Genomic DNA, 57,671 nt, shown 5'->3' on the forward strand with positions numbered 1-57,671 from the left:
TGCTTTATATCAGTGCTGAGCATCTGGCGTTGATTCTCGGCGGCGGGGTGTTGCTGGCTGTATTGATTAGTCTGATGAAGGTGCGGTTTAAACCCACGCCGAAAGCGCTTTTTATTGCTGGGTTTACATCCGGACTGATGGGAACGACCACCAGTATTGGCGGCCCGCCGATGGCTCTGGTCCTGCAGCATGCAGAAGCCGGGAAACTCAGAGCGAACCTGGCTCTGTATTTTGCGTTTAGTTGTGTTTTGTCTCTGATAGCGCTGTCGGCAACGGATCATTTCAGTGTCTGGCACCTGAAGTATGCATTACTCATTTTACCGGCACCGATCATCACGACCTTACTGGCTTATAAAGTCCAGCATCTGGTGAAGACAGAATGGTTGCGGTATGCGCTGCTGGTCCTCTGTACTTTTGCCGGGATTGCCGCGATGTGGCAGGGATTGAGCCAAATGTGGGCATGATCAGAGAAAAATCGCCAAGAACAGGGCAGAAGAAGGCTGAACCTTACGTTAACTTTCTTCTGCCTTGTGTTTTCATCAGCTGGCGATCGGGATGGCGTTGAACAGATTGAACTGGCGTCGTTCAAGTTCATGGGCCGGCATAGGTTTACCCAGGTAGTACCCCTGACAGTAATCAAACTGGCAGCTTTGAATGAACTCAAGTTGTTCCAGGGTTTCAACCCCTTCCGCAACCAGTTTCAAGTTGAGCTTGTCGCAAATTGCACAGGTTGCTTCCACAATGGCCCGGCTGCTTTGCGTATTCGCCTGCACGAAACTCTGGTCCAGTTTGACCTGAGTGATCGGCAGGTTCTGCAGTTGAGACAATGAGGAATAACCGGTTCCGAAGTCATCCAGGTGCAGCTCGATGCCCAGCTCTGCCAAATCGACCAGGCATTGCTTGGCTTCATCGTACTCCTGCAACATGGCCGACTCAGTGAGCTCAAGCGCTAACTGAGATGGGGCAATGTCGTATTGAACCAGCAGCGTTGAAATGTAAGTGGCCAGGCTGGCATGGAGCTGTGCCCGTGACAGGTTCACACTGACTGTAAAACGCTTCCCGAATGTCTTATTCCAGCTCGACAACTGCATGCAGGCTTGTTTGAGTGTCCATTTGCCTAACGGAACAATCTGGCCGGTCTCTTCTGCCAGCGGAATAAATTCCGATGGTGCAACCTGACCGAGATCTTCGTCATACCAGCGAATCAGCGCTTCAAAACCACCCAACCGGTGATTCTTCAAATCGACAATCGGCTGATAATAAAGCTCGAATGCTTCCGCATCCATCGCCAGTGTCAGGTGATGGCGCAGGGTCATTTTACGATACAGATCTTCTGCCATTTCCGGTGAGAAGTGGTGGCAGCGGTTGCGGCCTCTCAGCTTCGCACGATGCATGGCCATGTCCGCCTGAGTGATCAGGGTTTCAATCTTCTTGGCATCGGTCGGGAAACTGGCCATCCCGATGCTGCAGCCAATGGAAAGCTCGCCGACTTCTTTCAGGTGGAATGGTTTATTCAGGCTGGCGATCAACTTACGGGCAAACTGGGCTGGCTCATCAATTTGGCGCTGATCAAGCTGAATAATGAACTCATCGCCTCCAAAACGCGCCAGCAATCCATTGAACTTCACAATTTCGCTCAGACGAATCGCAATGGCACGCAGCATCTTATCACCAATGGCATGGCCGTAGCTGTCATTGATCAGCTTAAAGCCGTCGATATCCAGGAACAGCAGGGTATAAGGCTGAGAGGTATGCTGAGATGCATGAATGGCGTTGATCATGCCACGACGGTTGAGCAGGCCGGTCAGATAATCATGCTCAGACTGATATTTGGCTTGCTTCAACTGCTCTTTTTCCTGGCTGATATTAACCAGGCTGAGCAACAGCTGTTGTTTGTCTGCCAGCCATTTCCCGTCAATGTTGAACCAGTCGTAATTGCGTCCGGTCCAGCAGAGTTTTCTGTGGTTCAGGATGCCACCTTCACTGGCCTCCTGAAGCCACTTTTGGGCCAGTTTAATATCGCCGACGAAGGTCGCCAGGCTGTCAAGCTGCTCGCCAAACGCATGGACAAAAGCACGGTTCGCACTGAGCAACTTGCCTTCTGAGGAAAACAGCAATGCCAGATTGGAACCGTCGGAAAATGCCAGCTCCCGTCTCAGGCTGGCTTCTTCAGCGATCACATGCACCAGCATTGCCATCCGGCCATCTGTCAGAGGGATACCGGAAAAGTAACATAATGCATTCTTAACTTTGCTTTTGGGGCTGTAGCTCCACCACAGTTTGAGCGCTTCACCCCGTTTGAACATCTGAAGATAATCATTCAGGGTTGCCTCAACGGCATCAGACATATCACGGCCAAGATCCCGTGTAGTCAGTTCATGAAGGCTCTCTGCTTCCCATAATGGCAGCGCAGCGGAATTAGCCCAGACAATGGCTTTGTTTTCGATATCGAAAACCCATACTGGGGATTGCAGATGCTCAAAGGTCGTAAAGGATTGGCTCATACCAGATAAAGGGATGGCTTTAAAGGTTCGATGTCTCAACGATAGCCTAAAATACGTTACGCATATATGTACCAGGGCATAAAGCGTGATCTTTGTTCAAAAACAGTGTGTGATATTTGTGTAATTTATTGAAATGTAATCTATAAATATGCAATTACTGATGGTTTTATTTGTTTTTATGCATTTACAGATGTTTGTTGTCTAATAATTAAACTTATCAATTTATCTCGTTGTCTTACCCATATTTTTCAATGGTCACGTATCAAAAAATGTCGGGCCGCTTTGAGCGACCCGATGTTCCAGAAGCAATTAGCCGACCGCCGGGATGACGCCAACCATCTGCAGTAGCTGCGCTGTGATAATCACGACACCTGCTGTTGCGGCCATGAACAAGGCTGGCTGACCGCCAATCACCTGATACCCTTCTTTTCTTTGCTGACGCTGCACATGAACCATCGCAACCGGCAGGAAGATAGCCAGGATAACCAGTGCAATCGCAGCGTAACCCAGTGCCATGATAAAGCCCTGCGGGTAGAACAGTGCGAAACATAATGGCGGTACGAAGGTAAAAACAGCTGTTTGCAGGCGGCCTGATGCCGAACTCTGACGGTTGAGCGTGTCGGACAAAAAGTCGAACAGGCCCAGACTTACGCCTAAGAAGGAGGTCGCCAGCGCCAGATCTGCAAAGACAGAGACAGCATGACTGACCATCGGGTTGTGCAGCAGCGTACTGAGCGCCGAAATGAAGCTTCTCAGGTTCGCGTTGTCAATCAGCTGTGACTGACTCAGGATGCCCTGGCTGGCAATTTGCCAGAGCAGGTAAATGACCAGCGGCACAGAGGCGCCAATAATCATCACTTTGCGCAGTGCTTTCATATCAATCCCCACGTAACGCACGATCGAGGGAATACTGCCGTGGAATCCGAAAGAAGTGAAGACAACCGGCAGTGCGGAAATCAGCAGCCCTTTCTCAACCGGCATGTCGACCAGATGTTCGCCCTGAATATGAGGCAGCAGTAAGCTCAGCATGACGGTCAGCGCAATAACTTTCAAAGCAAACAGGATACGGTTGACCAGGTCAACAGAGTGAGTACCGATAGACACGATGGTGGCAATGATCAGTGTAAAGATGATTGTGCCAGCCTGAGGAATCACATTCAGACCCAGCCAGTTTGTCAGCTTGTCATGCAGCTGTTCGCCGCCACCGGCGATGTAAGCGGAACATAATGCGTAAAACAGAAACATCATGGCAAAGTTTGCCACGAGCTGGCCTTTTTTCCCCAGCAGTTCCCGGGCAAGTGTATGCAGGGTCGCAGATTGTTCGGCATGCTGGTGGACTTCCAGCATCAGCAGGGCGGTGTACACCATCAGTGCCCAGATTCCTACCATGGTTAACGTCGCTGTCGTAAACCCAAGTCCGGCGGAGGCCAGAGGTAATGCCAGCATCCCGGCGCCAATGGTTGTGCCGGCAATTATCAATGTACTACCGAACGTTTTGTTCATGCTCATCGAGGAAAACTCCCTGTATTTTTATTGGTTTAATTGATGGGAGAGGGGGCTGTTCAGGCTGATTCTCTCCGAAGAAAAAATATAGCCACAATGGTGTAACGGGTTGGAAGGAATTGATTTGTTCAACTTTCTTTACAACGCTGTCGACCATTGTGGCCGACGATAATAAGTCTTCATGAAGTGTTTACTCATAACATCTGTACAACATATGGTATTTTTGACTAACAATTAATCATTTTGTCAGCTGTAATTCTCAGCCGCTACTTTAATCCTGGATAAAACGACTGTCAACTTAAGTTTAAATAACTGTAAATTTATATTTACAGTCCGTTTGTTGAAAACTGTATGCAACATATTGTCTGTGCTGGATAATTTAAATAAGCATGATGTGCATTTTCTCGCCGTTAGCGAAGTGTTACAGTGAGTAAAATTTTGAATCCTAAGAGGAAGAACATGTTGCAAGTGGTCATGATCAGTACCGGCGAAGAAGTCCTGCATGGAGATATTGTAGATACCAATGCAGCATGGCTTTCCCGGTTGTTTTTTCAGCATGGCTTTGCGCTGTCACGCAGGACGACAGTTGGTGACCAGCTGGAAAGCCTGGCTTCTGAAATTGAACAGTGCAGTCTGACGGCAGATATCGTCATCGTAAACGGCGGGCTGGGTCCTACAACGGACGATCTGACGGCGCAGGCGGCGGCCATTGCCGCAGGGGCTGGTCTGGAGCAATCTGAATTCTGGGTTGAGCAGATGATCGAAAAATTCCGGGTGTATGGCCGGGAAATGCCTCAGGCAAACCTGAAGCAGGCCATGCTGCCTGAAGGGGCTGAGCTGCTGGACAATCCGGTGGGGACGGCTTGTGGTTTCATGATGAAGCTCAATCGTGCGCATCTCTTTTTCACGCCGGGTGTTCCAAGCGAATTCAAAAAGATGGTCGAAGATGAAATTTTGCCGCGCCTGAAAAAAGTTCATCCGGAAGTGTCTATGATGGCGTGTCATCGCCTGTATTGTTTTGGCCTGTCAGAATCCGGGATTAACGATACACTTTCGACTCTGGACCTGCCGCCGTCTTTCCAGCTTGGTTACCGTTCAGCCATGCCATTCATCGAGGTGAAATTATTTGCGCCGAAGGGAGATGTTCAGTCCGCCTCGGTTTTCGAAGCGATACAGACCCGGCTGGGAGACAACATTGTTGGTGTCGAAGCCAATCTGCTGGACAGCATCGGTCGTGTTTTAGAACAGCAGCCTTACACTCTGACGGTTGCTGAGCAGTTTACCGGCGGGGATGTGATGAACTGGCTGCAGGATAATCCCCATACCCAGTCTGCGCTGAATCAGGGATGGTTACTGACCACGAAAGTTGAGCCTTCCGTGAGCGATGCTGAGCCGATGGGAGCCGCTCTGGCGATGGCGGCAGCTGCCCGGCATCAAACCGGTTCAGACTTAGCCTTAGTCTGCGGACCTTTGCATGACGGTGCGGTTGCTGTTGCGCTTTCAACCCCCGAAGGGGACTGGGCACAGCATGTCAGCACAAAGCGTCAGTACGCCAATAAATCACATCGCAAGCTGGTTGCGACTCTGATGCTGGATATGCTGCGTCGCTGGCAGTCCGGAGAGCCGGTCATCGGCAGTTATGTGACTTTCGAAACCCTGAGTGAGCTGTTTTTACCGGCCGAATCCAAATAAGTCTGTTCCGGATATTAAAAAGCCAGCTTGATTTATTCAAACTGGCTTTTTTAATTTCCGATTGCTGTCTGCCGAACTTAAGGCGTCTGTAACTGGTACGTAAACTCCAGGTCCAGATCTGATGTCGGGACAGCGCGGCAGGCCAGAATTTCACCCGGCGCAACAAACGCCATCGCTTCATGCTGATCCACGCTGCCTTCTTTCAGTTTGCACCGGCAGGCACCACACATTCCATTGCGGCACTGGAACTCGGGCTGTAATCCCGCACGTTCCAGTTGAAGGAGCAGGGGCTCATAGTTATTGCCCTGAACCCGTTGTCCGTTCACCGTAATGGTCAGTTGGGTCATAGCTCGAAGTCGCCCAGATCGTCTGCGCTGACGTCATTGTCAATCTGGCCAACCAGGTAAGAGCTGATTTCCGCTTCCTGAGGCGCCACCTGAACGTTGTCAGAAGACAACCAGGCATTGATCCATGGAATCGGGTTCTGAGTCGCGCCAGGGTAGGCTGGTTTCAGACCAACGGCGGACATGCGCAGGTTCGTAATGTACTCGACATACTGACACAGAATGTCTTTATTCAGGCCAATCATAGAGCCGTCTTTAAACAGATACTCAGCCCACTCTTTTTCCTGTTCCGCAGCTTCTTTGAAGATGTTAAAGCACTGCGTTTCAGATTCACTGGCAATTTCGGCCATTTCCGGATCATCCTGACCTGTACGCATCAGGTTCAGAATATGCTGTGTTCCTGTCAGGTGCAGCGCTTCATCCCGGGCAATCAGCTTGATGATTTTTGCATTCCCTTCCATCAGCTCACGTTCGGCGAATGCGAATGAACACGCGAAGCTGACGTAAAAACGAATTGCTTCCAGGGCGTTGACCGACATCAGGCACAGATACAGTTTTTTCTTCAGCTCGTGCAGGCTGATTTCTACGGTTTCGCCGTTCACGGTATGAACACCTTCACCCAGGCGGTGATAATCATTGGTGCTGTGAATCAGCTGGTCATAGTAATGGGAAATGTCACCGGCACGTTTGATGATGTGCTCATTGGTAACAATATCGTCAAATACCACAGCCGGGTCGTTCACGATATTGCGAATAATGTGCGTATAAGAGCGCGAGTGAATGGTCTCAGAAAATGACCAGGTTTCAATCCAGGTTTCCAGCTCTGGGATCGAAACCAGCGGCAACAGCGCTACGTTCGGGCTGCGGCCCTGAATCGAGTCGAGCAGCGTCTGATATTTCAGGTTGCTGATGAAAATATGGCGCTCGTGATCCGGCAGATTATTGAAGTTAATGCGATCGCTGGATACGTCGACTTCTTCCGGGCGCCAGAAGAAAGACAGTTGCTTTTCGATCAGTTTTTCGAAGATTTCGAATTTTTGCTGGTCATAACGCGCCACGTTCACGGGCTGGCCGAAGAACATGGGTTCTTTCAGCGCATTATTATTGGTTTTACAGAAAGTGCTGTATGCCATTGTGTCCTCAACATCAAAGGGGAGCCGAAGCTCCCATTTGTTTTGTTAGTGTTAAATCTTGCAGCTGGTGCAGTCGTCTGCAGCGACATCGCCCTGCGCATCAGAAGCGCCATCACGGGTGTTGTGATAGTACAGGGTTTTGACACCGAGTTTATACGCTGTCAGCAGGTCCTTCAGCAAGAGTTTCATTGGCACTTTGCCGCCTGGCTGAATGCTCGGGTCATAATTGGTATTGGCAGAGATCGCCTGGTCGACGAATTTCTGCATGATACCGACCAGTTGCAGGTAGCCGTCATTGCTGCCAATGTTCCAAAGCAACTCGTAGTTGTCTTTGTATTTGTTGTACTCAGGTACCACCTGCTTCAGGATACCGTCTTTGGATGCTTTGATGGAAACGAAACCACGTGGTGGTTCAATACCATTGGTCGCATTCGAGATCTGAGACGAAGTCTCGGATGGCATCAGAGCAGACAGGGTGGAGTTGCGCAGGCCGTGAGTCATGATCTCTGAACGCAGCGCATCCCAGTCATAACGCAGTTCCTGAGCACAGATTTTATCCAGATCTTTCTTATAGGTATCAATCGGCAGGATACCTTTCGAATAGGTGGTTTCGTTGAACGCCGGGCATGCGCCACGCTCTTTCGCCAGACCGACAGAAGCTTTCAGCAGGTAATATTGAATGGCTTCGAAAGCCTGATGCGTCAGGTTGTTCGCACTGCCGTCGGAGTAACGGACACCATGCTTCGCCAGATAGTAAGCGAAGTTAATCACACCCACACCCAGTGTACGGCGGTTCATGGTCGAACGACGGGCTGCCGGCAGCGGGTAGTCCTGATAATCCAGCAGGGCATCCAGTGCGCGAACAGTCAGATCGGCCAGTCCTTCCAGTTCATCCAGGTTTTCAATTGCACCCAGGTTGAAAGCAGACAGCGTACACAGCGCGATCTCACCGTTTTCATCTTCAACGTTGTTCAGTGGTTTGGTCGGCAGTGCGATTTCCAGACACAGGTTTGACTGGCGAATCGGCGCGACAGCCGGATCAAACGGGCTGTGCGTGTTACAGTGGTCCACGTTCTGGATGTAGATACGGCCCGTTGAAGCACGCTCCTGCATCAGCAGAGAGAACAGATCAATGGCTTTCACAGTCTGTTTCTTAATGCTGTCGTCCTGCTCGTATTTCACGTACAGGCGCTCGAACTCTTCCTGATCGGCGAAGAATGCATCGTACAGTCCCGGAACGTCAGAAGGAGAGAACAAGCTGATGCTTTCGCCTTTGATCAGACGGGTGTACATCAGTTTATTGATCTGTACGCCGTAGTCCATGTGACGGACACGGTTCTCTTCAACACCACGGTTGTTCTTCAGAACCAGCAGGGATTCAACTTCACGGTGCCAGATTGGGTAGAACAGGGTTGCCGCACCGCCACGAACACCGCCTTGTGAGCAGCATTTGACCGCGGTCTGGAAATACTTGTAGAACGGAATACAACCGGTGTGGAATGCTTCGCCGCCACGAATTTCTGAACCCAGAGCACGAATACGGCCAGCGTTGATACCGATACCGGCACGCTGAGACACGTAACGAACAATGGCGCTGGCCGTTGCGTTGATAGAATCCAGGCTGTCGTCACACTCGATCAGAACACAAGAGCTGAACTGACGGGTTGGTGTCCGCACACCAGACATGATTGGTGTCGGCAGTGAAACCTTGAACGTAGAAACGGCATCATAGAACCGCTTGATGTAGTCCAGACGCGATTCTTTCGGGTACTTACTGAACAGGCAGGCAGCGATCATGACGTAAAGGAACTGGGCACTTTCGTAGATCTCGCCGCTGACACGGTTCTGAACCAGATATTTCCCTTCCAGCTGTTTTACAGCTGCGTAAGAGAAATTCATGTCACGCCAGTGATCGATAAAATCATCCATCACTGCAAATTCTTCTGGGGTGTAGTCTTCCAGCAGGTGCTTATCGTACTTGCCTTTATCGACCATGTTTGTGACATGGTTGAACAGTGTTGGTGGCTCAAACTGGCCATAGGCTTTCTTACGCAGGTGGAAGATAGCCAGGCGTGCTGCCAGGTACTGGTAATCAGGCGACTCTTCAGAAATCAGGTCAGCCGCTGCTTTGATGATGGTTTCATGAATGTCTTCGGTTTTAATCCCATCATAGAACTGGATGTGAGACTTCAGCTCAACCTGCGACACAGAAACATTCTCCAGGCCTTCAGCAGCCCAGGTAATGACACGGTGGATCTTGTCCAGATCGATGCGTTCTTTGCGCCCATCACGCTTGGTAACAGTTAGCTGTTGATTCATTTTTAATCGTTTTCCCAGTTTTCCCTGATTAATAGTGCTTTTTTTAAGGTTTTATTAAAAAAGTAAACAAAGTTTGTGATCTTCGTTACAGTTAAAATAATAGACCAAAACACTATATGTTGGGGTGTTAAGCCATGAGGCAAACAAGATAGTGATGAGCATCCGAATTTGCAAGCTGGTATTTTTTGACCGCTTGTGGATAACGTGGGGATGTAAAATGAATAGTCAGTACATACTAACCTATTTCATCAGACTTGCCAGTATCATAGAAAAATGCAAACAAAATCGGGTAAATTTTCCGGAAGGAAAAAAATTTTTTCCCTTGATTTTTCCCGATTTCCGTCTCTATTTTCAGGGGCAGTATGATTGATTAAAAAAGGCGCGTCCGTCACGATTTTGTTGCTCCAGGAGGTGGATCAAAGACTCAGGTTCTGGCAGGATCACGTCGGCTTGCCATAGGCTGGGATCATGCTCTTCTCCAATGTAGCCCCAGCCTGCGACAGCGCCAGGCATCCCTGCAGCCCGGGCTGCAATCATGTCCTTTTCGATATCACCGACGTACAGACAGTTTTCCGGTAGAACCTTTAAAAGCTCGCATGCATGCCATAGGGGTTCCGGATGTGGCTTCGCTTTATCAAGGGTGTCACCGCAGACAATCACTTCCGTCTGGCAAAGTTCCGGAAAAAAGGGCAGGAGGCGCTGGGTGAGAAATCCAGGTTTGTTTGTCATTATTCCCCATGGGATCTCTTTCTCATTCAGATAACGTAAAAGCAATAAGATCCCATCGTAAGCTTTTGTTTCAAGACATATTTCACTGTGGTAATAGTCAAGAAATAACTTCCGGAGATGCAAGGGGTCAAGATGATCCGGGATGGCCCCGAAACCTGCTTTGAGTAAGCCATTCGCACCATAGCTGGTGTTTGCCTGAATTTGCATTGGTGTCAGCGGCTGAATCTGGTGATCAGCCAGAACTCTGTTGGCTGCACGGGCCATATCCGGAGCCGTATCAAGCAGCGTTCCGTCCAGATCAAAAAGTACGGCATGAAGTTGAATGTCCAGCATCGGCAGGTTCCTTTGCTCCGGAATGATCAGAGAGATGACTTAAGCTTATCAGGAAACTGAATCATTTGAGCCGTTGTACAGAAAATGGAGTGAGGCGTGAAAAGTCAGGTACCAACAGCCAGACGAGTGTCTACCCGGCTGGCTGATGGCTGCTGCGTTTTATTCAGGTTTGGTGGTGTGCAGGATGTAGTTTACATCGACATTGCGACCCAGCTTATAAGTGTCGGTGAGCGGGTTGTAGTGAAGACCCGTGATGTGACGGTCCTCTAATTCGGTCAGATCGACCATCGCCATGAGCTCTGACGGACGAATAAACTTTTTGTGATCGTGCGTGCCTTTTGGCACCAGTTTCATCACTTGCTCTGCACCCACAATCGCAAACAGATACGACTTGATGTTCCGGTTCAGAGTTGAAAAGAACACATGCCCGCCCGGTTTGATCAGTTTTGCGCAGGATGCGATCACTGATGCCGGATCTGGGACATGCTCCAGCATTTCCATGCAGGTGACGACGTCGTAAGCCCCTTCGTTCTGTTCTGCATGCTCTTCAACCGTTTGCTGGATGTAGTCCAGCTTGGTGCCGGTTTCCAGTGCATGCAGGCGGGCAACAGTCAGTGGTTCTTTGCCCATGTCCAGTCCGGTGACCTGAGCGCCTTCTCTGGCCATGCTTTCCGCCAGAATACCGCCGCCACAGCCGACATCGAGCACTTTTTTACCAAACAGACCACCGGCATGGTCGATCACATAGTTGAGGCGCAGCGGGTTAATCTGGTGCAGGGGCTTAAACTCACCCTCCAGATCCCACCAGCGGGATGCCATGTCTTCGAATTTACTGATTTCTGCCGGGTCGACATTTAACTGCTTGGTCATTATTGCTCGCCATTTCCTTTGATGTCAGAGCGGGCATTATAACGAAAGCCGTCTGACTTGAAATCCTTGATTATGAATCCTGAGCCCGGAACTCGCTGTGGATGAAGGGATTGATGGCTTCTTCACCGGTGTTGTTTGATGTGGGTGAAAATCAAACAATTTCGGGTGGGGAATCCGTCAGTTGTCAGGATGCAGACGGGGAAGTTTATCTTCAATTCGCAAAATTACTCACAAGAAAGGCGCCGAAAGGTGTGCCTATTAAGTGGGAAATATGCTATATTCCCGCACCTTGCACGTATAAAAATACGACAGAATCTACCTGAGGGATAGTGGCTCCATGAGCGATCTTGCAAAAGAGATCACGCCGGTAAACATTGAAGAGGAGCTGAAAGGCTCATATCTCGACTACGCGATGTCTGTCATCGTGGGTCGTGCTCTTCCTGATGTGCGTGATGGCCTGAAGCCGGTGCATCGCCGCGTACTATTCGCGATGAATGTACTGGGCAATGACTGGAACAAACCATACAAAAAATCTGCCCGTGTTGTGGGCGACGTGATCGGTAAATATCACCCTCATGGTGATAGTGCGGTATACGACACCATTGTTCGTATGGCGCAGCCTTTCTCCCTTCGTTATATGCTGGTCGACGGCCAGGGCAACTTCGGTTCCATTGACGGCGACTCCGCTGCGGCAATGCGTTATACCGAAGTGCGGATGAGCAAAATTGCTCACGAACTGCTGGCGGACCTGGATAAAGAAACTGTCGACTATGTTGACAACTACGACGGTACAGAGCGTATTCCTGCGGTTCTGCCGACTAAAGTTCCTAACCTGCTGGTCAACGGTGCGTCCGGTATTGCCGTAGGTATGGCGACCAACATTCCACCGCATAACCTGGGTGAAGTGATTGACGGCTGTCTGGCTTACATGGACAACGACCAGATCACGATTGACCAGCTGCTGGATTACATTCCGGGTCCGGATTTTCCGACTGCGGCACAGATCAGTGGTCGTAAAGGAATCATTGACGCCTATAAAACCGGCCGCGGCAAAATCTACATGCGCTCGAAGGCGGACATTGAAACTGACAAGAATGGTAAAGAGACCATTGTTGTTACCGAAATTCCGTATCAGGTCAATAAAGCGCGATTGATTGAGAAAATCGCCGAGCTGGTGAAAGAGAAGAAAGTCGAGGGCATCAGTGCACTGCGTGACGAGTCTGACAAAGACGGGATGCGCATTGTGATTGAGTGCCGTCGTGATGCAGTGGGCGAGGTTGTACTGAATAACCTGTACGCGCAGACTCAGCTGCAGACCACTTTCGGTATCAACATGGTGGCGCTGGATAAAAATGGCCAGCCGAAGCTGTTCAACCTGAAAGAAATGCTGGAAAGCTTCGTTAACCACCGTCGTGAAGTGGTGACCCGTCGGACTATTTTCGAACTGCGTAAAGCCCGTGAGCGCGCGCATATTCTGGAAGGTCTGGCGATTGCGCTGGTGAATATTGATGAGATTATCGAGTTGGTCCGGAACGCCGCGACGCCACAGATTGCCCGTGAAGGTCTGCTGGCTCGTTCATGGGAACTGGGTAACGTTGCAGCCATGCTGGAACGTGCTGGCGTTGATGCAGCACGTCCTGAGTGGTTAGCAGAGGATTTGGGTGTTCGCGACGGTCGGTACTATCTGACTGAGCAGCAGGCTCAGGCGATTCTGGATCTGCGTCTGCACAAACTGACCGGTCTGGAACACGAGAAGATTCTGGACGAGTATAAAGGTCTGCTGACACAGATCGAAGAACTGATGCTGATCCTGAGCAGTGCCGAGCGTCTGATGGAAGTCATCCGCGAAGAACTGGAGCTGGTGAGAGAGCAGTTTAACGATGTACGTCGTACTGAAATTACTGCAGCCAGCCATGATATCGACCTGGAAGATCTGATCAGTCAGGAAGACGTTGTGGTTACTCTGTCACACCACGGTTATGTGAAATATCAGCTGCTGGCTGACTATGAAGCACAGCGTCGTGGCGGTAAAGGCCGTGCGGCAACGCGAATGAAAGATGAAGACTTCATTGAGCGTCTGCTGGTTGCCAATACGCACGATACGATTCTGTGTTTCTCAAGTCGTGGCCGGATGTACTGGCTGAAAGTATACCAGCTGCCTCAGGCCAGCCGGACAGCCCGTGGTAAGCCGATTGTGAACATTCTGCCGCTGGAAGAGAACGAGCGTATTACCGCCATTCTGCCAGTCAAAGAATATGAAGAAGACAAGTTCATCTTCATGGCAACGGCTGACGGAACCGTGAAGAAAACACCGCTGACTGATTTCAGTCGTCCTCGCAGTGCCGGTATCATTGCCGTGAACCTGCGTGACGGTGACTCACTGATTGGTGTGGACATCACAGACAGCCAGAACGACATCATGCTGTTCTCAGCAGCAGGTAAAGTTGTTCGCTTCTCTGAAGAGCAGGTACGTGGCATGGGCCGTACGGCGGCAGGTGTTCGCGGTATCAAGCTGGCAGAAGACGACAAAGTTGTTTCGCTGATTGTGCCTCACAATGAGGGTGATGTGCTGACCGTAACTGAAAATGGTTATGGTAAGCGGACCGATCTGGCAGAGTATCCGGCGAAGAGCCGTGCGACACAGGGTGTGGTCTCAATCAAAGTCTCTGAGCGAAACGGTTCTGTGGTTGGGGCTGTTCAAGTGCAGGATGGTGATGAATTTATGATGATCACCAATGCCGGCACACTGGTTCGTACCCGTGTGGCTGAAGTCAGCCGCGTGGGCCGTAATACGCAGGGTGTGACGCTGATTCGTACTGCGGAAGACGAGCAGGTTGTTGGTCTGCAACGCATTGAAGAACCGGAAGAAGATGATTTGCCTTTCAATGAAGGTGAAATGTCTGAAGGTGAAGCATCAGATGAAGCGAATGTCGCAACTGATGAAACGCCACAGGTATCTGCGGATGATGCGGAAGAAAGCAGCGAAGATTAATTTTCGCTGACGGAACAGAAAACGCAGCCTCAGAGCTGCGTTTTTTTATAACATTTTTTTAGCAAAATACGGTCTTTCATCTTAATTCAGCCTTCAGCGGGCTTTTTTTGTCGTTTGCGCAACAAAAAAGGTTTTCAGTAAAGGGCGAAAGGTGTAAAAAATCAGGACGAAGATCGGATGACTGGTGCTGCCAATAACCTGATCATGTCATTTTTGCAAAGCAGGAGCATGTTTCTCATCATGGATAAGGTCTATAACTTTTGTGCCGGTCCGGCAATGATGCCAGCAGAGGTTTTGGAAAAAGCCCAACAGGAATTGGTGAACTGGAATGGTCTGGGAACTTCCGTCATGGAAATCAGCCATCGCAGTAAAGACTTTATCGCAGTTGCTGAGCAATCCGAGCGCGACTTGCGGGATTTGCTGAACATTCCTGATAACTACCATGTGCTTTTCTGCCATGGCGGTGCAAGAGCGCAGTTTGCGGCAGTTCCAATGAACCTGCTGGGAGATGCTGAGCGCGCAGATTATATCGACGGCGGTTACTGGGCACACAGTGCGATTGAAGAAGCGAAAAAGTACTGTCAGCCAAACATCGTTTCGATTGCTTGTGAACGTGACGGGAAGACAGCTGTCCTTCCAGCCGGTGAGTGGCCATTGTCAGACGGTGCTGCTTACGTTCATTTCTGCCCGAATGAAACAATCGATGGTATTGAGATCCGTGATCTGCCTCAGACGGACAAGCCAATCGTGGCAGATATGTCTTCTACCATTCTCTCGCGCAAGATTGATGTGTCCCAGTACGGTGTGATTTACGCCGGTGCTCAGAAAAATATTGGTCCTGCCGGTCTGACGATTGTGATCGTACGTGATGACTTGCTGGGTAAAGCAAAACAGATTTTGCCAAGTATCCTGGACTATAAAGTTCTGGCGGAAAAAGACTCGATGTTTAATACACCACCGACCTTTGCCTGGTATCTGGCTGGCGAAGTATTCAAATGGCTGAAGGGCATTGGTGGCGTGGAAGCGATGCAGGCCCGGAATGAAGCCAAAGCCAAGGTGCTGTACGACTTTATCGACCAGTCTGATTTCTATCGGAACGAAGTGCACCCGGATAACCGTTCTTTGATGAATGTGCCGTTTCAGTTGAAGAACCCTGAGCTGGATAAAGTATTTTTGCAGCAGGCGGATGCGGCAGGTCTGAAGGCGCTGGCGGGTCACCGTGTGGTCGGGGGGATGCGAGCATCCATTTATAACGCGATGCCAATTCAAGGTGTCCAGGCTCTGGTTGATTTTATGGCTGAATTTGAGCGTGAAAATGCCTGATTGTGTCCAGGTCTGAATCTCTCTAAGCCGCCTTTTTGGGCGGCTTTTGTTTTTTTAGCAATAAAAGACTGTTTTTGGGAGAAGTTGTAGCGGGATATCATCGCTTTATTCACCAGTAGAATGTGACATCGGGATGTCCTGTCAGGCCAGCTGAATTGAGAAGTCTGCGCCTGAAGAGACAGTGGAATACCTGCTGTCAGTGCTGTGTAAGAGCATGATGGATTGGGTGTCAGCGCAGGCTGGATGTGGAGACGATGTGTTTTACTCTGGCATCACCCAGAAATATTCGCTACTCTGCAAAAACGCAAATACAACAGGACAGATAAAACACCCAATGGAGAGTTTAACCTTACAGCCAATTCAGCGTATTGATGGAGAAGTGAACCTGCCTGGTTCCAAAAGTGTGTCGAACCGTGCATTGCTGCTGGCTGCGCTGGCGAAAGGCACAACTCGCCTCACGAATTTGCTCGACAGTGATGATATTCGTCACATGCTCAATGCGCTCACAAAACTGGGCGTGACTTATCAGCTTTCAGAAGACAAGACCGTATGTGAAGTACAGGGATTAGGCCAGGCTTTCCATACTCCAGAATCGCTTGAGTTGTTTTTAGGCAACGCAGGCACTGCGATGCGCCCCCTCGCTGCTGCATTGTGTCTGGGTGCGGGTGAGTACGTACTGACTGGCGAACCGCGAATGAAAGAGCGTCCGATCGGGCATCTGGTCGAAGCACTTCAGAGTGCGGGTGCGGAAGTGACTTATCTTGAAAATGAAGGTTTCCCGCCGCTGCGCATCCAGGGAACCGGCCTCAAAGGCGGTGAAGTTGAGATTGACGGGTCGATTTCCAGTCAGTTTCTGACGGCTTTCCTGATGAGCGCACCTTTGGCATCTGGCGACACTGTGATTCAAATTAAAGGTGAGCTGGTTTCCAAACCCTACATCGATATTACGCTGCACATCATGGCGCAGTTTGGCGTTTCGGTTGAAAACGATAACTATCAGCGCTTTATCGTGAAAGGTGGTCAGCAATACCAGTCACCGGGCGATTTCCTGGTGGAAGGGGATGCATCCTCAGCATCTTACTTCCTGGCTGCTGCAGCGATTAAAGGCGGTGAAGTCAAAGTGACGGGAATTGGGAAATCCAGTATTCAGGGAGATACCCAGTTTGCTGAAGCTCTGGCTGCAATGGGAGCTGAGATCGAATGGGGTGAAGATTACGTCATTGCCCGCCGCGGCAGTTTGCATGGCGTAGACATGGACTTCAACCATATCCCGGATGCAGCTATGACGATTGCAACCACCGCGCTGTTTGCTGAAGGAACAACGGCGATTCGCAACGTCTATAACTGGCGCGTGAAGGAAACGGATCGTCTGTCCGCGATGGCGACAGAACTGCGTAAAGTTGGTGCGACCGTCGAAGAAGGCGAGGATTACATCATCATTACCCCGCCGGCACAGCTCCGGCATGCTGCCATCGATACTTATGATGATCACCGGATGGCGATGTGTTTCTCGCTGGTGGCATTGAGTCAGGATACACCTGTCACAATCAATGATCCGAAGTGTACATCCAAAACCTTCCCGGATTATTTCGAGAAACTGGCCTCACTCAGCCACGAATAATTGATAATTGATGCGCTGACGATTCACCCGGCCTGAATGCCGGGTGAATTTTTTCCGCGACTTGAAGTGCCTCTGAGTCAAAATTACCGTATAATACGGCCCGCGTTAAAACAGCAACTTTGCTGAAGGTTAAACAAATTCGGAGAATTCTATGTCTACAAACGCGCCAGTGATCACTGTTGATGGGCCAAGTGGAGCCGGTAAAGGAACACTTTGCATGCTGTTAGCAGAAAAGCTGGGCTGGAATTTACTGGACTCCGGTGCTATCTACCGTGTACTGGCACTGGCAGCAATTCATCATGGCGTAGAACTGGACTCTGAAGACGTTTTAGTTCCCCTGGCTGCTCATCTTGATGTGCAGTTTCTTGCTGAGGGTGAACTGGTCAGGGTGATTCTGGAAGGTGAGGATGTCTCATCAACCTTGCGTACCGAAGAAGTCGGAAATGCGGCATCAAAAGTCGCGGCTTTACCCCGTGTCCGTGAAGCATTGCTTCGTCGTCAGCGTGCATTCAGTGGCGAACCGGGTCTGGTCGCAGACGGCCGGGACATGGGGACCGTTGTTTTTCCGGGTGCCGAAGTGAAAATTTTTCTGGATGCGAGCGCTGAGGAACGCGCCAAGCGTCGCATGAACCAGTTGCAACAAAAAGGCTTAAGTGTTAACTTTGATAGTCTTTTAAGCGAAATTCAGGAACGTGATGATCGCGACCGCAACCGAGCGGTAGCACCATTGCGTCCCGCAGCAGATGCTTTAGTGCTAGACTCTACGCATCTGTCGATTGAGCAGGTGACCCAACAGGCGCTGGCTCACATTGAAGAAAAATTGTCGGCTGAGAAATCAGCCTGATGGTATGTCGGTGTCAAGGAGTGATAACTGACTTTGTTTTCAACCCCATGCGGTAGGATACCCATGGTTGTTCATATACTGAAGATTATTTAAATGACTGAATCTTTTGCTCAACTCTTTGAAGAGTCTCTAAAAGAAATCGAAACACGCCCTGGCGCGATCGTTAAAGGTACTGTAGTTGCCATTGAGAACGGTTTCGTTCTGGTTGACGCTGGCCTGAAATCTGAGTCAGCTATTCCTGCTGAGCAGTTCAAAAATGCTGCTGGTGAGCTGGAAATCGAAGTTGGCGTTGAAGTTGACGTAGCTCTGGACGCGATTGAAGACGGTTTCGGTGAAACTCAACTTTCTCGTGAGAAAGCGAAGCGTCACGAAGCTTGGATCCAGCTTGAGAAAGCTTACGAAGATGCTGAAACCGTTATGGGTATCATCAACGGTAAAGTTAAAGGTGGCTTCACTGTTGAGCTGAACGGCATCCGTGCGTTCCTGCCTGGTTCTCTGGTTGACGTTCGTCCAGTACGTGACACTGCTCACCTGGAAGGCAAAGAGCTAGAGTTCAAAGTTATCAAGCTGGACCAGAAGCGCAACAACGTTGTTGTTTCTCGTCGTGCTGTTATCGAGTCTGAAAACAGCGTTGAGCGTGATGAGCTGCTGGCTTCTCTGCAAGAAGGCATGGAAGTTAAAGGTATCGTTAAGAACCTGACCGACTACGGTGCATTCGTAGATCTGGGCGGTGTTGACGGCCTGCTGCACATCACTGACATGGCTTGGAAACGCGTTAAGCATCCATCAGAAATCGTTAATGTTGGTGACGAAATCAACGTTAAAGTTCTGAAGTTCGACCGTGAGCGTACTCGCGTATCTCTGGGTCTGAAGCAACTGGGTGAAGATCCATGGGTTGCTATCGCTAAGCGTTACCCAGAAGGCACTAAGCTGTCTGGTCGCGTAACTAACCTGACTGACTACGGCTGCTTCGTTGAAATCGAAGAAGGCGTTGAAGGTCTGGTACACGTGTCTGAAATGGACTGGACCAACAAGAACATCCACCCATCTAAAGTGGTTAACGTGGGTGACGAAGTTGAAGTTATGGTTCTGGACATCGACGAAGAGCGTCGTCGCATCAGCCTGGGTCTGAAGCAATGTAAATCTAACCCATGGCAGCAGTTCGCTGAAGCGCAAGCTAAAGGCGACCGCGTAACTGGTAAGATCAAGTCTATCACTGACTTCGGTATCTTCATCGGTCTGGACGGCGGCATCGACGGTCTGGTTCACCTGTCTGACATTTCTTGGAATGTTGCAGGCGAAGACGCAGTTCGTGACTTCAAGAAAGGCGACGAGATCTCTGCAGTTGTTCTGGCTGTTGACGCTGAGCGTGAGCGTATTTCTCTGGGCATCAAGCAAATCGAAGAAGACCCGTTCAACGGCTTCGTTGCAATGAACAAGAAAGGCACTCTGGTTAACGGTAAAGTAATTGCTGTTGACACGAAAGGCGCAACTATTGAGCTGGCTGAAGGCGTAGAAGGTTACCTGCGTGCATCTGAAGCTTCTCGTGACCGCGTAGAAGACGCGACTCTGATCCTGTCTGAAGGTGATATGGTTGAAGCGAAGTTCACCGGTGTTGACCGTAAGAACCGCGTAATCAACCTGTCTGTACGTGCGAAAGACGAAGACGAAGAGCAAGAAGCAATGGCTAGCCTGAACCAGCAAGATGATGCTGCGTTCGGTAACGCTATGGCTGACGCGTTCAAAGCTGCTAAAGGCGAATAATTTGCCCCAAGGGGGAAGTATTTTCCCCCTTAACGGTTATACTATTGAGAAACATACTAAAAAACGGGGTGATTATGACGAAGTCTGAATTGATCGAAAGGCTCTGCAGCCAACAAACACATCTTTCTGCGAAACAAGTAGAAGATGCGATCAAGGAAATCCTTGAGCATATGGCCACAACCCTTGCTGAAGGGGACCGTATTGAAATCCGTGGCTTTGGTAGTTTCTCTTTGCATTATCGCGCACCGCGCGTTGGCCGTAATCCAAAAACTGGGGATAAGGTCGAGCTGGACGGCAAGTACGTTCCTCACTTTAAACCAGGTAAAGAGTTGCGTGATCGCGTGAATACGCCGAATGCAGGATAATCGTATTTAGCACAAGAAAACGGCATGCTGTAAGTATGCCGTTTTTTTATGTCTGTTGATCATGGTCTGATGAGTCGTTTTACTGCATAATCTAGCCATCAAGTTTTTGATCTAGTGAGAGGATTCACGATGAAAATAGTAGGCATTATTATTCTGATAGCGTGCTTTTTGATTACGCTGGCATTAGGTGCACAGAATCAGGTGATGGTTGACTTCGATTTTCTGATTGCCAAGGGACAGTTTCAGTTATCTACGCTTTTAGGTGTCACCTTTGGAATCGGCTTTGCGATTGGCTGGCTGATTTGTGGTTCAATGTACCTGAAAGCCCGCTTTACAAAAAACCGCTTAACGAAAAAAGTCGCCAAGCAAGAAAAAGAACTAGAACAGCTGCGTTCTGCAGAGACCGCCAAGGAATAATTATTTCATGCTAGAGCTGTTGTTTCTGTTACTGCCGATTGCCGCAGCATATGGCTGGTATATGGGTAACAGAAGCGCGAGTAATAAGCGGCAGGAAAAGTCACATCATATGTCACGTCAGTATGTGACCGGTTTGAACCTGCTGCTGTCTGATCAATCTGATAAAGCTGTCGACCTGTTCATTGAACTCTTACAGGTTGACAGTGAAACGATAGATACACATCTTGCCCTGGGGAACCTGTTCCGAAGCCGGGGCGAGGTTGATCGTGCGATACGCATCCACCAGAATCTGATTGCCCGCCCCAACCTGACTATTGACCAGAGAAACCTTGCTTTGCAGCAGTTGGCCAAAGACTACATGGCCGCCGGCTTTTTTGACCGGGCAGAAAAAATCTTTGAGCAGTTGCTGGATGAGCCCGATCATCGGGAAGGTGCTTTGCAGCAACTGTTAACGATTTACCAGCAAACCCGTGAGTGGGATCGTGCCATTGAGATGGCGACCCAGCTGGTGAAAATGGGCAAACATAAGCTCCGTCATGATATCGCTCACTTCTGGTGTGAACAGGCGATGCTGGAGCTGAGTACTCAGAATCCGGATAAAGCAAAGCAATTACTCAAGAAAGCCTTATCAGCTGACAAAAACTGTGTTCGCGCATCGATTAGCATGGCGCGAATTCTGATGGCAGAAAAAAATTATAAATCGGCTGCCCAGCAACTGGAGCGGGTGACCGAGCAAGATGTAGATTACATCAGTGAAACCCTGCCGATGCTGCTTGAGTGCTATGAAGCAACTCAAAATGAAAGCGGCTGGATTCAGTATCTGCGCCACTGTGTTGACAATAATGCTGGTGCGACCGCAGAACTGATGCTGGCAGATGAAATTGCCCGTCATGAAGGCGCCGTGATGGCTCAGACTTTTATGACGCGCCAGCTCGTCAAGAATCCAACCATGAAAGGTTTCTATCAGCTGATGGATTACCATTTGGATGAAGCTGAAGAAGGCCGGGCAAAAGACAGTTTATCGACATTGCGCGGCCTGGTGGGCGAGCAGTTAAAAATGAAGCCTCATTACCGATGCGGGAAATGTGGGTTTGAAAGCCATTCGCTGTACTGGCAGTGTCCGTCCTGTAAAGGGTGGGGGGCCGTCAAGCCCATCCGCGGTCTGGACGGGGAATAAGCGAAATGCAAACGTATTATTGAAAGGGCTGATCACCTGTGGTGATGGCCCTTTCTTTTGAAAGAAGCAAGACAGAACCAAAGTCTAGGAGAGAGCATGTTAGATCCAAAAGTAATTGTGGCGCTGGATTATCCGACTCAGGATGAAGCACTGGCCTTTGTTGATCGAATCGAGCCGGGCAGCTGCCGTCTGAAAGTCGGCAAGGAAATGTTCACGCTGTTTGGTCCTGACTTTGTACGCAAATTACATGATAAAGGTCATTCCGTGTTCCTGGACCTGAAATTTCATGATATTCCGAATACTTGTTCGCGAGCAGTCAAGGCTGCAGCAGATCTGGGCGTGTGGATGGTGAATGTCCATGCCAGCGGCGGTGAACGGATGATGACGGCGTCCCGTGAAATCCTGGAACCCTACGGAAAAGATCGCCCTCTGCTGATTGCGGTGACGGTCCTGACCAGTATGGAAGCGCAGGATCTGGCGGGTGTCGGGATTACCCGCACGCCTCAGGAGCATGTGCTCAGCCTCGCGACCCTGACGAAAAATAGCGGTCTGGACGGTGTGGTATGTTCTGCGCAGGAAGCGACGATGCTTAAGTCTCATCTGGGCACTGAGTTTAAACTGGTTACACCAGGGATCCGGCCTGCAGGCAGCGCTGCCGGCGACCAGCGTCGTGTGATGACACCGGTTGACGCGGTGAAAGCCGGTTCTGACTATCTGGTGATTGGCCGGCCAATTACGCAGGCGGCTGATCCGGCTGCGGTCCTTGCTGAGATTAACCGCTCCCTTCAGGGCTGATTTTCCTGACGCCTTCCACCCCCGCCCTGTGCGGGGGTTCTTTTCTCTGGCCGTTCACTCAGATTTTTGTTTTTTCTCCCTCGCACAACAGATTCTGGAGTCTGTTATGCAAGAAAGACAAACACGCTCTAAAATTCAATGAAAACAATCAAATGGATTTGAGTATGGATCAGGTCGTGAACTGGCAGTCACCGCTATGGCGTCTGGGGATTGCACTATTACTGGGAGCAATTATTGGATTACAGCGTGGCTGGGTTACCCGAAACCAAAAAGAAGGGCAGCGGGTTGCGGGCATCCGGACCTACTCACTGATTGGTTTGATGGGGGGGCTGATTGGGCTGCTTTCCGGAATCTACTCGGCCATTGTGCTGGGATTTGCCATAGTCGCGCTCAGTGTCGTAATTGGGATTGCTTATATTTTTCGGCTGCAGCTGACGACTGATCTGAGTATCACCAGTGTGATTGGAATTCTGATGACTTTCTTACTGGGTTGTCTTGCGGTTAGCGGTCAGCCGGTCGTTGCTGCTTCGGCTGCTGTTGTCACGGCCATTATTCTGGATATGAAAGAAGAGCTCCACACTGCGATAGCAAAAATTGAAGAATATGAGCTCGATGCTGCGTTTCGGCTGTTGCTAATCTCAGTGGTCATGTTGCCGCTGTTACCCAATGAAGGGTTTGGCCCATGGAAAGCGATCAACCCTTTTGAGATTTGGTGGCTGGTTGTGCTGATTGCCACGATTTCCTTTGTGGGCTATTTCGCGATTCGCATCGGCGGTCCGCGTAAAGGGATTTTATTTACCAGTCTGTTTGCCGGCCTCAGCTCGTCGACAGCACTGACTTTGCAGTTCTCCAATTTGTCGAAACAGGATAAATTTCTCTCCCCGCTGCTGGGAGGGGGCATTCTGCTGAGCTGTGGGACGATGTTCCCCCGGATTATCCTGCTTTGCTCCGTGATCAATGCCAATTTGGTCGCCATGGTCTCCGTACCGATGTTGCTCATGATGGCGTGTTTCTATTTACCGGCGGTGTGGATTTGGAAACGCAATCCGATGGAAGATTATCAGCCTCCGGCCGTGAAGCGAAATCCGCTGGCGTTACCTGCAGCCTTGATGTTCGGCGTGGTGCTGATGGTCATTGTGGTGCTGTCTCATGTATTGCAGGAATGGTTCGGTGACACGGGGACTTATGTGCTTTCAGCTGTCTCCGGGATTACTGATGTGGATGCGATTACATTGGCGCTGGGGCGTCAGAGTCAGTTTCAGATCAGCATTCAGACGGCTGCAATCGGAATTGTGCTGGCTGCCTGTGTGAATAGCGTGGTGAAAATGCTGATGGCCTGGTTTATCGGCAGCCGTACACTCGGGATGTACGTTGTGCTGCCTGTCATGACTTCAGTGGTTGCTGCTGTAGCGTGGGCGTGGATTGTACTCAGTTAAACGTGAATTTTTGCTGAGCGGCTGCTGATACGCGTACTGCGATCGTGGGAAGGCGCCGTAAAGTGGCTGTCGAGCAGTTTTTGTGTCAGGGGGTGCTGGGGGGCGCTGAAAATTTCCTGCGTCGCGCCTTGTTCCACAACTTCACCGTGCTGCATCACCATCAGCTGATCACTGAAATGCTTGATCACTCCCATATGCTGGGAAACATAAATGTATGACAGCCCCATTTCTTGTTGCAGGTCGAGCAGCAGGTTGATGATCTGAGAACGGACAGACATATCCAGTCCGTTCAGGGCTTCATCTGCCACGATGATGCAGGGCTGAAGGATAAGCGCACGTGCCAGTGAAACACGTTGTTTCTGACCGGTTGCGAGCATTTGCGGATAAAAATACGCATGCTCCGGGAGCAGCCCGACACGAAGCAGTGTGGCTTTGATACGATTTTCACGCTCCTGCGGCGTCATGTTTGTGTTTCGTTTCAGCGGTCCTTCCAGAATCTGACCAATCTGAATACGAGGGTTGAGAGACGTATTGGGATCCTGAAAAATCATCCGGATCAGTTTGCAGCGGGTCCGGTAATCTTCAAACGCCAGCGGTTCATCGTTGACCCGGATTTCGCCGCCAGACGGCTCAACCACACCCGCCAGCATTTTTGCCAGAGTCGATTTTCCTGAGCCGTTTTCACCGATCAATGCAAGAGTTTCACCAACTTCCAGCTTGAAAGAGACAGGTTTGACAGCTTCTGTGCTGCGCCGACGAAAGAGACCAGAGCGATGATGGTATTCCTTTCTCAGGTTTTCAACTTCCAAAAGGGCACTCATGATTTTGGCTCCGGCATATTCAGTGGGAAATGGCAGCTGTATTTATGATTTTTGATCTTTTTGCGTTTGGGCACTTCAACACATTTGCGCTGGGCATAAGGACAACGTGGCCCCAACCGGCAACCAATGGGCAGGTGCTGTAACGGCGGAATGGAGCCGGGCAGTGTCGTCAGTTTGCTTTTGTGCGGAATATCCTGACTGAAGTCAGGCATTGCTTGCAGCAGGGCGACTGTGTACGGATGATGCGGTGCGGTCAGCAGTTGTTTCCGGCTGCCGGATTCGACCGCCTGACCACAATACATGACGGTGATCCGGTCTGCCCACTGAGTGACTGTCGTCAGGTCATGACTGACCAGCAGGATTGTGGTGTTATTCAGCTGGTTCATCCGGCTGAGCAGACGGAAAATCTGTGCCTGAGTGATCGGGTCAAGGTCATTGGTCGGCTCATCTGCAATCAGAAGGCGCGGGCGGTTGGCGATCGCCATGGCAATCATGATTTTCTGGCACTCACCGTCAGTCAGCTCATAGGGATAGCTGTTCATGACCCGTTTGTGATCTTTGATGCCGACTTTGTGGAGCAGGGCGATTGCCTGTTTCTGACGCCAATGGAATCGCTGCCAGAAAGCGCCGCTGAACGAGCTGCGCGGAATCGCTTCTTCCAGCTGCTGGCCGACATGCTCCGACGGATCAAGGCAAGAGGATGGCTCCTGAAAAATCATCGCGATTTCACGGCCAACGATTTTACGGCGTTCACGTGGTGACAGCGCCTGAAGATCGATGTCGCCCAGTCGCAAACGGTCTGCACTGACCCGCCAATTATCCTTGGTCACCCCGGCAATAGCTTTGGCGACCAGACTTTTTCCTGAACCGGACTCACCGACCAGTCCGCGGATTTCGCCTTCATTCAGGGTCAGGCTCATACGTTCTACAGCTTTGACCATGCCTTGTGGCGTTTCAATTTCGATGGTGAGATTTCGGATATCGAGTAATGGCATCAGTCTACCCCCGCATTGATTGCCTGGCGGAGACCCTCTCCTACTAAGTTTACCACTAAGATACTGAACGTGATGGCCAGACCGGGCAGGGTGACTGTCCAGGGGGCCAGATAAATCAGCTCAATTGAATCACCCAGCATTGCTCCCCATTCCGGAGAAGGGGACTGAGCGCCCAGTCCCAGGAAGCCCAGTGCCGCGATATCAATGATGGCGATTGAGATTGCACGGGTCAGCTCGCTGATAATCACGACCAGAATGTTTGGCAGAATGGAGTGATACAACAGATAAAAACTGTTTGCACCGTCCAGCCGGGCCGCAATGATGTATTCTTTTTCCATTTCATCATGGACGGCTGAGTAGATGGCACGGATAAAACGTGGGATCAGCGCCAGCCAGATCGCGAGCAGAATACTGGTGATTCCGGTTCCCATGTAGGCAATGACGATAATCGCCAGCAGCAGGGAAGGGATAGACAGCACTGTATCCAGGACGTGGTTCAGGATGCTGGATTTCAGCCCCCGGGTCATCCCCGCCAGCACCCCGATGGCAATGCCCAGAATGGCAGAGGCGAAAGCCACCAGCATCGCATAGCCGAATGTCAGCTGGCTGCCGAGCAGAATTCGGGTAAACAGATCCCGGCCAAGATCATCAGTTCCAAAGAAGAATTCCACATGACCGCTGGCATCCCAGGAAGGGGGCATCAGAAACTCACCCACCTGATCACTGGGGCCGTAGGAAACCAGCAGAGGGGCAAAAATGGTTGTCAGCATCAGAAAGCCCAGGCACCAGAGTCCGAATACGGCCAGTGAGTTTGCCTGATAATTCTGCCAGGATCGTTCCCACTGAGTCGGAATCCTGTGCTCCTGATAAATATTATTTGATGGCATACCACTCCTTACGGGTCAGCGGGTTCACCATGGCACCAGCCAGATCAGACAAAATATTCGCAAACAGAATAAAACCGCCGACCGTAATGACACCAGCCTGGATGGCAACGTAGTCTTGTGTGGCAATGGCGTCCAGCAGCCAACGGCCAATCCCGGGCCAGTTGAAGATGGATTCGGTCAGCATCGCGAATGTCATCATGGTGGAGAACTGCATCCCCAGCTTGGGAATAATGGGCGGGATGGCATTTTTCATGACATGCCGCATGATGATTTCACCCATCGACAAACCTTTGGTCTGGGCAACTTTAATGAAGTTTTGCTGCATGATATCTGCCACAGAAGCCCGGGTCAGGCGGATCACTTCAGTGGTGGGAGAAATCGCCAGAACCAGCGTCGGCAAGATCAGGTGCCGGGCAACATCCACCAGTGCAGCCGAACGATAGGACGCTTCTGATAAGAAAGCATCGATCAGCGCGAAACCTGTCACAGGCTCAATCTGATACAGCAGATTGTAGCGTCCGGCTACAGGCAGCCAGCCCAGTTTGAGTGAAAACAGCATGATCAGCAGCATTGCCAGCCAGAACAAGGGCAAGGAGTATCCCACCAGTGTCAGAGATGAAATGCAGGTATCCACCCAGCGACCGCGTTTAATACCAGCCAGTGTCCCGAGCGGAATGCCCACAATCAGCGACAGAATGAAGGCGAAGAAACACAGCTCCAGCGTTGCCGGAAACACCGTAAGAATTTCCGCCAGAATGGGTTTGCCGCTCTGATTCAGGCCCAGATTGCCAATCATCAGGTTTTCGAGATACAGGAGCCAGCCGGACCAGAATTCATGCAGGTTCCAGTAGCTGGTGGGTTCAATCCGCAAAATACTGAATCCAATCATGGTCAGGATAACAAGCGTGATCAGAAACAGGTTCAGGCGGCGAATGGTATAGATAAACATTCAGTTATTCGCTCCGGTACACATTGGAAAACGAGCGGGTACCAAACGGACTCAGGTGCAGCCCGTGCAAAGAGTGATGGTGGATCTGGTAATGGATGCCATGTGCCAGCGGGATCACCGGGACCTCATCCTGTAATATTTCCTGCGCATACTGGTAATAGTCCATCCGCTGATCCAACTGAGTGGTACGGGAAGCCAGTTCAAGCAGGTTATCAAATTGCAGATTGCACCAGTTCGCGACATTCAGTCCGGCTTGCTTGGCACTGCAAGAGAGCAGAGGGCGCAGGAAGTTATCCGGATCGCCATTATCTGCAACCCAGCCCGTGAGAGTCAGGTCGATACTTTTTTGCGCAGCTGAACCCGGACGAAGCGGCCTGTCCTGCAGCAGTAAAGTAACTTCAATCCCGACGGCACGGAGATCGGCCTGAATCAGCTCTGCGGTTTTGCGCGGGCTTGGATTGTAGGGTCTGGGTTCCATCGGGACAGCCAGGATCAGATGCAGGTTATGGTCGTATCCGGCATCTTTCAGTAATTTCAGTGCCAAGTCCGGATCGTAACGGACTTCCGGTAAATCAAAGGCGTGCGCCCAGGACATCGGCGGCAGCAGTGTTTTGGCCTTGGTTCCCGTACCGTAATAGACGGAATCGAGCAGATTTTCACGATTGATCGCCAGATTAATCGCCTGACGGACGCGGACATCCTGAAGTGCCGGGATGCTGTTATTGATCGCGAGGAATGCCACATTCATTGCAGTTTGTGCAATGAGCTCGAAGTTGGGATTGTTTTTAATCACGGGCAACTGACTGGCAACCGGAGAAGACAGCACATCACATTCGTGGTTGAGTAATTTAGCCAGCGAGCCGGTACCGCGCGAAGAGATATCAAAGACCACTTGATGCATAAAAGGTGCGCCGCGCCAGTAATAAGGGTGGCGTTTCAGCCGGATCAGATCGTGTGGCTGATATTCATCCATATAGAACGGGCCGGTGCCGACCGGTCTTGTATCGATATAATCCGGATGTCCCTGACGCAGCAGCTGGTCAGCATATTCTGCGGAATGAATGGCCGCATAAGAGCTTGCCAGCGTCGAAAGAAACGCATTGTCTGGCCGGGTCAGGATAAATTTGATCTGGTGGTTGTCGATGATCTGAATGCGATCGATTAAACGGGCAAACGACTGACTTTCAAACCAGGGATAATGGCCACCCGAGACGGCATGATACGGATGCTTGGGATCGATGATCCGCTTGAAACTGAACAGCACGTCTTCAGCATTAAAGCGCCGTGTCGGCGAAAAATTCGCAGTCCGCTGAAACCGCACATCGTCTCTGAGCGTAAATGTGTACTCGAGGCCGTCTTCACTGACATCCCAGCGACTGGCAAGTGCGGGCTGCGGCAAATGACTGACCGGGTCCAACTGGAGCAGGCGATCAAAAATCTGGGCTGCCAGGCTGTCTGCCGTATGGCCGCCGTCAGTTAACTGCGGATTGAAGGTCCATGGGGTATCCTGACCACAATAAATAAATCCCCACTTACGGATGGTATTGTCTTCTTGGGGCTGAGAACAGGCGGTCAAACCCAGCAATCCGGTAAAGACGAGCAGCAATCGGAAACAGGCGTTCATAACAACGCTCTTATCAAAAGGTGTAGAGTAAAAACAAGTAGCTAAATTTACCACTTTCCGCGTCAAGCACCAAGGTATCTCCTTCAATTACCAAAGTGATTTTCTGAAATCTCGTCGTTTTCTTATTCTTCTTGGTTGCTGCCGACCATATCATGCTTACGGAGTAAGCCTCTGAGTTGATGGTAGCTTAATCCAAGCAGTTGCGCGGCTTTTCGCTGGTTGAACTTGGCTTGTTCCAGTGCCTGATTGATGAGCTGAACTTCCTGCTCTGCCTGAAATACGCGTAAATCGAGCGGTAATCGGAGCTGAGCTTGTTCTGCGTTTTGTTCAGCAGGTTCTGTGCTGTTTGTCTGTGGTGCTTCATGCCATGGGGGCGAGAAGGGATCCAGAACGATTGTGGAGACAGGCTGGTCTTCTCTGCTGTGGCGGAAGACGGAGCGCTCCACAGTATTTTTTAATTCGCGGACATTACCGGGCCACTGATAACGTAGCAGGGATTGCCGGGCGGTTGGGCTGAAACCGGCAAAGTAGCCGTAACCCATTTCACGGCACATACGGACCGCGTAGTACTCTGCCAGGGGCAGAATATCGTCTTTACGCTCTCGCAATGGCGGCAAGTGAATGATGTCAAAAGCTAACCGGTCAAGCAGGTCGGCTCTGAATTTACCGGTGTCTGCCATGGCGGGTAAGTCAGCATTGGTGGCGCAGATCAGTCTGACGTTAGCCTGGCAGGTTTTGCTGCCGCCGACCCGTTCATATTCTCCATACTCAATCACCCGGAGCAATTTTTCCTGTATGCCAAGCGGTGAAGTCGCAAGCTCATCAAGGAACAGCGTGCCGCCTTCAGCCCGCTCAAAGCGGCCCTGGTGGCGGCCTTTGGCGCCCGTAAAGGAACCGGCTTCATGGCCGAAGAGTTCAGAATCAATCACCCCTTCGCTCAGGGCGGCACAATTGAGGGATACCAGCGGCTGATCCCAGCGCTTGGAAAGGTAATGGATACGCTGGGCAATCAGCTCTTTACCGGTTCCCCGTTCGCCCAGAATCAGAATCGGGCGTTCCAGCGGTGCCAGGCGGGAAGCGTGGTCCAGTGCTGCAAGAAAGGATTCTGATTCTCCAATCAGGTTGTCTGTTTTTTGCATCATTTCTTCCGTCTCAGTCAAAAAAGTGGGGTTACAGCAACTGGGGTGGTCAATTTCGCCAATACTTGGCTGAAACATTCATAAGATAGCAGCCCCTTTCAATGTCTGTAAAGCTAACTTGCTGATATTCAATGTTTTTGAAAGTTGGCATGGCTTTTGTAATACACAACGCAGAGTCATAGACAGATGGCTGTCTGGTGAAATCAAACATCACAATGCTGGTAACCCGGTTTCGCGGTTACGGCAATGAAGGAGAGACAATTATGGGTATTTTTTCTCGCTTTGCGGATATCGTGAACGCCAACGTCAATTCATTACTGGATAAAGCAGAAGATCCGCAAAAAATGATCCGCCTGATCATTCAGGAGATGGAAGATACGCTGGTTGAAGTCCGTACTTCTTCTGCCAAAGCGATGGCAGACAAAAAAGAGCTGCAACGCCGGATTTCCAGCCTGCAGGCACAGTCTGAAGACTGGCAGAATAAAGCAACGCTGGCGCTGCAGAAAAATCGTGAAGATCTGGCCCGTGCCGCGCTGATTGAAAAACAGAAAATCAGTGATGTGGTACTGGCGCTGGAGGAAGAATATAAGCTGGTGGATGAAACCATCAATAAGCTGGCGAATGAAGTGGCTGAGCTGGAGCGGAAGCTGCAGGAAACCCGCGCCCGTCAGCAGGCACTGGTGATGCGTCATCAGGCTGCGGGGAACCGCCGTGATGTGCGTCGTCAGCTGGACACCAGTAAAGTTGATGAGGCGATGTCTAAATTTGAACAGTACGAGCGTCGTATTGATGAAATGGAAGCTGAAGCCGATAGTTATAATTTAGGTCGGGGTAAGAGCCTGGAACAGGAGTTTGCCGATCTGCAGGCGCAGGATGAGATTGAAAAGGAGCTTGAGCGTCTGAAAGCTGGTATGAAAGACAAAGAATAACGCCTAGGAAGGAGAAATAGCATGTCTATGGGATTCATTATCGGGCCGTTGATTGTCTTTCTGGTATTTGTCGCCCCCTTGTGGCTGATTCTGCACTATCGCAGTAAACGTCATTCCGCGCAGGGTCTCTCCGGTGAGGAAGCGAGTAAATTACAGGCGCTGGTTGAGCGGGCTGAGCAAATGCAGCAGCGGATTATCACGCTGGAAAAAATACTGGATGCTGAAGCACCGCACTGGAGGCAGAAGTCATGACAAAAACCTTATATCGCGATCCGAAGAACGGTAAGTTGGGGGGTGTCTGTGCCGGGGTTGCAGAGTATTTCGGTATGGAAGCCTGGGTGGTGCGTATCCTCACCGTGTCTGCGTTTCTGCTGTTAGGTTTTTTTGTCATCCTTGCTTACGTTGCAGCCTGCCTGTTTCTGGACAAGATGCCAGAGGAACGACAAATGCAGCAGAATGCTTATAAAGAGCATACCCTGAAGCAGAAACCCTGGCAGTCGGGACAACCGCCATCACAGGTGCTTGATAATCTTGAGACCGAGATGGACGGGATGGAAAGTAAGCTTCGGGAGATGGAAGCTTATGTGACTTCCTCTGCCTTCAATGTCGAGAAAGCTTTTAAGCAGCTTTAAACCGTAAAAATGAACCTGAATGAATTCAGGTGTCAGAAGTAAAGCAGGCAGCGGCCTGCTTTTCTGTTCCAGCCAATCACAACTCAAATTCAAAGGGCAGGATATGATTCATTTGGGGCAAGAGCTCAATAAGCTGGTGAACCGAGGTCTGGACAGGCACGTCAGGCTTGCCGTGACTGGATTATCCCGGGCAGGGAAAACGGCATTTATTACTTCGTTGGTTAATCAGTTACAGCATGTCAGTACCAACCCGAGGCTGCCTTTATTTCCGGCCGTCAGCGATGGTTATCTGCTGGGGGCCCGCCGGGTGCCTCAGATTGACATGCATGTACCAGCTTTCGGTTATGAAGAGGGGATGCAGGCATTGCTGACGACTCCGCCGCACTGGCCTGAGCCGACCCGGGATGTCAGCCAGATCCGAATGGCGCTGCGATTCAAGCCGCAGAAAGGCCCGCTGAAATTGTTGCAGGATACCGCCACTCTGTATCTGGATATTATTGACTATCCGGGAGAATGGCTGCTCGATTTACCGTTGCTGGAGATGGACTATCTGGCGTGGTCAAAACAACAGGTCCGGCTGATGACGGGACGTCGTCAGGCACTGGCAAAGAGCTGGCTGAGCGCAGGAGAAGCCTTCGACCCGCTGGCGGCTGCAGATGAAAGCGCATTGGCGAAACTGGCCGCGCAATTTACGGAATATCTCTATAAATGTAAGGCTGAAGCGGGTTTGCACTGGGTTCAGCCCGGGCGTTTTGTGTTACCGGGGGAACTGGCCGGTGCGCCGGTGCTTCAGTTCTTTCCTTTCATGTGGCTGGAGAAATACAGCGAAAGCCAGCTCAGGGATGCAGGCGATAACACCAACTTTGGCATGCTGCGCAGCCGCTATAAGTACTATCAGCAGCATGTGGTGAAAGGTTTCTACCGCGAGCATTTTTCTCGCTTTGACCGGCAGATCATTCTGGTTGATTGTCTGCAGCCGCTGAATGCCGGGCCGGAGTCTTTCAACGACATGCGTCACGCACTCAATCAACTGATGCAGAGTTTTCATTATGGCCGCAGCTCGTTGTTGCGTCGTCTGTTCTCGCCCCGGATTGATAAAGTGCTGTTTGCCGCCACCAAAGCGGATCATGTGACCCCGGAACAGCACCCGAATCTGGTCAGTCTGCTCCAGCAAATGGTTAACGAAGCCTGGCAGACCGCATCGTTTGAAGGCATCAATATGAGTTGTACCAGTCTGGCGGCGATTCAGGCGACTGAACCGGGTTTTGTCACGCATCAGGGAACGCAGGTGCCCGCGCTGCGGGGGCATACGTTATCCGGACAGGCACAAACCCTGTTTCCGGGAGAAGTTCCGAGACGACTGCCGGATGACAGTTTCTGGCAAGCGCAGCGCTTTGACTTTGTCAGCTTCCGGCCGTTGCCACAGCAAAGTGATGAGCCGTTGCCGCATATCCGAATGGACAAAACCCTGTCGTTTTTGCTGGGAGATAAATTACGATGACGAAATCGTATCAAAGCAAGATTGTATTCGACGAACAAGAACAGGCTCAGGCGTCGCCTGAGCTGAAAGCCCGTTATGAATTTGCCGGTGAACAGAAGAGCTTTCTGCCCGCCGGACCTGAAGATGAGCAGGAAACGCAGGCTGAGGCGCAGTTGCAGAAAACACTGGGCAAGCGCAGCTCAAAAGGACGCTGGCTGAAGACGTTGCTGCTCGGGGGCGTGGGTCTGACCGTCTGGCAGAGTGTGGATTATGTCGCTACGGCTTATCAGAGTGGCGACTGGCTATCACTGGGCTGGAGTGTGCTGGTGGCTTCCGTGGCTGCCACGGGAATTGGTGCGATTGGCCGTGAATGGGTGCGTCTGCGTCGTCTGAAAGCACGGCAGACGGAGCGTGAGCAGGCAGAACAATTGCTGGCTGAAGACGGTATCGGCCAGGGGAAAGCGTTCTGTACCCGATTGGCAAAACAAGGCGGGATTACGCATGAAAATGCCGGTTACAGCCGATGGCTGGCGTCGCTTGCCGCCACGCATAATGATGCGGAAGTAATGCAGATGTACGATCACTTGGTGGTCAGTCAGCAGGATAAGCAGGCGAAAAAACTGGTGGTGAAGTATGCCCGTGAAGCTGCTTTGATGGTGGCAGTCAGCCCGCTGGCGATTGCCGATGCTTTACTGGTGGCCTGGCGTAATTTCCGTTTGATTGACCAGATTGCGGCTGTCTATGGGATTGAACTGGGTTACTGGTCCCGAATTCAGTTGTTTAAACTGGTTCTGAAAAATATGGCGATTGCCGGGGCCAGTGAGTTAATCACAGACAGCAGTATGGATCTGTTGTCTGTCCACCTGACGGGGCGCTTGTCCGCCAGAGCTGCGCAGGGACTGGGGATTGGCCTGCTGACCGGGCGGCTGGGGCTGAAGGCGATGAATCTGATGCGTCCATTGCCCTGGCAACCGGATCAGGCTCCGGCATTAAGCGATATTCGCCGGGATTTAATCGGGCGCTTGGGGGCGGATCAATCAGAGACACCAAAGACCTGATTCAGGATATTGCAGACAACCAGCCAGGGACTCGGGCTGGTTGTTTTTTATTCAATCTATGGCATGAATCATCAATTGGGCTTTTTTGCCGCCATATCATCACGATACAGCTCTCACCTTGTGCATTTACTGTCTTGACGATCCGGAAACTTCCGCGCACACTTCTTCCGTGTCACGAATTGTTGACAGTTAGTCTGGAGTGAATAGGCAATTGCTATGAGACTACAAGTCTTTTGTGTCGACCGGCTAGGAATGACCCGCGAACTACTGGATATTCTCGCCAGCCGTGAATTGGATTTGCACGGTATCGAAATCGATCGTAGCGGGATCATTTATCTCAATTGTCCGGAAATCGAATTTGAAGAATTTCGTCAGCTGATGTCTCAAATCCGTCAGCTGGACGGTGTTACAGATGTTCGCAAAATACAGTTCATGCCCAGCGAGCGTGAGCACAAAGAGTTGAAAGCTTTGCTGGAAGCGTTGCCGGATCCGTTTTTCTCGGTCAACCTGCACGGCAAAATTGACCTGACCAATCAGCCCGCGGAGCTGGTTCTGGGGAAATCCCGTGAAGCCGTCCTCGGTGAGACCATACACAGTGTTCTGGGGTTTAACTTCAACCGTTGGCTGGAGAAAGACGGCGCCAAACATTACAGCGAAATGGTCGTACTGGCCGGGCTGGATTATCTGATGGAAGTCCTGCCGGTTTATGTTACGGATGATGCGGAAAATGAAGTGCTGGCCAGTGCTGTGATTCTGCTGAAATCACTTTCTGAAGCGAAAATGCCGCTGGCAATGCGTCAGATTAGCGGTGATAACGGTTTCGAACATCTGGTTGGTCAGTCTTCGCGTTTCCGCCATCTGATAGCGCAGGCGAAGAAATTGTCGCTGCTGGATGCTCCGCTGCTGATTCAGGGTGAAACCGGTACCGGTAAAGAAATGCTTGCCCGTGCCTGTCATCAGCGTTCTCTGAGACGGGATAAACCATTTCTGCTGGTGAACTGTGTCTCCATGCCAGACAATGCCGCTGAAACTGAATTGTTCGGGGTTGCCGGGACAGGCGGTGAACCGGGCAAAAAAGGGATTTTCGAGCAAGCCAGCGGCGGGACCGTTTTCCTGTATGAAATTGGTGAGATGTCCTCTCATCTGCAGGTGAAACTGCTGCGATTCCTGCAAGACGGTACTTTCCGCCGCGTGGGTGAAGAACATGAAGTGAAGGTCGACGTCCGGGTGATTTGCTCGACGCAGAAACGCTTGCCGGATCTGGTGGCTGCGGGACAGTTCCGTGAGGACCTTTACTATCGTCTGAATGTGCTGTCGCTGGTTGTACCGCCATTGCGGGAGCGTGCTGCGGATATCGTGCCTTTGGCTGAGCTCTTTGTGTCTCAGTTTGCTCAGGAACTTCAGCAGCCGAAACCTGCGCTTTCCGATAAATTGTCTCAGATGCTGAGTCAGTATGCGTGGCCGGGGAACATCCGCCAGCTTCGCAATGTGCTGTTCCGTGCGATGACACAGCTGGAAAGTAATGAAATGACGGTGGATGATATTCATCTGCCGGAACATGAGTCTGCCAGCGTGATCAACGAAGAGACGCTCGACGGGACACTGGATGACATCATGAAACGGTATGAGTCCGGCATTCTGTCAAACCTGTATCGCAGTTATCCGTCAACCCGCAAACTGGCGAAACGCCTGGGTGTTTCTCACACGGCAGTCGCAAATAAACTGCGTGAGTACGGTATTAATAAACCTTAACCTGTGAACCGCTCTGTAACTGAAGACAGTTCAGAGCGGTAAGAGCTGAGGCTGAATATGACCGGCTTCCAGTTCTCGCAGGCGATGAATCAGATCCAGCCCGAAACGACAGCTTAATCTGGGATGGTCACAAGCCACACGGTGGCAGGGGATGACCAGAGGGATGGGATTCACATTCTTTGCCAGTGCGACCGCCTGATGTGCCTTTTTGTTTCCCAGCTGTGCAGCAATTTGCTGGCAGGTCATGATTTGCCCGTAAGGAATTTCCTGAATTGCCAGCCACACTTTCTTTTGAAAGTCTGTGCCTGTTGGTGCCAGGGACAGAGAAAACTGCTGGCGCTGGCCTCTGAGGTATTCCTTTACCTGACTGGAATATTCGTGCATTTTCTCAGGGTGGTGAATCCAGCTTGGAGAGGGTTGGAAACCGTCACTGGCAAAGGCGAGTAATTTCAGTCCCTCTTGGTCGGCTTGCAGAAAAATAAGGCCGAGCTCCGTGTGGATGAGATCGTAGTACATAGTTGCCTTAGATAGTCAGAGAGCGACAAATTCTGCCTGGGTCAGGCCATTCAACGCTCGACAAAAAATGCCGGTCGCGTTAACTAGAAAGTATAGATGCAGTAAGCAGAGGTCAGCTTGTTTCATTCAATTATTCAGCGCTCATCCTCTTTGAAAGTCGATGAATTGACAGTTCGTCTGGTGACCAACAGAGATGCACATCAGATTGCTGCTTATTATCAGCGCAATAAAAATTTTCTTCAGCCTTGGGAGCCGCTTCGGGATCCTGCTTTTTTCACGGTGGCGGGGTGGGAGCGACGGCTGGCACAGCTGACAGAGCTTCATAAGCATCATCTGGCCTATTATTTTGTGATTTTCAGAGAAGGGTCAGACGAAGTCTGCGGCGTGATTAATTTCAGCAATCTGGTCCGTCATCCTTTTTATGCCTGTCATGTGGGATATTCGCTGGATGAAAAGCTGCAGGGGAAGGGGATCATGCGACGGGCCCTGAATGCCGCGATCCGCTGGATGTTTGAGGAACAGCATTTTCATCGGGTGATGGCTGCGTATATTCCTCGAAATCAGCGAAGTGCAGCGGTACTGAAATCAGCTGGCTTTGAACAGGAAGGCGTGGCTAGAGAATATCTGCTGATTAATGGGCGATGGGAAGATCATATTCTGACCGCCCGGATCAATCCGCACTGGATTCAGCCAGAATTGTGACTGTTTGAAAGAAAAAAAGCTTGCGGTGTACGCAAGCTTTTTTCTTTTACTGAATGCAGCGCGCTTTATTCTACAGTCAGAATTCGCATGTTGTTCGTGCTGCCGACTGTATCCATGATGTCGCCCTGCGTGATAATGACCAGGTCACCCGATTTGAGCAGGTTCAGTTCTTTCAGATCGTTCACGGCGTGTTTTGCAACATCCAGACCCGCATCACCTTCACGGTCAAAATACACTGGTGTAACGCCACGGTACAGCGCCGCACGATTCAGAGTCTGTTCATTACGCGACAGCGCAAAGATAGGCAGACCAGAGGAGATGCGTGACATCATCAGCGGAGTGCGGCCGGATTCTGTCAGGGTAATCATGGCCTTTACACCCACCATGTGGTTTGCGGCATACATGGTAGACATCGCAATGGTTTCTTCGGCCGTATCAAAAGTACGGTCCATACGGTGAGAAGAAACATTGACGCTGTGCTCTTTTTCCGCACCCAGACACACGCTCGACATGGCTTGTACCGTTTCAACCGGGTAATCCCCAGCCGCTGTCTCCGCAGATAGCATCACGGCATCGGTACCATCCAGCACGGCGTTAGCAACGTCCATGACTTCGGCACGGGTTGGCATCGGGCTGGTGATCATTGATTCCATCATCTGTGTGGCGGTGATGACCGTACGGTTCAGGCTGCGCGCGCGTCGAATCAGTTTTTTCTGAACGCCAATCAGTTCCGGATCGCCAATTTCAACACCCAGATCACCCCGGGCGACCATAACGGCATCGGAAGCCAGGATGATGTCATCCATGGCTTCTTCACTGGCCACAGCTTCAGCACGTTCAACTTTTGCTACCAGACGCGCATTCAGGCCTGCATCCGTCGCAAGGCGGCGAGCGTAGTGCATGTCTTCGCCGTTACGCGGGAAGGAGACAGCCAGGTAATCAACATTCATTGCCGCAGCAGTGATGATGTCGGCTTTATCTTTTTCAGTCAGGGCTTCAGCAGACAGACCGCCGCCTTTTTTGTTGATTCCTTTGTTGTTTGACAGCGGACCGCCAACAATCACTTTGGTGTGAACTTTGTTTCCTTCGACCTGAGTGACTTCAAGCTGAACACGGCCGTCATCTAACAACAGAACATCGGCAGGGCCGACATCTTTGGGTAATTCTTTATAGTCCAGGCCTACAGCCTGTTTGCTGCCTTCGCCTTTTGGCAGCTCGCTGTCGAGCGTAAAGGTGTCACCGACAGCCAGGTGAATTTTGCCTTCTTTAAAGGTCGAAATCCGGATTTTCGGGCCTTGCAGGTCGCCAAGAATGGCAACGTGGCGGCCAAGTTTAGCGGCAATTTCACGTACTTTTTTAGTGCGCTGGATATGGTCTTCAGGGCTGCCGTGAGAAAAGTTCATGCGTACCACGTTAGCACCGGCCGCAATGATGGCTTCGAGGTTGTTGTCGCGATCGGTAGCAGGGCCGAGTGTGGTTACAATCTTGGTACGTCTTAGCCTTTGAGACATGAAGCTCTCCATCTAGTCGAAAGGATACGTTGAGATGAGGTAATTATAATACCCAGGCATCCTGAGGATGCGTGGCTATATAGTGTTATCACTATCTGTAATATTATTACAGGTGATTGTGATGAAAAGGCGACATAGGACAATGAATTGATGAATTTAACAGTCCATGTTCGTCATTTTCATCCATGAAAATTGAATGTGAATGTTCTGTTTCAAACTCTGAGAGTATAAAAAAGAAAAGCATGGCGATAAAGCCATGCTTTCAGGGATTTTCAGCGCATTGGTTTTGCGGAGATTGTTTTTCCGTAGCCGGAGCTCTGCGTTTAAAACAGACCTTCTTTCGCGATACGGGAGTCTTTGATCGACTCTTTCACGCGCTTGAGGTTTTCTCTGAAGCCAGGGCCACGGCGCAGGGTAAAGCCTGTGGCAAGCACATCAATGACAGTCATCTGGACGACGCGGCTGGCCATCGGCATGTAGATATCGGTATCTTCCGGGACATCCAGGCAGATAGACAGCGAGCATTCACGATCCAGTGGCGAGTCCTTAGCGGTAATCCCGATCACGGTGGCACCATTTTCACGGGCCATGGCAGCAATTTCTACCAGGTTTTTGGTCCGGCCGGTGTGAGAAATGAGAACCACAACATCGTTATCACTGCAGTTGATGACACTCATCCGCTGCATCACAACATCGTCAAAACAGACAATTGGGATGTTAAAGCGGAAGAATTTGTTCATGGCATCATGCGCGACGGACGCTGAAGCACCCAGCCCAAAGAAAGAAATACGCTTGGCTTGCGTGAGCAGATCCACAGCGCGGTTTATCTGCATGGCATCCAGACTACTTTTCGCAACATCAAGGCAAGCCATTGTTGATTCGAAAATTTTTGCCGTGTAGGCTTCAGCACTGTCGTCTTCTTCAACATTACGGTTCACGTAAGGTGTGCCGTTTGCCAGACTTTGGGCAAGGTGGAGTTTGAAATCCGGGAAGCCTTTGGTATCCAGGCGACGACAAAAACGGTTGACCGTTGGCTCACTGACATCGGCCATTTTGGCCAGTGTCGCGATGCTTGAATGAATAGCGGTTTGCGGGGAAGCAATGATCACTTCAGCAACTTTACGCTCGGACTTACTGAAGTTTTCCAGATTGTTTTGTATTTTTTCAAGGGTATTCATAGCGATAACCGCGATTCGTTACTGAATTTCAAAATTGGCGAGATCGTAGGAACGATGTCGAATATGATGAAACTATACTACTTTTCTTTTCACGCCTCCTAGTAAATCTCTGAAAATCACTTTTCCTTTTTATTATAGTTTGATCACGATCTACTTTCCCTTTCAGTTTTGAAATGATTTTAAAGGGGAAAAATGAATGAAATACCGAGTATTCCGCTGGTTTGCGTTATTAATTTTCAAGTGGCGGAATTAATTTACAGATTGAATTAAATGTACAACAAAAATACAACGCCCGCTGACGACAAGGAATATCTCAATGGAAACAAAAATGCGTATCAGTATTTGCGGTTGTGGCTGGCTGGGGCAGCCTCTTGCTAAATCTCTGAGTCAGGCCGGTTTTCCGGTGACAGGCACAAAACAGAGTGAGTCTGGTATTCAAAGTCTTCGGCAAGCGGGGATCGATGGTGTTGTCTTGCAGCTGCCGTTAGGTACTGCTGATATTGCATCCCTTGAAGATTTTTTGTCGGCCGATCTGCTCATCGTGAACGTCCCGCCGGGTCGCCGTAACATGACTGCTGCATCTTATATCGAAAAAATTACCGGTTTGTCGCAGGCTGCAAAACAAGCGGGCTGCAAGCGGATGATTTTTATCAGCACGACATCAGTTTATGGTGATGCAGAAGGGGAAGTCACTGAAGACACAATACCTGTTCCCACGACGATATCTGGTCAGGCTCATTTCCATCTGGAGCAAAGTCTGCGTCAGATGTGGGGACAGGATCTGATCGTCTTGCGGCTTGCCGGTCTGATTGGCCCTCATCGCCACCCGGTTAAATACCTGGCCGGCGGGCAGGCAATTGCCAACGGCAGGGCGCCTGTGAATCTGGTACATCTCGATGACGTCATTCGTGCTGTCATGGCAATGCTGAAACGCTGGCCGACAATGACCACCCTGCATTTATGTGCACCGCAGCATCCGAGTCGTGAGCTTTATTACCGTGAAATGGCAAGGCTGGCCGGGTTACCGGTTCCTGAGTTTCTGCAAGAAGGTGAAAACGGAAAATGGATCAATGCAGAAAGGACTGCCCGCGAGTTGGGACTTGATTGGCAACATGAGGATCTGTTGTCACTGGCGCCGGAGTACTGACTTCAGCCGACTTGCAGACTGAATTTTGCTTCGTGACGCAGATAAAAAAATCCCGCTGAATTGTCAGCGGGAGGAATGTATCCTTAACACAATTAGGAGTTTAGCAGCAGTGGCATTGTCGATTAAAGCTGTTCAATGAACCATTCATGGGCGGCCGGTGAATCAGTCAATTCGTTAATCTTAATGTCACTTGTTATGACCTGAGGGCATGGGCTTAGTTCCGCATTCACATTACTTTTTTCATGTTTTTTTCTAACTGGCTGATTTCGAAGCGGGAATAAAGCTGATATTTGTTTGAAGAATGCATTTAAGGCTGGCGATGTGGCGTTCACTGGCTTCAAATGAAAGAAAACCCGTAACCAAATGGAAACGGGCTTTGAAGAAAATCTTCTAAGAAAAAGCAGTGGCACTATGTATGACTACGTCAATAAAGCATGGTTCCCATTTCATCTCTCATTTTTTATATTTTTTTCTGTTATTCAATCTCACGACTCTGTTCATCGCTTGTTAAATCTGTTAGCAGGGTGTAGAGTTTAAACATGTGTTTAATACGGGTGACTTAACATGGCAATCAAAGCTGATACAAAAAGCCGAATTCTGGATGCCGCTGAGCTGCTGTTTGCAGAGCATGGCTTTAAGGAAACTTCGCTGCGTACTATTACCAGCAAAGCGGGAGTCAACCTGGCCTCTGTGAACTATCACTATGGTGATAAGAAAACCCTGATTCGTGCAGTGCTCAGCCGCTATCTGGAAGAGTTCATGCCTGCCCTGAAGCAAGAGCTGGAAGTGCTGCTGACCCGCGATGATTTCTCGATGGAAGATGTCTTTCGCTGTACTAAACAGCCGCTGCTGAAGCTCAGTGATTTCCGCCCGAATGGCGCGACGATTTTTATGTCTCTGATTGGCCGTGGCTATACAGATGTTCAGGGGCACCTGCGCTGGTTTATTGTCACCCGCTACAGTCAGGTGCTGAATCTGTTCACAAAAGCCGTTTGCCGTGCGAACCCTTCTCTGGATCCGGAAACACTTTTCTGGCGTCTGCATTTCACCCTGGGCGCTTCAGTATTCACGATGGCTTCCAGTACTGCGCTGCGGGAAATTGCAGAGAACGATTTCAAATGTGCCGTCACCACCGCTGATTTAATTGATCGTATGGTGCCGTATCTGGCTGCAGGCGTTGCAGCCCCCATCGAGATGACGTCACCAGTCAGCAATGCAATAGAAAACTCATACTGAACCCTGCAAAACAATAAATGTTGCCAAGATGAGGCAGAGAGACAAAAGGACGTGACCCATGAGTAACAAAAGCTTGAGACAACGCTACATCAGTGATCCGGCTTTCAAGGTTTTTAAGAAAGTACTGCCGCCGCTATCCGACACAGAGCGAGAAGCGATGGAAGCGGGGAGTGTCTGGTGGGATGGCCAGTTGTTTGCCGGAAAACCAGACTGGAACACGTTGCTGAAATATCCGACCCCCAAGCTGAGCGAGGAAGAACAGCATTTCATTGATAATGAGCTGGAAACCCTGCTGGCGATGCTGGATGACAACCAGATTGTTCGGGAAGACCGTGATTTGCCGTCTGAGGTATGGACATACCTGCGCAAAGAAAAGTTCTTCTCACTGATCATTGGTAAGCAGTATGGTGGTCGTGAGTTTTCGGCACATGCGAACTCAACGATTGTGACTCGGATTGCGACCCGCAGCCAGAGTGCGGCGGTGTCTGTGATGGTGCCGAACTCTCTGGGTCCGGGCGAACTGCTGACTCATTATGGTACGGAAGCGCAGAAAAATTACTGGCTGCCGCGTCTGGCCGATGGCACAGATATTCCTTGTTTTGCCCTGACTGGCCCGGAAGCGGGTTCAGATGCCGGTGGGATTCCGGATATGGGTGTTGTTTGCTACGGCGAACACGAAGGTGAAGATGTGCTGGGTATCCGTGTGAGCTGGAACAAGCGTTATATCACGCTGGCACCGGTTGCTACGGTTCTGGGACTGGCATTCAAACTTCAGGATCCGGATGGCCTGATTGGTGACAAGAAAGATATCGGCATTACCTGTGCCCTGATTCCTGCAAATCATGCCGGAGTTGAAATCGGCGAACGTCATGACCCGCTGGGCGGTGCATTCATGAACGGTCCGACCCGGGGTGAAGATGTGTTCATTCCGATGGAATGGGTCATCGGTGGTCAGGATTACGTTGGCCGCGGCTGGCGGATGCTGGTGGAATGTCTGTCTGCAGGACGTGGTATCTCTCTGCCTGCACTGGGAACTGCTGTCGGCCACCTGACTTCAAGGACTACCGGTGCTTACGCTTATGTCCGGAAGCAGTTTGGCATGTCGATTGGTCACTTTGAAGGTGTCGCAGAATCGCTGGGCCGTATCGGCGGGATGACCTACATGCTGGAGGCCGCCCGCACACTGACCACGACTTCACTGGATATGAAAGAGAAGCCGGGGATTGTGACTGCGATTGCCAAATACCACATGACAGAAATGGCCCGCACCATTTTGAATGATGCGATGGATATTCATGCCGGTCGCGGGATTCAGGCTGGTCCGATGAACTATCTGGCGAATCAGTATATTGGTATTCCGGTGGCAATCACCGTGGAAGGTGCGAACATTCTGACCCGTAACCTGATGATCTTCGGTCAGGGGGCCACGCGTTGTCATCCATACGTTCTGCAGGAAATGGAAGCTGCGGCGAATCCTGATGCCGATCAGGCGGCAAAAGATTTTGACCAGTTGCTGTTCAAGCACATTGGTTTTGCAGTGGGTAACGTCAGTAAGGCACTGTTGAACGCGTTTACCGGTTCTCAGCTCAACCGTGCACCTGTTGCAGGTGAAACGGCTTACTACTACCGCCATCTGTCCCGCATGAGCCGTGCACTGGCTGTGGCAGCTGATTTCTCCATGCTGACGCTGGGTGGTGAGCTGAAACGCCGTGAAATGGTCTCGGCTCGTCTGGGTGACGTTTTAAGTCATTTGTACCTGGCTTCTGCGGTTCTGAAACGTTTTGAAACGGAAGGGCGTCAGCAGGAAGACTTACCTATGGTGCATTACGCGCTGCAACACTGCCTGCACAAGTGTGGTATTGCTTTCGATGAAGTCTTCAACAACTTCCCGCGTAAAGGTGTGGGTCGTGTGCTGCGTACACTGACATTCCCGCTGGGGATTCATTATGAAGCGCCGAAGGATGAGCTGAAGCTGGCGATTTCAAAACTCATGATGACGCCGGGAGTAGCGCGTGATCGCCTGACGACCAATTGCTACGTCGGTGAGAAAGACGGCGATCCGGTTGCGATTATGGAACGTGCATTTGTTGCGATGTATGGTGTGCGTGACGTTGAGCGTAAAATTGCGAAAGCAGTGAAAGCTGGCACCGTGCCACGCAAGGCGCCGCTGGCTGAGAAGCTGAAAATTGCTCTGGATGCGGGCGTTATCACAGACGCTGAAGTTGAGAAAGTGCATAATGCTGACCAATTGAGATCCCGTGCGATCCAAGTGGATCACTTTGCACCGGAAGCGTTTAAAAAGGGCGTCTTACAGCCAGGGAAAGCTGCCTGATAAGCAATTTGATTGCTTAGTCGAAGAATAAACCTGGTGGTCAAATATACCGCGCATTTGCGCGGTATTTTTTTATCGATCGACCATGATATCTTCTGTTCCGGGGGAAATGAGATGCAGACAGACTGCGGTTTTCTTCGGCAACTCATGGCTCAATATCAAATATTCTGCCTCAACACCTCCAACCACTGGCTAATTTTGTCGATTTCGAACATAAAACTGATGCGAATTAGTGACTAACCTTTTATCCTACGGGCAACAGAACAAAGGAAGAAAACGAAATGATCATCAAACCAAAAATTCGTGGATTCATTTGTACAACAACTCATCCTGTGGGTTGTGAAGCAAACGTCAAAGAGCAAATTGAGTACACCAAGGCCCAGCCGAAACTGGAGAACGGTCCGAAGCGTGTACTGGTGGTTGGCTCTTCCACTGGCTACGGTCTGGCTTCCCGCATCGCTGCTGCTTTCGGCTCCGGTGCTGCAACCATTGGTGTTTTCCTGGAAAAGCAGGGCACCGAGAAAAAACCAGGCTCTGCGGGCTGGTATAACTCTGCGGCATTCGACAAATTCGCCAAAGAAGAAGGCCTGTATTCCAAGAGTCTGAACGGTGATGCGTTCTCTCACGAGATGAAGCAAAAAGTTATCGAGCTGATCAAAGAAGATCTGGGTCAGATTGATATGGTTGTGTACTCCCTGGCTTCTCCGGTCCGTAAAATGCCGGACAGTGGTGAGCTGATCCGCTCCAGCCTGAAACCTATGGGTGAAACCTACACGGCGACCGCGGTTGATACCAACAAAGATGTACTGATTGAAGCCAGTGTTGAGCCTGCAACTGAGCAGGAAGTTGAAGATACAGTGAAAGTCATGGGCGGCCAGGACTGGGAGCTGTGGATCAATGCACTGGCAGATGCAGGTGTTCTGGCTGAAGGTTGTAAGACTGTTGCTTACAGCTACATTGGTACAGAAATCACCTGGCCGATTTACTGGCACGGTGCACTGGGCAAGGCCAAAATGGACCTGGACCGTGCTGCGGATGAATTGAGCAAGAAACTGTCTGCTGCTAACGGTACTGCAAACGTGGCAGTTCTGAAGAGTGTTGTGACTCAGGCCAGTGCGGCAATTCCTGTGATGCCTCTGTACATCGCGATGGTCTTCAAGAAAATGCGCGAAGAAGGCGTTCATGAGGGTTGTATGGAGCAGATCTTCCGTATGTTCTCACAGCGTCTGTACAAAGCTGACGGTACTGCTGCAGAGCTGGACAGCGACAACCGTCTGCGTCTGGATGACTGGGAGCTGCGTGAAGACATTCAGGAGCATTGTACGAAGCTGTGGCCACAGGTGACCAATGAGAACCTGTTCGAGCTGACTGATTATCAGCTGTACAAAGATGAATTCATGAAGCTGTTCGGTTTCGGCATTGAAGGCGTGGACTATGACGCTGATGTGAATCCAATTGTTGAATTCGACGTTCAGGACGTGTAATTGCGCCACTGAAACAAAACGAAAAAACCGCCGTGAAAGGCGGTTTTTTTATGGGTATTGATCAATGGGTGCAGATAACTGCTGTTGAGATTCTGGAGGTGAAATGTCACAGGCTCATCAGCAGTCAGTCATTTTTTGCCTCAGCTTTTATTGTCTTCCGGCAGTTCAATGACAAATGCAGCCCCTTCAATGCTGGCTTTCTCAACATAGATGCGCCCGCCATAACAGGTCACGATGTCGTGGCAGACAGACAAACCAATTCCCTGACCTGGATTGCGTTGATCGGCCCGGATACCCCGCTGGAAAATAGCTTCACGCATATCATCACTGACGCCGGGACCATCGTCTTCCAGGCGAATCACGAGCTTGCCCTGATGCCGGGTTGCACTCAGACGAATTTCGCTGATACAAAAGCGAAAGGCGTTTTCGAGCAGATTCCCGAGCAGTTCCATCAGGTCCGTCCGGTTAACGGGCAGGCATAAGGTTGCGTCAAACTGTCGCTTCAGAGTGACTTCCTTGCTGCTGTAAATCTTTTTCAGCATCCCTTCAAAGCTTTCGACAACCGGATTGAGCAGCGTTCGGTCTTTCTGAAGGCCCTGCTGGCCCATCAGTGCCCGCTTGAGCTGGTACTGTACTAAATCATCCATCTGGCTGATTTGCTCCAGCATCCGGTAGTTCAGATCGCAGCGGGGCAGAGAGTGATCATCCAGCAGAGCATTTGCAGCAGCCAGTCGGGTTTTCAGGCTGTGGGCCAGATCATCCATGGCATGCCGGTAACGGGACGTTTTGTCATTACTGATCCGAATTAGCCGGTTCAGTGACTGAGTCACGTCCTGCAATTCTGTCGGATAGTTATTGTCAAGCTGGTCACGCTTGGCATCAGTAACCTGATTGAGCTGCCGGGCCAGTTTACGCAGCGGCTGAAAGCTCCAGTGAAAGGCGGCAATCAAAAATGCAATTGCGATCAGTACGAAGAGACCGAGGTAAAGTGCCGTGCGGTGATGAAGCCGGCTTAATGATGTCTCATAAGCCGTCCCGGAGCGAAGCACAATCAGCTGATAGGCATTGCCGTTTTCGCGGTCACGGCTGATATCGTAAGCGATATAGCTTTGATCGTTCTCGGCTTTGACCAGGGTCGGGGTTTGCATGGCATCCGGCAGGCTGCTGCAAATCTCGCTGAGGCCAGCGGCTTTCGCTTCATCCGAGAGCCACATGGTATTGTCACTCCGGTCACAAAGGACAGACATGTAGTCGGTGGCAGAGGGATCCAGCGAGTCAATCCACTTATCGACGTCTTTAATCAGACCGGCCCGGTTCAGCTGGGCCACGACAAGCGGCATCTGGGCGACCAGATCCGTGGAATAGGCCGCCATGTAACTCTGGCTGTAGAGTTCATTGATCACCCAGGCAAGGGCCGAAGTGATCAGGGCAATGATTGCAATCGAAGTAATCATGACCCGGTGTCGCAGACGGGGCAAGATGGCCAGCTTCATTGCGCGGCAATCTCAAAAATATACCCCTGACCCCGAATGGTTGAGATTGGGTTTTCCTGCCCGGTCTGGCTGATTTTCTTACGCAGACGGCTGATCATCACCTCAATGGTGTTTGGATCCCCTTCCTGATCTTCATACAGGACATCCAGCAGACGCTGTTTTGAAACAACCTGACGGCTGTGGCGCATCAGGTATTCAAGCAGTTCGTATTCAAATGCCGTCAGTTCAAGCAGGTTTTCGCTGACAAAAACCTGTTTCGCGAGCAGGTCGACCCGGATTTCACCCGCAATCATTTCCGGTTTGATAAAGCCGGCACTGCGGCGGACCAGGGCACTCAGGCGGGCAACCAACTCTTCTTTCTGGAACGGTTTCACCAGATAATCATCGGCACCAGCTTCCAGGCCGGTGACTTTGTCTTGCCAGTTTGAACGTGCAGTCAGAATGAGGATTGGCAGTCGCAGCCCCTTGTCCCGGATCTCACGAATCAGGGTGATACCATCACGGTCCGGCAGACCGATATCGACGATGGCCACATCATTGGGGTAGTTTTCAGCAAAAAACAGGCCTTCTTCAGCCGTATTGGCACATTGAACCTGGTTGCCCAGTTCGCTGAGCTGAGTTTTCAGATGGTGGCACAAAATTGGGTCGTCTTCGACTATCAGGATGCGCATCATAATTTAGTTACCTGAGGCAATAAAAGCGTGTGGCTTGGCTCTGAAAGTCCGATTTATAACAAAGCGGACTGCAGGGGACAAACCTATCCGGAAAATTGTGAAGGATTATATCATTGAACGTCTGAATCTCGGCTGACTCTGAGGATAGCGAGTCAGCCGGGTTATCAGTCAGCACGTTAGCTGAGGATGATGATCAGTGTACCGGCAACGGTGAGCAATACGTTTGCGATGGCGTAAGTCCCCGCATACCCCAGAGCAGGAATGGTACTGCGGGCATGTTCATTGATCATGTCCATCGCCGGGGCACAGGTACGGGCGCCGATAATGGCACCAAACAGCAACGCTCGGTTCATATTCAGGATATAGGCCCCAAACAGGTAAGCCAGCATGACCGGAATGACGCTGACCATCATACTGACAAGAAAGACGCTCGGACCGATTTGAGTAATGGACTCAAACAGGTTGGAACCTGCACTCAGACCAATCCCGACCATGAAGACCATCAGGCCCAGGTCTTTTGCCATGTTCAGCGCCCCTTGCGGAACGTAGCCGAAAGTAGGGTGGTTTGCCCGCAGGAAACCCAGTGAGATCCCGGCCAGCAGTAAGCCTGCGGCGCTTCCGAGGCCAAAGGTGATCTGGCCGAATGTCATCGTGATCGAACCAAACAGCAGGCCCATAATAAAGAAGCAGCAGAAGGCCAGCAGATCGGCGATCTGGCTGTGAATCGAGATAAAACCGATACGTTCTGCCAGTCCCAGTACCCGGCTTTTCTCGCCACTGACCTGAAGGATATCCCCTTTATTGAGCAGGGTGCTGTGATCCATCGGCATTTCAATCTGAGCGCGAACCACGCGGTTCAGGAAACAGCCATACTCAGCCAGATTCAATTCTGACAGGCGTTTTCCGGCGATGTTGTCATTCTTGACCACGATTTCTTCTTCGACGATGCGCAGATCCAGCAGATCACGGTCGAATACTTCTTTCCCGTTCCGGAAGCTCGGGTCCAGACGGGCATGGCTGTCCGGGTAACCGACCAGTGCGATTTCATCCCCTTCCTGCAGGATGGCATCCCCATCAGGGTTGGCGAGAATGCCGTGGCGACGAATGCGTTCGATGTAGCATCCCGTCTGGCGGTAAATACCCAGCTCACGTAAATTCCGGCCGTCAATCCAGTCGATCAGCTCCGGACCAACGCGATAGGCACGAATAATCGGCAAATAGACTTTTCGCTGTGCGACTTCGCCGATGCCGCGCTCTTTCGCAATTTGCTGCGACGATTCGGCCAGATCCTGCTTCTGCAGTTTCGGCATCAGTTTTGCCAGTAGAATCAGGCTGATCAGACCGATGAGATACGACATTGCATAGCCGACACTCAGGCTGTCAATCAGCTCTTGAATCACTAATGGGTCAGAAAGGCTGGATAAGCCGCCGCTCAGAGCGTCTTTCGCACCGACCAGAACTGGTGTTGCGGTCAGTGAACCGGCCATTAAACCTGTCGCCAGACCCAGATCCAGACCCAGATAGTGCGACATGGTAATGGTGATCGTGATGGCTGAGATCAGGACGACTAATGCCAGCAGCAGATAGTGTTTTCCGTCACGAAAGAAAATGCCAAAAAAGTTGGGACCGGCCTGAATACCGACACAGAAAATAAACAGCATAAAGCCGATATTCAGTGCTTCAGCATCAAAAATGAAACCAGCATTTCCAAAGATGAGGGCGGTGAGTAAGACACCAATGGAGTTCCCAATCTGTAACTGGGCTATTCGGAGTTTTCCGACCGTAAGACCCACAGCAAGAACTACAAAGAGGAGCAGAATATCATTCTGGCGAAGCAGGTCAGCAACGTCGATGTTCACAACAAATTTTTCCGGAGTCAGCGCTTTCTACTAGAGATGTGAGACGGAATTTTATCTTAAACAAATGTAATGTGATATAGATTTTCGAGATTTGAGACACAAAAAAGGCTGATTAAACAGCCTTTCTGTCAGGGGTTCACAAAAACGTAAAAACCCGCAATGTGATGACCGGTTGCGTCAGTGCTTACTGAAACAGAGCCAGGTTTTCTTTCGCGTAAGCTTCGAATTCGGTACAGCCGCCAATATGGTCTTGATCAATAAAGATCTGAGGCACGGTTTCAACTGGTTTACCGACAGTCTTTTCCAGATCCGCTTTTGTAATGCCTTCGGCATGGATATCTACATAACGGTAGTTGAAATCGTCACGATCTTCTTTCAGTTTGTCTGCTAACTCTTTTGCACGAACACAGTAAGGGCACCCAGGGCGGCCAAAAATAACGACGAACATAGAACTTCTCCTTTGTCTTGTGGGGCTACTATATCGTGACTCAGTCAGCAGTCAAAGTCGGAATTATCATTTGCATCAATAGAAAATTCCGATGAAGAGCAGGGAGCAACAAAGTGCTCAACCTTTCCTCCATGGCAGACGAAAAAAGCCAGACTGGGCAGCCTGGCTTTGCGTGGCAGTAGTGGTAAAGCGAAATCAGAAATCGTAGCGAATCGCCAGCGCCAGAATGTCTTCGTTGCCGTCGATCTGGTCAGCTTTGTACTCTGCGTAAGTACGCAGTTGTTTGTTGAACTTATAATAAGCACCAACAACGTAGTAATCTTCTACATCGACACTTGAACCGGCATCAGCTTCCAGGAAGTTATAGACAGCCTGTGCTGAGAAACCATTTCCAAAGTCATAACCCAGAACGACTTCGTAGCCATCATAGTCTGTGTCTGACTCAGTTCCTTTTTTGTCTTCCCAGTTTTCACCGGTGCTGTAAAGGAAAGCAGCGTAGATGTTGTTGGCATCATAAGCAGCAGACACGGCAGCGACTTTGGCATCGTCAGAACCGTCAACGCCTTCACCCTGGTTATAACCGGCACCTACCTTAAAGCCCATTGGCAGCGAGTAAGAAGCTGCGATGCCGTAAGATGTTGCTGTATCGCCGTCAGGTTGGGTCACTTCGTTGTTGTCCAGCTGGTAGCTGGCTTCTACCGCCAGTCCGCTGAACTCGCCGGTGTACTTCAGTACAGAGCTGGCTTTACCCGTACCGAAACGGTCTGTGCCCGTACCACTGGCATCAGCACCGAACTCTTCCAGAGTATCGGTATAGTCTGAAATCAGTGTATATGCACCATACTGGCGGCCGTAAGTGGCTTCGCCAAAGTTACCGCCCAGTCCGGCATAAGACAGACGCGTTTGCAGGCCATCTTTCTTAGAAGATGCATTGACTTCGGTTTCGTAAACACCAACACCGTACAGGTCGTTGTTGATGTCTGCTTTCCCTTTCGCGCCAAAGCGGAAATAACTTTGATCGCCTTTTTCGTCTTTGTCGTCAGAGCTGTAGTACATACCGACCATACGGCCTTTAATCTCGACAGACTGACCATCTTTCTCATACACCGTGGTTGAGGCAGCGGCAGTACCCGATGCAAGCGCGACCAGAAGCGCTGATGCTAAAACTGTTTTATTCATTGTCATTTCCCTGCTTTATATACGAGTGCTTTTATGGCTGTTTTGATGAGGTGCAGAATAGAGGGGGAATATGACAAAAAAATGTTGTTCAAAAGTCACTTTAGTGACATTTCCATCAGCCAAATCAAAGGGATAAGTGTAACTTTTGATTGTTATTTGAGCGCTCTGTCAAAAGGGACTGAACTTTCGGCATATGATAGAGTCTGCAATTCAATGCCAACAGATGAAGAGAAATTATGAATCAGACCATTGAAACGATACTCGCACATCGCTCTATTCGTCGTTTTACTTCTGAGCCGATTCAGGCAGAAATGCTGGCGACGATATTGGATTGTGCAATTGCTGCTTCGACTTCGAGTTTTATCCAGTGCGTCAGTGTTATCCGGGTAGTGGATACAGAAAAGCGGGTGCAGCTTGCCCATTTGGCCGGCGATCAGCCTTATGTCGCCGCTGCGGCTGAGTTTCTGGTGTTCTGTGCGGATTTCCATCGCCATCTGCAAATTCATCCCGAAGCGCAACTTGGCTTTACGGAGCAAACCTTAATTGGTTCGATTGATGCCGCTCTGATGGCGCAGAACGCTTTACTGGCAGCTGAGTCTTTAGGGTTGGGCGGGGTGTACATTGGCGGGATCCGGAATCATCCGGCGGATGTCTCGGTGGTGCTGGATCTGCCTGATCATGTGATTCCTTTATTCGGACTCTGTCTTGGACATCCTGATCAGAATCCGGAGTTAAAACCGCGTTTACCGCAGTCGCTGGTGGTTCATCAGGACAGTTATCAGCATGAACTGCCGCGTCAGCTGTTGGCGGAGTACGATGAGAAAGTTCGCCGCTATTATCAGACCCGCACCGGTGGAAATAAAGCGGTGAGCTGGTCTGAGCAAATTACGGCGACTCTGGCCAAACAGGCGAGACCCTTTATGAAGGATTTCCTTGCAAGTAAAGGCTTTAGTACCCGTTAAGCTTCAGTTAAACTATTTGAGCATTCACTCACTTTTGTTTTTGCATGATTGAAGAAATGGCATCCATCTGCTTCTAATGGAAGACGATGGATACCAATCGCTCACCAATCGCAGGATTCAGATATTTCATACTGGTTGGACTTCTGTCGCATTATTGATATAGCCATCCATAGGTCTGAATGGTTTTACTGGCAAATCAAGTCATTACGGAATTATTTATGAAAAGAACGGGCCTTTCAGCCCTGATGCTACTCTCTGCTGTATTTTTGAGTGCTTGCTCGAGTACATCTGAATTAAACAATGATGATACGACTGTCATTTCGGAACAAGGGGACTTTCAGCGAGCTACATCCGCTTACCGCAATTGGCAGCAAAAGATAGAAAAGTCGCAAAGTCTGGCCATCTACTCTCCGGATAATTATCAGGTACTGAGTGCAAGCTGGGAGAAGGCCTCACAGATCTATCAGGAAATTACGGCAACGCCTTCAACGGCCTATAAGAGTTATTCTCTGTTTTCATCAACGACATATCTTCAGCAGTTGGAACTGGAGCTGGAACATGCCGAAAGTGCTTTGAATCAGCTGAAAAAATTACAGAAAGTCGCTGATACGGTGTTGTCGCCGGCGATTACCCAGATGAATTATCTTGAGTCGCTGGACGCAAAACAGTACTACCGCAGTGAATACACAAGACTGTATCGTTTATACGAGAGCCTGTTCTCGCTTGTTGAAAGCGGTGACTTGAATGAAGCGCGGGAAGACCAGGATGAGTTCCTTTCCCGGAGCAACAGTCTGGAAGTCAAAACGATTAAGAGAATTTACATTGCGCCGCTTGAAGCCATGATGATTGAATTGCGCCGTCAGGATGTCAGAGACAATGCCCCTGCCAGCTATGCGCAAATCGAGCGTAGTATTGAAGCCGGGAAAGCGCTGGTGGATCGCACTCCCAGAGATTTTGACGCCATTCAGCAGGCGACTCGGGTGATCCGTTTCGAACTGGCTCATGCTCAGCATATTTCACTGGAAGTGCAGCGCTTACGGGATTTAAGCAAAGACAATTATGAAGCTTATATTCTTGAGTTTGAGAATAAGTTACTGCGGATCTCCAAAGCGCTGAAGGATGAAGACTGGCGTGACCAGCCGATCCAGGAACAGGCGCGGCTGATTAAAGACAATGCAGAGCAGGTTAAGCTGGCGGTTGTGAATAACTCATCAGATGAAGAGCTGCTCGCAGGGAAGGAAAAATATATCCGTGAACTGAATGCACTGGTCATGCAGCAACAGCGTCAGATCAGTCAGCTGAAAGGTAAACTGGCTGAACAAACCGAGGTTGCGCCACCAATTCCGCTACCACCGATGGAGACGAAAATGGCAGCGGAAACCGAACCACAGGCTGCGTCGCCTCAGTCTTCTGAAACACCAGCTCAGGTTCAGTAATCAGCGAAAATGACTGAAAACATGATGTCTTTTTCAAACCGTTGCTTATGCAGCGGTTTTTTTATGATTTTTTCAGGGAAATGTGGTTTTCAGGGTGCTGGGTTATTGCAAAAACTCAGTATTTCACTCTGAATGCATCGAGCGTAAAGAGGTTGGTTGACATGCAGGTTTCATCAGGGATTTGGCGGCCTTCAGATGCATTTGGTAACATCTTTCGCGGTAAATGAATATTTTTGTTCTTTACTTTTATCCGGATTTTTCAGCTATTTTCCCTGAAAGGTTGTTTTTTGCACAAAGAAAGCGTTGTTTTCCCTACAGACATGGATTAGAATTCGCGCCGCACTATATTGCGCAAATTTTTTAATTCATATCACTTTTATTTAAATTTTCCTGTAGGGGAATAAAATGTCTACGAATTTTGCAAATCCGGCACCATTGGGATTGATGGGTTTTGGTATGACAACCATTCTGCTGAACATCCATAATGCAGGCTTTTTCCCGATCGATTCAATGATCCTGGCTATGGGGATCTTTTATGGTGGTCTGGCACAAATCCTGGTTGGCCTGATGTGCTTTAAGCGTGGCGATACCTTCGGTACCACGTCATTCACTTCTTATGGTTTGTTCTGGCTGACTCTGGTTGGTCTGATTGTGATGCCAAAAATGGGTCTGCCAGCGTCACCAGCTAAATTCATGGCTTGGTACCTGACGCTGTGGGGCATCTTCACGGCTTTCCTGTTCATTGGTTCTCTGAACTACCCGCGTGCAAAACAATTTGTTTTTGCTTCGCTGACGATTCTGTTCTTCCTGCTGGCAGCGCGTGATTTCACAGGCAGCGAACTGATCGGTACGATCGCTGGTTTTGAAGGCATCATCTGTGGTGCGAGTGCAATTTACTTTGCAATGGCTCAGGTGCTGAACAATGAGTTCGGCCGTACGATCCTGCCAATTGGCGAGCGTAAAGTTGTTGCTGCTGAGCCGTTAAAAGCTGCTGCATAATTCTTGATATCGTTGAATAACTGCGATTTGCCCCGCACGCATGTGCGGGGCTTTTTTATCTCTGCTCTCAGAGAATCGGCGGGACGGTGACAGATGTCGGGTGGCTTAAGTTTGTGAATCCCGGTTCTGCAAGGCAACTCAGCAGATAAAGCGGGAAGGCAGGGGCCGGATATGTGATGACAGCTTCGACAGGATGACGGATAGATCTTCCCGCGGTGAATGTCCCTGAACTGGAAATCCTGATTTGCGTAGACAGACAGCAGAGATGATGTCAGGCACTGCATTTTTGCGAGCCATTTATGCGTGTTCATGACCATAAGGAGAGGTGATCAGGCTCTCGTTGGTTGTTTTCATCAATGCGCTCAATGTTTCAGTGAGTTGATTCGCGGACGCAAACTGAAATTTTACTCATCTCTGGGCGTTCAGATTTGCTCTGTGGCGCATAAAAAAGGCTCTTCGGTCGTGAAATATAGGCTTGTGTTCAGGTAATCGTCGAATTGGTCGCTATGATGATTTGTCTGAGAATAAAGACAGGGATGCTGTTTGATGTTTGAGCAGCATACCGACGAATCTGAACTGACAGGAGGACTTCAATTGGGAATCTGGATCATACTGGGTATTGTGCTTGTTGCTGTCGTCGCAGCGATTTCTGTTTACAACGGCCTTATTGGTAAGAAGAATCAGGTGGAAAATGCTGAAGCATCGATTGATGTGATGCTGAAAAAGCGTTTTGACCTGATTCCTAATATGGTGGAGAGCGTGAAAGCTTATATGGCGCATGAATCTTCATTGCTGCAGGAACTGACGACACTCCGGACTCAGGTGCAGCACGACGGTTTGGCCGGCGAACAAAAAGTCACGCTGGATAAGCAATTGAATGCCACAATGTCGCGTTTCAACATCGCTGTTGAAAATTATCCGGATCTGAAAGCCAGTGAAAATTTTGTGATGCTGCAGCGTTCGATCAATGAAGCTGAAGAGCAAATCTCAGCGGCGCGCCGCGCTTACAATGCTTCGGTGACCGACCTGAATAATGCGATCGAAATGTTTCCTTCAAGTCTTTTTGCCAGCCGAATGAACCTGAAGCAGCGTGTCTTGTTCGAAATTCCTGAGCAAGAAAGACAAAATATCAATGTTGGCCAACTGTTCCACAAATAATCGGGAGTGTCATGGAAGCTTCAATGGAAACCAGAGAGAATCTGGTGGAACTCAAAACACTCTTTGACACCACGCTGAAAGACCAGCTAGAGGACTTGGACAAGATCCGAAAAGAAGCTGTGAAACGTTGTTATTTGTCAGCCATGCCTATCCTGACCAGCCTATTGATAGCGATGTATTTCGCGTTTAGCGGAAAAAGTAATGAGTGGATCATCTTTTGGCTTCCCAGCCTGATGTCAATCGTAATGTATTACTATGTTTCCCTCAAATGGAATGTCTACCGGGACGCTTATAAAACACAGGTCGTCGGAAAACTGCTGAAAACATTCAACGACAGTTTTGAGTACTCACCCAACGATCATATTTCCCCTGAGAAGTATAAGGTCAGTGGCTTATATCGCCGTCATTATCACCGCTACAACGGGGAGGATTACGTTCGGGGTGTCGTGGGAAAAACCGCGATCGAGTTTTCGGAGCTTCATACCCAGTATAAGACGACCAGGACAGACTCTAAAGGCAAGAGGCGGACAACCTGGCACACCATCTTCAAAGGGGTGTTATTTATTGCTGATGCCAATAAACATTTCAATGGTAAAACTTATATCACGCCTGACAGTGAAGGCTTCTGGTCTTCGGTTGGAAAATCGCTGAATAATCTGTTGGGGGGGAGTGGTTTTGGTGAACGTGTTGCAATGGAGGACCCTGAATTTGAACGTCATTTTGAGGTGTACAGTGATGATCAGATTGAAGCACGTTATCTGATCTCGACTTCACTGATGCAGCGGCTGGTTGCCTTCAGGAAAGAAGCCAACGCAAGTGTCGCGTTATCCTTCGTTGGGGACAGCTTACATATCGGGATTCCTTCCCGAAAAGAGTATTTTGAACCCAAGTTGTTTCAGTCTGCAGCCAATTTTGATGCCGTGAAAGATA

General features: G+C 50.2%; 49 protein-coding genes (2 of these 49 cut by a window edge). 28 read left to right on the top strand and 21 right to left on the bottom strand.

The features are described 5' to 3' along the window. On the top strand, positions 1–464 hold the 3' portion of the coding sequence (locus SPK40_RS01655) for a sulfite exporter TauE/SafE family protein (protein WP_330959205.1). Its footprint begins 265 nt before the window's first position; the window shows 464 of its 729 coding nt (coding positions 266–729); the start codon falls outside the window, past its left edge; its stop codon occupies positions 462–464. 75 nt (positions 465–539) lie between these two features. On the opposite strand, the gene SPK40_RS01660 is transcribed toward SPK40_RS01655, so the two are convergent. Both SPK40_RS01660 and tyrP read right to left on the bottom strand, forming a co-directional pair. Beyond that, complete coding sequence (locus SPK40_RS01660; RefSeq protein WP_248140748.1) at positions 540–2,504, bottom strand: putative bifunctional diguanylate cyclase/phosphodiesterase; 1,965 nt, start codon at positions 2,502–2,504, stop codon at positions 540–542. Between the two features lie 309 nt (positions 2,505–2,813). Next, positions 2,814–4,013 (bottom strand): tyrosine transporter TyrP, encoded by a 1,200-nt coding sequence (gene tyrP / locus SPK40_RS01665; protein WP_248140746.1) that lies wholly within the window; start codon positions 4,011–4,013, stop codon positions 2,814–2,816. Positions 4,014–4,466: 453 nt separating this feature from the next. Between tyrP and SPK40_RS01670 the strand changes: the two genes are divergently transcribed. Next, positions 4,467–5,699, top strand: coding sequence for a CinA family nicotinamide mononucleotide deamidase-related protein (locus tag SPK40_RS01670; RefSeq protein WP_330959206.1), 1,233 nt, complete (start codon positions 4,467–4,469; stop codon positions 5,697–5,699). A gap of 77 nt (positions 5,700–5,776) precedes the next feature. On the opposite strand, the gene SPK40_RS01675 is transcribed toward SPK40_RS01670, so the two are convergent. The 5 genes from SPK40_RS01675 to ubiG all read right to left on the bottom strand — a co-directional run bounded on the left by SPK40_RS01675 (position 5,777) and on the right by ubiG (position 11,427). Then, positions 5,777–6,046 (bottom strand): 2Fe-2S iron-sulfur cluster-binding protein, encoded by a 270-nt coding sequence (locus tag SPK40_RS01675; protein WP_248140742.1) that lies wholly within the window; start codon positions 6,044–6,046, stop codon positions 5,777–5,779. Further along, entirely contained in the window at positions 6,043–7,176 is a 1,134-nt protein-coding gene (nrdB, locus tag SPK40_RS01680; protein WP_330959207.1) for a class Ia ribonucleoside-diphosphate reductase subunit beta, read from the bottom strand. Before nrdB ends, SPK40_RS01675 begins: the two co-directional genes overlap by 4 nt. Positions 7,177–7,227: 51 nt before the next feature. Beyond that, positions 7,228–9,495 (bottom strand): class 1a ribonucleoside-diphosphate reductase subunit alpha, encoded by a 2,268-nt coding sequence (nrdA, locus tag SPK40_RS01685; protein WP_330959208.1) that lies wholly within the window; start codon positions 9,493–9,495, stop codon positions 7,228–7,230. Positions 9,496–9,846: 351 nt separating this feature from the next. Further along, positions 9,847–10,557, bottom strand: a complete 711-nt coding sequence (locus SPK40_RS01690) for an HAD family hydrolase (protein WP_442957538.1) — start codon at positions 10,555–10,557, stop codon at positions 9,847–9,849. A 159-nt stretch (positions 10,558–10,716) separates the two neighbouring features. Further along, entirely contained in the window at positions 10,717–11,427 is a 711-nt protein-coding gene (gene ubiG / locus SPK40_RS01695) for a bifunctional 2-polyprenyl-6-hydroxyphenol methylase/3-demethylubiquinol 3-O-methyltransferase UbiG (RefSeq protein ID WP_330959209.1), read from the bottom strand. Between the two features lie 337 nt (positions 11,428–11,764). Here ubiG and gyrA point away from each other — a divergent pair, with 337 nt between their 5' ends. The 10 genes from gyrA (at position 11,765) to SPK40_RS01745 (ending at position 24,161) form a co-directional block, all read left to right on the top strand. Further along, positions 11,765–14,419 carry a DNA topoisomerase (ATP-hydrolyzing) subunit A gene (gyrA, locus tag SPK40_RS01700; protein WP_330959210.1) on the top strand — a complete coding sequence of 885 codons (2,655 nt, stop codon included), beginning with the start codon at positions 11,765–11,767 and terminating at the stop codon, positions 14,417–14,419. A gap of 240 nt (positions 14,420–14,659) precedes the next feature. Beyond that, positions 14,660–15,742 (top strand): 3-phosphoserine/phosphohydroxythreonine transaminase, encoded by a 1,083-nt coding sequence (gene serC, locus SPK40_RS01705; RefSeq protein WP_330959211.1) that lies wholly within the window; start codon positions 14,660–14,662, stop codon positions 15,740–15,742. 334 nt (positions 15,743–16,076) lie between these two features. Beyond that, on the top strand, positions 16,077–17,363 hold the full coding sequence (aroA, locus tag SPK40_RS01710; protein ID WP_330959212.1) for a 3-phosphoshikimate 1-carboxyvinyltransferase: 1,287 nt from the start codon (positions 16,077–16,079) through the stop codon (positions 17,361–17,363). A 151-nt stretch (positions 17,364–17,514) separates the two neighbouring features. Further along, positions 17,515–18,207, top strand: coding sequence for a (d)CMP kinase (gene cmk / locus SPK40_RS01715; protein WP_330959213.1), 693 nt, complete (start codon positions 17,515–17,517; stop codon positions 18,205–18,207). 93 nt (positions 18,208–18,300) lie between these two features. Then, positions 18,301–19,971, top strand: coding sequence for a 30S ribosomal protein S1 (gene rpsA, locus SPK40_RS01720; RefSeq protein WP_330959214.1), 1,671 nt, complete (start codon positions 18,301–18,303; stop codon positions 19,969–19,971). Between the two features lie 74 nt (positions 19,972–20,045). Beyond that, the gene (gene ihfB, locus SPK40_RS01725) at positions 20,046–20,336 is read left to right on the top strand and encodes an integration host factor subunit beta (protein WP_248140723.1); all 291 of its coding nucleotides are present in this window, start codon (positions 20,046–20,048) and stop codon (positions 20,334–20,336) included. 129 nt (positions 20,337–20,465) lie between these two features. Beyond that, the gene (locus SPK40_RS01730) at positions 20,466–20,753 is read left to right on the top strand and encodes a LapA family protein (protein WP_248140721.1); all 288 of its coding nucleotides are present in this window, start codon (positions 20,466–20,468) and stop codon (positions 20,751–20,753) included. Between the two features lie 7 nt (positions 20,754–20,760). Further along, positions 20,761–21,930 (top strand): lipopolysaccharide assembly protein LapB, encoded by a 1,170-nt coding sequence (lapB, locus tag SPK40_RS01735; RefSeq protein ID WP_248140719.1) that lies wholly within the window; start codon positions 20,761–20,763, stop codon positions 21,928–21,930. Between the two features lie 96 nt (positions 21,931–22,026). Further along, a complete protein-coding gene (gene pyrF / locus SPK40_RS01740) occupies positions 22,027–22,725 on the top strand; it encodes an orotidine-5'-phosphate decarboxylase (protein WP_248140716.1) in 699 nt (232 codons plus the stop codon). 158 nt (positions 22,726–22,883) lie between these two features. Beyond that, the gene (locus SPK40_RS01745) at positions 22,884–24,161 is read left to right on the top strand and encodes an MgtC/SapB family protein (RefSeq protein WP_248141681.1); all 1,278 of its coding nucleotides are present in this window, start codon (positions 22,884–22,886) and stop codon (positions 24,159–24,161) included. Here SPK40_RS01745 and SPK40_RS01750 read toward each other — a convergent pair. From SPK40_RS01750 to pspF, 6 genes are all read right to left on the bottom strand, one after another. Then, positions 24,158–24,982, bottom strand: coding sequence for a peptide ABC transporter ATP-binding protein (locus SPK40_RS01750; protein WP_248140714.1), 825 nt, complete (start codon positions 24,980–24,982; stop codon positions 24,158–24,160). The two genes, SPK40_RS01745 and SPK40_RS01750, sit on opposite strands and share 4 nt — an antisense overlap. Further along, positions 24,979–25,977, bottom strand: coding sequence for a peptide ABC transporter ATP-binding protein (locus tag SPK40_RS01755; protein WP_248140712.1), 999 nt, complete (start codon positions 25,975–25,977; stop codon positions 24,979–24,981). The genes SPK40_RS01750 and SPK40_RS01755 overlap by 4 nt, the downstream gene beginning before the upstream one ends. Continuing rightward, positions 25,977–26,864: a putrescine export ABC transporter permease SapC gene (gene sapC / locus SPK40_RS01760; RefSeq protein WP_330959215.1), complete on the bottom strand. Its 888-nt coding sequence runs from the start codon at positions 26,862–26,864 to the stop codon at positions 25,977–25,979. The genes SPK40_RS01755 and sapC overlap by 1 nt, the downstream gene beginning before the upstream one ends. Beyond that, a complete protein-coding gene (locus SPK40_RS01765) occupies positions 26,851–27,813 on the bottom strand; it encodes an ABC transporter permease (RefSeq protein ID WP_248140708.1) in 963 nt (320 codons plus the stop codon). Before SPK40_RS01765 ends, sapC begins: the two co-directional genes overlap by 14 nt. Before the next feature lie 4 nt (positions 27,814–27,817). Then, positions 27,818–29,437, bottom strand: coding sequence for an ABC transporter substrate-binding protein SapA (sapA, locus tag SPK40_RS01770; RefSeq protein WP_330959216.1), 1,620 nt, complete (start codon positions 29,435–29,437; stop codon positions 27,818–27,820). A 122-nt stretch (positions 29,438–29,559) separates the two neighbouring features. Further along, complete coding sequence (gene pspF / locus SPK40_RS01775; RefSeq protein WP_330959217.1) at positions 29,560–30,576, bottom strand: phage shock protein operon transcriptional activator; 1,017 nt, start codon at positions 30,574–30,576, stop codon at positions 29,560–29,562. 263 nt (positions 30,577–30,839) lie between these two features. Between pspF and pspA the strand changes: the two genes are divergently transcribed. From pspA to tyrR, 6 genes are all read left to right on the top strand, one after another. Next, on the top strand, positions 30,840–31,505 hold the full coding sequence (pspA, locus tag SPK40_RS01780; RefSeq protein ID WP_330959218.1) for a phage shock protein PspA: 666 nt from the start codon (positions 30,840–30,842) through the stop codon (positions 31,503–31,505). Positions 31,506–31,526: 21 nt separating this feature from the next. Next, complete coding sequence (gene pspB, locus SPK40_RS01785) at positions 31,527–31,757, top strand: envelope stress response membrane protein PspB (protein WP_248140702.1); 231 nt, start codon at positions 31,527–31,529, stop codon at positions 31,755–31,757. Beyond that, positions 31,754–32,137 (top strand): envelope stress response membrane protein PspC, encoded by a 384-nt coding sequence (gene pspC, locus SPK40_RS01790; protein ID WP_248140699.1) that lies wholly within the window; start codon positions 31,754–31,756, stop codon positions 32,135–32,137. The genes pspB and pspC overlap by 4 nt, the downstream gene beginning before the upstream one ends. 103 nt (positions 32,138–32,240) lie before the next feature. Further along, positions 32,241–33,638 (top strand): YcjX family protein, encoded by a 1,398-nt coding sequence (locus SPK40_RS01795; protein WP_330959838.1) that lies wholly within the window; start codon positions 32,241–32,243, stop codon positions 33,636–33,638. Further along, positions 33,635–34,675 carry a YcjF family protein gene (locus SPK40_RS01800; RefSeq protein ID WP_330959219.1) on the top strand — a complete coding sequence of 347 codons (1,041 nt, stop codon included), beginning with the start codon at positions 33,635–33,637 and terminating at the stop codon, positions 34,673–34,675. The genes SPK40_RS01795 and SPK40_RS01800 overlap by 4 nt, the downstream gene beginning before the upstream one ends. A 216-nt stretch (positions 34,676–34,891) precedes the next feature. Then, positions 34,892–36,427, top strand: coding sequence for a transcriptional regulator TyrR (tyrR, locus tag SPK40_RS01805; RefSeq protein ID WP_248140695.1), 1,536 nt, complete (start codon positions 34,892–34,894; stop codon positions 36,425–36,427). A 30-nt stretch (positions 36,428–36,457) separates the two neighbouring features. On the opposite strand, the gene SPK40_RS01810 is transcribed toward tyrR, so the two are convergent. Then, positions 36,458–36,943, bottom strand: a complete 486-nt coding sequence (locus SPK40_RS01810) for a methylated-DNA--[protein]-cysteine S-methyltransferase (RefSeq protein ID WP_248140694.1) — start codon at positions 36,941–36,943, stop codon at positions 36,458–36,460. Positions 36,944–37,060: 117 nt separating this feature from the next. Between SPK40_RS01810 and rimJ the strand changes: the two genes are divergently transcribed. Then, positions 37,061–37,645 (top strand): ribosomal protein S5-alanine N-acetyltransferase, encoded by a 585-nt coding sequence (gene rimJ, locus SPK40_RS01815; protein ID WP_330959220.1) that lies wholly within the window; start codon positions 37,061–37,063, stop codon positions 37,643–37,645. A gap of 65 nt (positions 37,646–37,710) precedes the next feature. On the opposite strand, the gene pyk is transcribed toward rimJ, so the two are convergent. After that, positions 37,711–39,156: a pyruvate kinase gene (gene pyk, locus SPK40_RS01820; protein WP_248140692.1), complete on the bottom strand. Its 1,446-nt coding sequence runs from the start codon at positions 39,154–39,156 to the stop codon at positions 37,711–37,713. Between the two features lie 323 nt (positions 39,157–39,479). Next, complete coding sequence (locus SPK40_RS01825; RefSeq protein WP_248140691.1) at positions 39,480–40,334, bottom strand: MurR/RpiR family transcriptional regulator; 855 nt, start codon at positions 40,332–40,334, stop codon at positions 39,480–39,482. 316 nt (positions 40,335–40,650) lie between these two features. Between SPK40_RS01825 and SPK40_RS01830 the strand changes: the two genes are divergently transcribed. From SPK40_RS01830 to fabV, 4 genes are all read left to right on the top strand, one after another. Then, the gene (locus tag SPK40_RS01830; RefSeq protein WP_330959221.1) at positions 40,651–41,481 is read left to right on the top strand and encodes an NAD-dependent epimerase/dehydratase family protein; all 831 of its coding nucleotides are present in this window, start codon (positions 40,651–40,653) and stop codon (positions 41,479–41,481) included. Positions 41,482–42,045: 564 nt separating this feature from the next. Then, the gene (locus SPK40_RS01835; RefSeq protein WP_330959222.1) at positions 42,046–42,717 is read left to right on the top strand and encodes a TetR/AcrR family transcriptional regulator; all 672 of its coding nucleotides are present in this window, start codon (positions 42,046–42,048) and stop codon (positions 42,715–42,717) included. Positions 42,718–42,775: 58 nt separating this feature from the next. After that, a complete protein-coding gene (locus SPK40_RS01840) occupies positions 42,776–45,049 on the top strand; it encodes an acyl-CoA dehydrogenase (protein WP_330959223.1) in 2,274 nt (757 codons plus the stop codon). Between the two features lie 281 nt (positions 45,050–45,330). Further along, entirely contained in the window at positions 45,331–46,533 is a 1,203-nt protein-coding gene (gene fabV / locus SPK40_RS01845; protein WP_330959224.1) for an enoyl-ACP reductase FabV, read from the top strand. 140 nt (positions 46,534–46,673) lie between these two features. Here the strand turns inward: fabV and SPK40_RS01850 are convergent, their stop codons facing one another. From SPK40_RS01850 to SPK40_RS01870, 5 genes are all read right to left on the bottom strand, one after another. Next, entirely contained in the window at positions 46,674–48,026 is a 1,353-nt protein-coding gene (locus SPK40_RS01850) for an ATP-binding protein (protein WP_248140686.1), read from the bottom strand. Then, positions 48,023–48,697 (bottom strand): response regulator, encoded by a 675-nt coding sequence (locus SPK40_RS01855; protein ID WP_248141678.1) that lies wholly within the window; start codon positions 48,695–48,697, stop codon positions 48,023–48,025. Before SPK40_RS01855 ends, SPK40_RS01850 begins: the two co-directional genes overlap by 4 nt. 179 nt (positions 48,698–48,876) lie before the next feature. Next, positions 48,877–50,559 (bottom strand): aspartate:alanine antiporter, encoded by a 1,683-nt coding sequence (locus SPK40_RS01860; protein WP_248140685.1) that lies wholly within the window; start codon positions 50,557–50,559, stop codon positions 48,877–48,879. 184 nt (positions 50,560–50,743) lie between these two features. Then, positions 50,744–51,007, bottom strand: coding sequence for a GrxA family glutaredoxin (locus SPK40_RS01865; RefSeq protein WP_248140684.1), 264 nt, complete (start codon positions 51,005–51,007; stop codon positions 50,744–50,746). A 195-nt stretch (positions 51,008–51,202) separates the two neighbouring features. Beyond that, a complete protein-coding gene (locus tag SPK40_RS01870; protein WP_248140683.1) occupies positions 51,203–52,186 on the bottom strand; it encodes a porin in 984 nt (327 codons plus the stop codon). Positions 52,187–52,422: 236 nt separating this feature from the next. Here SPK40_RS01870 and nfsA point away from each other — a divergent pair, with 236 nt between their 5' ends. The 5 genes from nfsA to SPK40_RS01895 all read left to right on the top strand — a co-directional run. Continuing rightward, positions 52,423–53,148, top strand: a complete 726-nt coding sequence (nfsA, locus tag SPK40_RS01875) for an oxygen-insensitive NADPH nitroreductase (RefSeq protein ID WP_330959225.1) — start codon at positions 52,423–52,425, stop codon at positions 53,146–53,148. Between the two features lie 218 nt (positions 53,149–53,366). Beyond that, positions 53,367–54,584 carry a hypothetical protein gene (locus SPK40_RS01880; protein ID WP_248140681.1) on the top strand — a complete coding sequence of 406 codons (1,218 nt, stop codon included), beginning with the start codon at positions 53,367–53,369 and terminating at the stop codon, positions 54,582–54,584. 405 nt (positions 54,585–54,989) lie between these two features. Next, on the top strand, positions 54,990–55,583 hold the full coding sequence (locus SPK40_RS01885; protein WP_248140680.1) for an acetate uptake transporter: 594 nt from the start codon (positions 54,990–54,992) through the stop codon (positions 55,581–55,583). A 546-nt stretch (positions 55,584–56,129) separates the two neighbouring features. Continuing rightward, on the top strand, positions 56,130–56,741 hold the full coding sequence (locus tag SPK40_RS01890; protein ID WP_330959226.1) for a LemA family protein: 612 nt from the start codon (positions 56,130–56,132) through the stop codon (positions 56,739–56,741). A 23-nt stretch (positions 56,742–56,764) separates the two neighbouring features. Continuing rightward, positions 56,765–57,671: the 5' portion of a DUF3137 domain-containing protein gene (locus SPK40_RS01895; protein WP_330959227.1), read on the top strand. It continues 77 nt past the right edge of the window; the window shows 907 of its 984 coding nt (coding positions 1–907); it begins with the start codon at positions 56,765–56,767; the stop codon falls past the right edge of the window.

The organism is Photobacterium sp. 53610, assembly GCF_036409375.1.
Taxonomy (GTDB): Bacteria; Pseudomonadota; Gammaproteobacteria; order Enterobacterales; family Vibrionaceae; genus Photobacterium.

Excerpts from the sequence above, each read along its gene's own strand:
- SPK40_RS01795 (WP_330959838.1), top strand. The coding sequence starts at position 32,241 with ATGATTCATTTGGGGCAAGAGCTCAATAAGCTGGTGAACCGAGGTCTG.
- pspA (WP_330959218.1), top strand. The coding sequence starts at position 30,840 with ATGGGTATTTTTTCTCGCTTTGCGGATATCGTGAACGCCAACGTCAAT.
- SPK40_RS01765 (WP_248140708.1), bottom strand. The coding sequence starts at position 27,813 with ATGTTTATCTATACCATTCGCCGCCTGAACCTGTTTCTGATCACGCTT.
- tyrP (WP_248140746.1), bottom strand. The coding sequence starts at position 4,013 with ATGAGCATGAACAAAACGTTCGGTAGTACATTGATAATTGCCGGCACA.
- rpsA (WP_330959214.1), top strand. The coding sequence starts at position 18,301 with ATGACTGAATCTTTTGCTCAACTCTTTGAAGAGTCTCTAAAAGAAATC.
- sapA (WP_330959216.1), bottom strand. The coding sequence starts at position 29,437 with ATGAACGCCTGTTTCCGATTGCTGCTCGTCTTTACCGGATTGCTGGGT.
- SPK40_RS01880 (WP_248140681.1), top strand. The coding sequence starts at position 53,367 with ATGAAAAGAACGGGCCTTTCAGCCCTGATGCTACTCTCTGCTGTATTT.
- serC (WP_330959211.1), top strand. The coding sequence starts at position 14,660 with ATGGATAAGGTCTATAACTTTTGTGCCGGTCCGGCAATGATGCCAGCA.
- fabV (WP_330959224.1), top strand. The coding sequence starts at position 45,331 with ATGATCATCAAACCAAAAATTCGTGGATTCATTTGTACAACAACTCAT.
- SPK40_RS01810 (WP_248140694.1), bottom strand. The coding sequence starts at position 36,943 with ATGTACTACGATCTCATCCACACGGAGCTCGGCCTTATTTTTCTGCAA.
- ubiG (WP_330959209.1), bottom strand. The coding sequence starts at position 11,427 with ATGACCAAGCAGTTAAATGTCGACCCGGCAGAAATCAGTAAATTCGAA.
- SPK40_RS01865 (WP_248140684.1), bottom strand. The coding sequence starts at position 51,007 with ATGTTCGTCGTTATTTTTGGCCGCCCTGGGTGCCCTTACTGTGTTCGT.
- SPK40_RS01835 (WP_330959222.1), top strand. The coding sequence starts at position 42,046 with ATGGCAATCAAAGCTGATACAAAAAGCCGAATTCTGGATGCCGCTGAG.
- pyrF (WP_248140716.1), top strand. The coding sequence starts at position 22,027 with ATGTTAGATCCAAAAGTAATTGTGGCGCTGGATTATCCGACTCAGGAT.
- SPK40_RS01830 (WP_330959221.1), top strand. The coding sequence starts at position 40,651 with ATGGAAACAAAAATGCGTATCAGTATTTGCGGTTGTGGCTGGCTGGGG.
- nrdA (WP_330959208.1), bottom strand. The coding sequence starts at position 9,495 with ATGAATCAACAGCTAACTGTTACCAAGCGTGATGGGCGCAAAGAACGC.
- pspB (WP_248140702.1), top strand. The coding sequence starts at position 31,527 with ATGTCTATGGGATTCATTATCGGGCCGTTGATTGTCTTTCTGGTATTT.
- nfsA (WP_330959225.1), top strand. The coding sequence starts at position 52,423 with ATGAATCAGACCATTGAAACGATACTCGCACATCGCTCTATTCGTCGT.
- SPK40_RS01890 (WP_330959226.1), top strand. The coding sequence starts at position 56,130 with ATGTTTGAGCAGCATACCGACGAATCTGAACTGACAGGAGGACTTCAA.
- nrdB (WP_330959207.1), bottom strand. The coding sequence starts at position 7,176 with ATGGCATACAGCACTTTCTGTAAAACCAATAATAATGCGCTGAAAGAA.
- lapB (WP_248140719.1), top strand. The coding sequence starts at position 20,761 with ATGCTAGAGCTGTTGTTTCTGTTACTGCCGATTGCCGCAGCATATGGC.
- pspF (WP_330959217.1), bottom strand. The coding sequence starts at position 30,576 with ATGCAAAAAACAGACAACCTGATTGGAGAATCAGAATCCTTTCTTGCA.
- SPK40_RS01885 (WP_248140680.1), top strand. The coding sequence starts at position 54,990 with ATGTCTACGAATTTTGCAAATCCGGCACCATTGGGATTGATGGGTTTT.
- tyrR (WP_248140695.1), top strand. The coding sequence starts at position 34,892 with ATGAGACTACAAGTCTTTTGTGTCGACCGGCTAGGAATGACCCGCGAA.
- SPK40_RS01670 (WP_330959206.1), top strand. The coding sequence starts at position 4,467 with ATGTTGCAAGTGGTCATGATCAGTACCGGCGAAGAAGTCCTGCATGGA.
- pspC (WP_248140699.1), top strand. The coding sequence starts at position 31,754 with ATGACAAAAACCTTATATCGCGATCCGAAGAACGGTAAGTTGGGGGGT.
- cmk (WP_330959213.1), top strand. The coding sequence starts at position 17,515 with ATGTCTACAAACGCGCCAGTGATCACTGTTGATGGGCCAAGTGGAGCC.
- SPK40_RS01855 (WP_248141678.1), bottom strand. The coding sequence starts at position 48,697 with ATGCGCATCCTGATAGTCGAAGACGACCCAATTTTGTGCCACCATCTG.
- aroA (WP_330959212.1), top strand. The coding sequence starts at position 16,077 with ATGGAGAGTTTAACCTTACAGCCAATTCAGCGTATTGATGGAGAAGTG.
- pyk (WP_248140692.1), bottom strand. The coding sequence starts at position 39,156 with ATGTCTCAAAGGCTAAGACGTACCAAGATTGTAACCACACTCGGCCCT.
- SPK40_RS01730 (WP_248140721.1), top strand. The coding sequence starts at position 20,466 with ATGAAAATAGTAGGCATTATTATTCTGATAGCGTGCTTTTTGATTACG.
- SPK40_RS01840 (WP_330959223.1), top strand. The coding sequence starts at position 42,776 with ATGAGTAACAAAAGCTTGAGACAACGCTACATCAGTGATCCGGCTTTC.
- SPK40_RS01850 (WP_248140686.1), bottom strand. The coding sequence starts at position 48,026 with ATGAAGCTGGCCATCTTGCCCCGTCTGCGACACCGGGTCATGATTACT.
- ihfB (WP_248140723.1), top strand. The coding sequence starts at position 20,046 with ATGACGAAGTCTGAATTGATCGAAAGGCTCTGCAGCCAACAAACACAT.
- SPK40_RS01825 (WP_248140691.1), bottom strand. The coding sequence starts at position 40,334 with ATGAATACCCTTGAAAAAATACAAAACAATCTGGAAAACTTCAGTAAG.
- SPK40_RS01800 (WP_330959219.1), top strand. The coding sequence starts at position 33,635 with ATGACGAAATCGTATCAAAGCAAGATTGTATTCGACGAACAAGAACAG.
- SPK40_RS01660 (WP_248140748.1), bottom strand. The coding sequence starts at position 2,504 with ATGAGCCAATCCTTTACGACCTTTGAGCATCTGCAATCCCCAGTATGG.
- SPK40_RS01750 (WP_248140714.1), bottom strand. The coding sequence starts at position 24,982 with ATGAGTGCCCTTTTGGAAGTTGAAAACCTGAGAAAGGAATACCATCAT.
- SPK40_RS01755 (WP_248140712.1), bottom strand. The coding sequence starts at position 25,977 with ATGCCATTACTCGATATCCGAAATCTCACCATCGAAATTGAAACGCCA.
- gyrA (WP_330959210.1), top strand. The coding sequence starts at position 11,765 with ATGAGCGATCTTGCAAAAGAGATCACGCCGGTAAACATTGAAGAGGAG.
- SPK40_RS01675 (WP_248140742.1), bottom strand. The coding sequence starts at position 6,046 with ATGACCCAACTGACCATTACGGTGAACGGACAACGGGTTCAGGGCAAT.
- SPK40_RS01870 (WP_248140683.1), bottom strand. The coding sequence starts at position 52,186 with ATGAATAAAACAGTTTTAGCATCAGCGCTTCTGGTCGCGCTTGCATCG.
- SPK40_RS01690 (WP_442957538.1), bottom strand. The coding sequence starts at position 10,557 with ATGCTGGACATTCAACTTCATGCCGTACTTTTTGATCTGGACGGAACG.
- sapC (WP_330959215.1), bottom strand. The coding sequence starts at position 26,864 with ATGCCATCAAATAATATTTATCAGGAGCACAGGATTCCGACTCAGTGG.